Genomic DNA, 57,671 nt, shown 5'->3' on the forward strand with positions numbered 1-57,671 from the left:
CTCGCCGGCGCGTCCGAGCCCGCCGGTACCGCCAGACCGGCCAACGCGCCCCTGGCACCCAGGACTTCGTCGCACAGCTGGGCCAGCTCCAGGGAGGCCCTACGGCGCCCGTTCTCGACCCGGCTCAGAAAGCTGCGACTGCAATACACCTTGCCGGCCAGCTCGCTCAGCGACATCCCGGCCGCGATGCGGCGCCGGCGCAACTCCGCGCCGAATCCGTCGTGCTCGATGACCATCCCCCCAACAACACGCCGGCCGACCGGTGTTGCCAAATACCCGCTGGCAACACCCGACCCCTGCGGACCGGCACGATTACCGACGAAGCTGTCTGTGCCGGGAGCCTACCGGGCACAGGGACGTGCCCATTGGCGGAACAGGAGCACTGGTCATGCCTTCGGGCGAACCTGTGGCATCGACTGGGGGGTCGATATGCCGGAGGCACCCGCCCAGGGCAAACCCACCGGTGCTCCGCCCGGCACCAGACGGAATGACGACGGGGATGGGGGGATGGGGGGATGGGGGGTCCACGGTCCGGGGCGCGCGGGGGGCGCTCCGGGCCCCGGATCCTGTCGCCCTCTCAGGAGTTGAGCCGACTGCTCAGAACCCGGCCACGCGTGCCGCCGTGTACACCTCGGCGGAGACGTCCTTCAGTTCCTGGCGTCCCGCGCAGCCCACGAGAGGCCTACCAGGAACACGTCGAAGCCGATCCTGTCGTACGCCATCAGGTCGCCGACGATCTGCTCGATGTCGCCCTGGAAGGGGTGGCGGTCCGATCCCTCGTGCTGTTTGGCGGTGTGGTCCGGGTTGACGCGAACCACCGTCAGCAGCGAGCGTCCGGCCCGCTAGGCAACAAGGTCCTGCAACTGGCACCGGCTCGCGGCCACTTGGGCGGGGTCGTCGGAGTACGGGAGCCAGCCGGCGGCGTGGTCGACGAGCCAGCGCATGGACCGTGGGGAGTTGGCCGGGACGAAGATAGGGATACATCGCCACCGTACGAACAATGATCCTGGCCTGGATCAATATTCCCAGGTCAGGACCTTGAACGACAGACGAGCCGGGCCGAACGCTGGGGAGAGTCATCTCAGCGCTATGACCTGCACAAACAGTCCAGGCGGTCGCTCTCGTGATTACTCTGACGGCTACGTAGACTCAGATACCCCGAGGCGCGGCGCAATTCCGGGTCGTCGCGGTCCGTCCGGATATGCCCGCACTCTCGTCAGCCACGCAGCAAGTAGCCGGATCCCACTTGCGCACACAGAGACGGCTCTGTGTCGCCCTCATACGCCAGATGGAGTTCATGTCGCGGACGGGTGGCCAGAACGTAATAAGCCATGCGCAGGGCGGCGGAGGTGGGGTCGACCCCCGAGTCCGTATGAGTATCCGGGATGACGACGGTATCGAATCCAAGCCCTTTGGCGCTCGCCCGATGGACGAGCACGATCCCGGGCCGCCCGAGATCCAGCGTGCGGTAGCGGCCCTGCCCTTTCCTGGCCCGGGAGGTGTACAACTGCGGCTTGAGTCTCGGTGCTCGGCGCTCCAGGCTTCCGAGCAGCGAGAACTGGGTGTGGGTCGAGTTCACGATCACCCCGATGCTCCGCTGAGGATGTCTCTCCGCCAGGAGGATCAACAAGTCGGCGGCGCCGCGGTCCGGCAGGTGATGCAGCCGTGGAGGCGGCCCCTCGCGTACGGGGAGCGCGGGCACTCCGGCCCCTGTGTGGAAATGAGCGGCGAATGCCGCGATCTGACGTGTGTTGCGATGGTTACCATCGAGTTCGAGACGCGTGCACCGGCCCAGTCGCCCAGCGATCTCGGTGAGGGTGGAGTTGGTGTCGGTCAGGCGCTGGCACTCGTCGGCGTACACCGTCACACGCGCCTTGAGCAGTCGGCAGAGAAGGTAGAACTCGGGTGGCAAGTCCTGACCTTCGTCCACCACGAAGGTCGGGCCAGGTACGTGGCCAGCTCCTGCGGCACGGTCGTAACACACCGCCCAGTCGTACCAGCCGTCGTCGGTACGGGGGACCTTCCCGTCACACCACTCGGTGAGCCAGGCGTGAGCGGTCGCCACGCGTACGCCGCGGTCGGCCGGGCCGAGTGCGTGGACGACCGCGGCCAGAGACTGTCGCAGGAGGTTGGACCGGGTCAGCAAGGTCACCGGAGTGCCGGTGAGAGCGAGCATGACGGCTCGTTGGGCGGCCAGGAGACTCTTACCGCTGCCAGGCGGCCCGCTGACGAGATGGCAGCCGTCGAAGGGGAGATCGTCGAGGCAGGCGCGCTGCTCCGGTGACAGACCGAGGTAGGTGACTGTCACGGCTGCTCCAGGGCGGTGGCCGCGGTGGCACGGGCGGCGGTGATGATCGTCTCCAGATAACCCGGCACGTCTTCACCGCCCACGACCAGGGCGCGGTCGAGCAGGGCGTTTCCGGCCTCGCAGCTGGTCTCCGGAAGGAGGGAGCAGGCGTGGCAGGCAGCGCGGTTGAGGTTGCCGAAGCCCTGGCCGGTGTGTTCCGCGCAGAGGGGGTCGGCCGAGCACCAGGCGGCGGCCTCCGCCATCCGCAGCAGGGTCTCCGCCAGACGCGGAGGTTCGCCTTGTCGGACGAGGCCCCCAAGGGTGCCTTCCGCGTCACCGGCAGCGGTGTACACGAGGATGCCGTACTGGTCCTGCTCAGGCCGTGCGTAGATCCGCTCTCGCAGGCTCGCCGTGGTGTATCCCGACTCGAAGGAGAGCTGGCGGATCAACAGATGCGCCAAGGTGTGCAGAAGCACGAATCTGGGGGCGAGTTCAGGGCCGGTCAGGGCTTCGAGGCGGTCCTTCTGAAAAGAGCGGTCGAGATCCACGCGCATTCCCGCGATGCGCTGACGAACCCTCAGATCATTTTCCCAGGCGTACAGTTCGGACCTGTCCAGCGTGAGGAAGATCCCTTCGCCGAAGACCTCCACCGCCGGCAGCCACCTCAGGCGCCTCGATGTGTCCGCGGGGACGGCCGCGGCGTCAGGTGACACGCGGGTGAAGCCCGACAGCGCACGTACCTCGCGCAGTCGGTCGGCGAGGACGATCCGGCCAAGAGTACGTCGCAGTCCCACCCACGGTTCCTCCGTCTCGCCCGCCAGACCGAGGGTGGTCTCACGCAGCGCGAAATCGCGGGTCGCCGGCGCAGTGGGCGCGGTGAACGCGACCCATTCCTCTCGGCTCAGATCAGGGCGGACCGGGGCGGCCGGGGTGCCGTCGGACGCCGGAGAAGCTTGTCCCGTCTCCTCGCGCAGGAGTGCATCCAGGAGGTCCTCGTCGGCGCCGGTGTCCTCCAGGATCGCTTCCCGGAACACGGCCGCGCGCGGCTTCCCCGCGTCGCGGCACAGGAGCACCCACAGATCATGTTGGCGTACCCGTTCGGCGAGCACGTCATCGTCGTGAGCGCGAACGTCCGTCTCGGGGATGTCGAGTGCCGAGTGCGTCACCGGGTAGTACAGGTTTCCAGCTGTCCGCTGCACCACCTGAACCGGCTTGACGCACTCCGTGGCCTCGTTCGCCCGTTGCCAAGGGTTACGCCCTGAGCAACGCATGCCGTGCGTGCCGAGGATGTCGAGCAGATCGCGCGCTGCGCCGCAGCCCTTCGCGGAACAGCTGACGGAGAGCGCTTCGAGTCCGGAGGCGCGCTCGGAGACGAGGAAACGGAGCTTCTCTCGTTCGCCGCACTGACGTCGCTCGCCTGCTTCGCGCCGCGAGTGGGCCCAGAACCACCAGTCGATGTCGCCGAGGTGTCCGGCCGCGCAGATCTGGACGAACCGCATGGGTGCGAGCGTCCGGCCCGGCGAGCAGGAGGCGCAGCGTGGTGGCTGTCCGGGCTTCTCGTCCGCGATGCGCCAGCGCTTCATGCGCCGACAGGCGCCGCAGAACAGCCAGGAGGGAAAGCGGATGTACGGTACGCCGGGCGCGTCCGGTGTGTCGTATCGGTCGTTGGCCGTCGCGGGAGCGGCGTAGAAGCCCGTCGCCCCGAGCCGGGACGCCAGTCGCGGGGACTCCACCTTCTGTCGGCCCTTTCCCGGCCAGTCTCCGATGCCGGTGGCGACGAACGACTCTCCTTGGATGTCGAAAACGGCTCCTACCCCGAAGGGCACCACCGTCTGCGACTGGCGCACCCGAAGCTTGCGGCTCACAGGTCGGCTCCCTTCACCATTACCTGGCATTCCCGGTCGACGTTGCGCATGGAGTTGGGTGTCTCCCACAATCCGTAACGTTGTTCGAAGCTCTTGATGAGATTGGACTGCCCCTTGCCCTGGCTGCGGTAGTACAGCTCCCTGCCGTCCTTGCGGGCCTCGCGTGCCGCGTCCTCCCAGCAGGCGATGAGGTCTGCCAGTTCCTTTCTTACGGCGTCACCGGCGGACGGCTCGCACATTTCGGCACGGGCCGCCAGCTCTTCGGCCATGGCCTCGACTTCAGCGAGGCGGTCGATGACTTGTCCCGCCTGGTTCTCCGCGGCGAGCCCGAGCCTGTGCCGTACGAGGATGACGAGCGCGGCGTGCAGGGCGCGGGCCCGGGAGGGCATGGACCAGGGGGTGACGCTTGTCGGTTCGACATGCCGGTAGAGGGAGCGGTGGTAGACGTCGAAGGTCTCGTAGTGCGAACGGTCCCGTGGACGGGTGGCGTTGAAGAAGGTGACGACAAGGCCCGGTACCGAGTGTCGGCCGACGCGGCTGGTGGCCTGGATGTATTCGGCGGTCGTCTTGGGCTGTCCCTGCATGAGCATCAGTGCCAGTCGCTTCACATCGATGCCGACGGACAGCATGTTGGTACAGGGCAGGAAGGAGACCGACTCCTTCTCGTCCCACCGCTTCTCCAGTCGGTCGAGCAGGACGGGTTGCTCCGCACGCGGCAGATTGCTGGTCAGTTCCTGCACCTGATGGTCCGCCAGGCCTCTGGTCCCTGCCCCCGATTCCAGCCCTGCGAGCTGGGCGGGAATGTCGTCGGCGGCGGCGGTGACGGTGCGGCCGAGTTCACGCAGACTGTGGTGATAGGCCACCAACGTCCAGTACGCGTCCCGGTGTTCCTCCGGGAGCTCCCAGGCGGCTTGGAGCATGGCGGCGGCGGTGGCCACGGCGGCGCGGCCTGCCGTGTGTCCCTGGGCCATGACGCCGAGGTAGCGGCGGCCGGGGTGCGAGGTGTCGGGTTCCGCGAAGTACGAGTGGCGGGCGTCGAGCCCGGCGGGAGGAAAGAGCTGGACCCCGGCACCGTAGAGGGCTCGGACCTGTTCGCCGGAACGGCGAATGGTCGCTGTGGACGCCACGACCTTGGGCCTGACGCCGTCGGGTGCGGTGCACAAGCCGAGAATCGCCGCCTCGTACAGGCCCACGGTGGTGCCCAGCGGGCCGGTGAGCAGATGCAGTTCGTCCTGGATGACGAGCGAGGGCGGCCGGTTTCCGCTCCCCGCGCCGAACAGGCGTCCCGCACGGGGCTCCCAGGCCAGGCGGGCGAACTTGTCCACTGTGCCGAGGACGAAGGTGGGGGGCCGGTCGTAGAGCTGCTCGTCCACGACGGCGACGGGCAGTTCGTCGTGGAAGGCGCACTCGTCACGTGGGCAGAAGAAGGCGAAGGCGTCCGCGTCCGCGCGTACGCCGTAGTCGCCGATGTCCGGCGACTTGTGGGCGGGCAGGATCCTGGTACCGCACCAGGGGCAGCGATCGAGGATGAAGACATCGTCCGGCCGGGCGGCGGCACGTACGTCGTCGAAGGCCGCACGGGCCTTTTCGTACGTGTTCGGAGTCGTGGTCTCGCCCACCCACAGCCCGATCGAGAAGGGCTCCTGTCCGTACGTAACCGGATCCGCTCGGCGCAGGGTCTCCAGGGCGCAGACCGTCGTGGCCGCTCGCTGGAACTGCTGGGTCGTCAGCAGACTGAGGGTGTAACGGCTGAGGACCGCGGTACCTCCACCGGTGGGTTCACGTCGGCGCAGCACCATCTCGAAGGCGGCGAGCAGTAGGTACGCCTCCGTCTTGCCGCCGCCAGTGGGGAACCAGATCAAGTCCGTGGTGGCACGGTCGGCGTGCCGGGAATCGGCCACCCCGTCCAGGGCGAGCAGGAAGAACGCCAGTTGGAAGGGGCGCCAGGCCGCAGCTGGATCCGGTTGCGGATCAGGGGGCACAGCGACGCCACGAGGTCGGCGGGCGCCCGCCAGGTCAGGGGCCGAGTGCCGCATCTGAAGAGCCATGGCACGGTTGGCGGCACGGAAGGCGTCGAGCAGTTCGGGGCGGCTCGGATCGCAGAGGGTGCGCACACCGGATTCGATCCGGGTGACGGTGTCACGGATTCGGTGGAGGATGCGGTCCGCCGCGTCACGGCCCCAGTCAGGGACTTCCCCGCTCAACTGACCCACGTACCATGCACGGTAGTCGGCGACGAACTCCGTCAGTTCCTCGCGGAGTTGGTCAACGGTGATCTCGGGGTCGGCGAGGTGCAGCACGTCGAGCACAGGGGTTCCGCTCAACCCGGCGGCCCGTACGCTGTGGGCCTCGGCCTCCGGCATGACGGCAGCGCGGAGAGCGATCACCCGGCGCGCTTCGTCGTCGTAGTGTTCCGCCACCGCGCATCCATGGCCGACTGCGTGGGTCCGCACGTGCTCGTACTGCAGGCGCAGTTCCTGTTCTTCCAGGTCACGGCTGGCCAGTCGGACGCTCGGGTACTGGCGGATGCCGCCGTCCGCGGGACGTGCTTCCAGACCCACCTGGAAGAGCATCCGATCCCATTGAGCGGCCTTGCCGAGCGCCTGCTCATGGCGAGCAGTGTTCACCAGGGCGACCGTGACCAGGTATCCGGTGCCGAACGCCCTGCGCCGGAGCCGGATTTCGGCACGGTCGTCCAGGACCTGAACACGGTCACGGTCCGGGCCGAGTGTGTGGGTCTCGGCAGGAAGTGGGAAGCGTTCCCAGCGTCGGCCGCGTTCACCCGTGGCGGCGTGGGTCTGGTAGCGGGCGCCGCTACAGGTGATCTCGACAGTCGTGGCGTCGGTGTAGAAGCTGAAGCCGAGCGAGGAGGGCAACCAGGCGTTGGATTCGGGGACGGGATCACTCGCGGGGGAGGTGTCCTCCGCCGCGCTTTCCGTGCCGACGCCCTCCAATTCTTCTGCGGCAAGGTTCAACTGCCTTTGCAGGTCGGCTTCTTGGGGATACAGCGTGCCCATGAGGTAGTGCCGGTCCGGCGGGGCGTCGAGCGTCTCGTGCTCTCCCAGGGCGGGACCGACGAACTGCCGGTGGAGATAGGCCATGAATTCGTGTCTGGGATCCATCGTGTTCCTCAGCAAGTACGCGGCGAGTTGAGCGGTCTGCGAATCAGGGCTGACGCCGCTGGTCCCGGAGCCAGGACGGGCCGTTGGCGACTCCGCGCTCCACGGCGAGCTGGTCCTGCAGTTCGGTGATACGGGCCCACGCATCGTGCTCGGTCTGGGCGATTCGCCGGGCGGCCCGCTGTTCAGCGTCCCGTGCCTCTTGACGGGCCGCGCGAACCTCCTGGTCCTGCTGGGTGAGTCTGGACTCGGACTCCCGCAGCCGGTTTTCGAGACCGACGATCCGCGCTTCCGCGTCCTCACGAAACCGCCCGTGTTCCTGATGCGCCTCATGGGCTCGCTGACGGTGAAGAGCGTTGTCGGCGGCGACGACCCGAGCGGCCTCTTCCGCCTGTACGGCCCGCCGTGTCACGGCCTGATACGCCTCGGTGTGAGCCGCCTCCAAGCGCGCGATCCGTTCCTCGGTCTCGGCTCGGGCACGCTGCTCACGGCGTAGGAGGGTCTGGTCCATCCGGAGCAGCAGCGTCTCTTCCAAGGCGGCGAGTTCGGTATCGGTGTCCGCACGGGCCGCCGCGATCTGTTCGGCGGCTGCCTGCCGCTCCGCGTCGAGCTGCTGCCGATGTTCCTCACGCAACTGCGCGACGTAGGCCTCGTGCCCGAGCCGAGCTTCGGCCGAGCGCGTTTGGGTAGCCATGTCTTCGCGGTCCGCTTCGGCGCGCTTCGTCTCCACAGCGGGCTCCGTGTCCTCGGTCCGGCCCGGCTCCCCGGGTGTGTCGGCGATGAAATCCCGCAGCGCGTCACGTATGGCGAGTCGGGACTCGGCGTGCACCAGGGGCTTGACGGCCAGGTAGGCATGAGGCGTGATGCCGACAAGCGCCTCGGCGGGCCGTTCGAAGAAGTCTTCCGGCCGGTGCCCGGACTCGACCAGTGCGTCAAAGACGCGTCGCAATACCTCCAGCGCCGCGCCGACCGCGCGGTCGGCGGTCTCCGTCCCCTGGACGACACGCGTCACGGTGTCGGCCGTGGATGGCCCGAGCAGCACAGTGAGCCACGGATGTCCCACGGCCGTCAGCGCGTACTCCGCGAGCCACGTCACGTCGTCAACGGGGGCCCGGGCCATGCGCCGGGCTTCTTCCCAGTCACCGGTGTACGGCTCCGCCTCTCCGATCTCCGACCCGTCGCCGGGCACCGAAACGCTGACCGGCGGCAAACTCTCCGCTTCTGTTGTGTGCGCCGCAGGTGTAGGTTCCGGCGCCGGTGGCGAGGTCAGTGCCGCGCTCTCCACGCCGATGGCAGGCACCGATTCCCGTACCTGGTCGGCAGCGGTCACAGCCTCCCGCTTCTCCGCCTGCTCAACCGCGCCGACAGATCTCCGCGCCCGGCCCTGGTTGCGGATCCTGGCAGCGCCACCGGCTCCACTCCGGTGGCGCTCCTCCGCTGCCTTGTCGCTCACGTGCGTCGAGTCGGCTGCGAGGAGTCCTGCCATCCCGAGCCTCTCCTTCAGCTCCCGGCGGAGTTTGTACTCGATCTGTCTGATGCGCTCCCGAGTCACCCCGAACTCACGGCCCAGTTCATCGAGGGTGGAGGGTTCATCACCGTCCAGCCCCAGACGTCGTACGAGAACGCGGTGATCGCGTCCGGAGAACGTGCCCACAACGGCCATGGCTTGCTCTGCTGCCAGCGCGTTCAGGACCACGCGCTCCACCGACGGCAACAGGTTTCTCCACCCCACGAAGTCACCGAGGGTCACCCCGTCACCGACGACGCGGTCGAGGGAGTCGGTGCGCCGACTCAGCCGTCGGGCCTCCTCGACCTTCGCGAGGCTGACGTCGCACAGCACGGCCACGTCGGCGGTGCTCGCCGGCTTCCCTTGCCCGTTCAGGGTCCGTTCCGCCTTCGCCACCCTGCGGATCTGCTCGTGCATGTGGACCGGGATCCGAATGACGGCGCCCTCGTCCGCGACCGCCCGCGTGATCGCCTGGCGTACCCACCACGTGGCGTACGTCGAGAACTTGTACCCCTTCGCCGGATCAAATTTCCGGGCCGCCGTCAACAGGCCCAGCACGCCGTGCTGGAACAGGTCCTCGTAGTCCAGCCCCTGGTCGAGGTAGCCGCGCAGGATCGAGTGCGCGAGCCGCTGGTTGTGGAGGACCAGACAGTTCCGCGCACGGATTCTGACGTCGTCGGGAGGCAGGCCGCTCAACTCGGCCTTCTCCGGCTCGCGCCCGATGCGGCTCGGGCCGCCCCGCACGAGGACCGCGAGGCCCACCTCCGCCTCCGCACTGAGGAGGCGGCCCTCGGGCCGCCGGCGAAAGCGGTCCACCTCCAGCACGGCACGCGCGGCGGCTACGGCGGCGGCAACGTCCCCCGCCTGCGGTACGGTCACCGACCCCGCTGGCTCCACAGGGTCCGGCGGCTCAGGATCCGCCACAGATTCCGGCCCTTCGGGCTGCTCGTCCGGCGCCGAAGAGGTGCCCCGCAGCCGAGCCCCGGTATGCAGGGCCTCCGTTTCGCTGGCATTGAGCCCGGCCAGTCGAGCCACCCCGTCCACGGCCCGCGCCGTCACGTACCCGTCGGCGTCGGCGTAACGCGCCAGGAGACCCTTCACCGCATGAACACGAGTAAGCACATTTTCTTCACGTATCCGTGCAACCTTTTGCCCGCCCGCACTGTCCGCGTCTATGTGCACGTGCACCCCTCTCACGGGCAGCCCCAACCGGGCCAGCTCGTCCCGCAGCCGCTCACGCTCGGCATCCCCGAGCTCCAGCATGCGCACGCTTTCCGCGAAGGCGTGCTCCGGTACGACCCCATTCACAGCCGCGTGCCGCAGACGTGCCAACAACCCGGCCAATACCGCCTTCGCGCCGGATACGCCCACCCCGCTGACGGACTCAGCTCCCATCCCGCCTCCCCCAGGCTCACTCCACTTGGAACCATAGAGATAGCACGTTGACGATGTCAACAGATTGACTTCATGTCAAAAATGTCGCCAGTCGTGTACGGTGACAGATGCCACACTCTCCGCTCTGACACGATGGACCGTGCGGCAGCAGGTCAGGGGGCGCGTTCCGGTACGGGACCGCGAGACGAGGAAGAAGAGGGAACGGCAGTGAGCCACGAGCTGGTCGACGGCAGATTCCGCATCGGGCACGTCATCGGCAGAGGCAACATGGGTGAGGTCCACCGGGCCGAGGATCTGCACGCGGCCGAGGGATCCGCTGAACGAGTGGTCGCCGTCAAGACCATCCTGCGCCGCCGTACCGGCGTCCAGATCGACACGGGCGGCGACCCCAAGGCCGTGCAGCGTTTCGATCGCGAGGTGCGCATCATGCGTCGGCTGCGCCACCGCAACCTCACACGGCTGATCGCGGGCGGCATCGCCGTGGACAACGGCGGTCTCCCCTATCTCGCCATGGAGCTCCTGGACGGGGAGACACTGCGCGACCTGATCGCGGAGGAACCGCAGCTCCCCCTCGCCTGGGCCGCCGCGGTCGGCGCCCAGATCGCCGACGGGTTGGCCGCCGCCCACACCGCGGGCATCGTGCACCGCGACCTGAAGCCCGCCAACGTCATGCTCACCCAGGGCGGCACGGTCAAGGTCCTCGACTTCGGCATGGGCCGTATCGTCGACGACCCGGACGAAGCGAGGCTCACCAGCAGCGGCGTCAGTGTCGGGACCGCCCGCTACATGGCTCCTGAGCAGTTCAGGGCCAAGCAGGTGACACAGGCCGCCGATCTCTACGCGCTGGGCTGTGTGCTGTACGAGATGCTCGTCGGGGTTCCGCCGTTCACCAGCGAGTCCCCGTACGAACTCGCGAGCAAGCACATCGGCGAGGACCCGACCCCCGTCGCCGCGATCCGCGGTGACATCCCCGTCGGACTCGCCCGCCTCGTCCACCGTCTGCTGGCCAAGGACCCGGCGGACCGGCCGACGGACGCCGTGGCGGTCCGTGACGCGCTGATGCCGCTTGCTCTCGCCGATGAGGAAGTCTCAGGGCTGCCGCACTGGGGCGCGATGGACCCGCTCCTCCCCCTGCGTATCGCCGCGTCGGCCCCGACGGCCGAGAACCCGGTACCCGCTCCGAAGCCCGCGACGGTCACCGCTCCCGGCGCCGGCATGGACGTCTTCGGCGTCCACGAGAAGCTCATCGACGACTACCACTCCTTCACCAAGGGCGGCACGGTCATCCGCGACGAGCGGATCGCCGGCTTCGTCGAGGAGGACCTGGAGAACAAGTCCCAGTGGCCGAACCCTTGGCTGTCGCTCAACCCCTTCTTCCAGGGCGGCGGCACGGTCGCGGAGCTGGCCGGGCAGAAGGTGCTCCACGAGGAGTGCGCACGCATCTTCCAGGCGAAGAAGACCGAGGGCGGCACCGTTCCCGATGGACGTCCACTGACGCTCCACCAGCACCAGCGTGACGCTCTCGACGCCGCCGCATCCGGTGCCTCGTATGTACTGACGACCGGCACGGGCTCCGGAAAGTCGCTCGCCTACATCGTCCCCATCGTCAACAAGGTGCTGCACGAACGGGACGCCGAAGGGCCGAACGCCCGCAAGCGGGTACGGGCGATCATCGTGTATCCGATGAACGCGCTCGCCAACAGCCAGCTCAAGGAGTTGGAGAAGTACCTGCGCGACGGCTACGGCGCCGGCCGGGAGCCGGTCACCTTCGCCCGCTACACGGGACAGGAGGACGAAGAGGCCCGCCGCGAGATCCGCAAGAACCCACCGGACATCCTGCTCACGAACTACGTGATGCTGGAGCTGATGCTGACGCGCCCGGACGACCGTGACAGCCTCATCGGTATGGCGCGGGGCCTGGAGTTCCTGGTCTTCGACGAGCTTCACACCTACCGGGGGCGTCAGGGCGCCGACGTGGCCCTGCTGATCCGCCGGGTCAGGGATGCCTGCCAGGCTCACGAGCTGCAGTGCATCGGCACGTCCGCCACGATGTCCACCGAAGGCACCCTGGCAGGGCAGAAGAAGGCTGTCGCCGAGCTGGCGAGCACTCTGTTCGGTACGCGGGTCCAGCCCGAGCACGTCATCGGCGAGACCCTCGTCCGAGCGACCGACGACGCCCCCGACACCATGCCCACCGAGCGCCTCAACTCTCCCGCCGCTCCGCGCGCGTACGCCGATCTGGTGCGCGATCCGCTGGCGCGCTGGATCGAGACGCGCTTCGGGCTGGCCACGGACGCGACGACAGGACAGCTCGTACGCCGCAAGCCCGCGCGGATCGAGGACGCGGCGGCGGAGCTGCACGAACGGTCCGGAGTCGACGAGGAGCAGTGCGCCCGGGCCATCCGAGCCACCCTGGAGGCCGGTTCACAGGCCCGCCATCCCGTGACCGACCGACCGCTCTTCGCGTTCCGGTTGCACCAGTTCCTCTCCAAGGGTGACACCGTGTACGTCACCCTTGAGGACAAGCTGTCCCGCTACCTCACCCGCTCCTACCAGCTCGAAAAGCCGGACAAGAGCGGCAAGTTGCTGATGCCTCTCGCGTTCTGCCGGGAGTGCGGCCAGGAATATCTGACGGTGTGGCGGACCGAGAAGGACGGGGAAGTCCGGTACGAGGCACGCCGGGACACCTCCGCGACCGGCGGTCGGCAGGGCGACGGGTATCTGTACGTCGACCATGAGCGGGAGTGGCCGACCGCCCTCCAGTACGCGGTGGACGACCGCCGACTGCCCGAGTCCTGGCTGGAGTTGGACGAAAAGGGCCAGGAGGTCGTGAAGAGGTCGTACCGCGACCGGGTGCCCCGGGCCGTCACCGTCGATCCGCTCGGGTACGAAGGGCGCGGCGAGCTGAAGGCCGCGTTCATCCCGTCCCCGTTCCTGTTCTGTCTGCACTGCGGGGTCGCCTACGAGCAGACGCGCGGCCGGGACTTCGCGAAGCTGGCGACGCTGGATCAGGAGGGCCGTTCCTCCGCCACCTCGCTGATCTCGGCGTCGGTCGTGCGGTCGCTGAAGTCGGTGCCCGAGGAAGCCCTGGACAAGGAGGCGCGCAAGCTCCTCACGTTCGTGGACAACCGCCAGGACGCCTCCCTCCAGGCAGGCCACTTCAACGACTTCGTTCAGATCACGCAGTTGCGGGGGGCTCTGTACCGGGCGGCTCTGGACTCGGGGGACGACGGCCTGCACCACGAGGAGCTGGCGTCGACGGTGACGAACGCGCTGGCCATCGATCCGGCGGACTACACCGGCGACGCGGACCTGCCGCCGTCCCTCGCCCGCAACGCCGCCCGGACGCTCCGCGATGTGATCGCCTTCCGGCTCTACCTGGACCTTGAGCGCGGCTGGCGCATCACGATGCCGAACCTGGAGCAGACCGGTCTGCTGGAGATCGACTACGAGGACCTGGAGTGGGTGGCGGGCAAGCAGGACCGCTGGGCCACCACTCATGCGGTGCTGCGTGACGCCGATCCCGCGCTGCGGTCCGAGATCATGAAGGCGCTGCTCAACGAGATGCGCCGGTCGCTGGCCATCGACGTGTCCTACTTCCGCGACGACGTCTTCGACTCGTTGCAGCGGGCGAGCGAGGAACGGCTCGTGGACCCATGGCTGTTGTCGGCTACCGACAAGCCACGGATCGGCACCGCCTATCCGCATCCGTCCCGCCCGGGTATGGACCGCTCGGGTCTGTTCCTGTCAGCACGCGGCAAGTTCGGCAAGTACCTGGCGCGTGCGGACCGTTCCTTCAAGGACCTGGACCAGGCCGAACTCCAGCTGGTGATCGAGGAGTTGCTGAAGGTTCTCGCCAAGGCGGGTCTCGTGAAGGAGGTGGAGGTCGCCCCGCAACGCGCGGGCCGCTACCGCAGAGCCTCGGCCCCCGCCGCGACCGGCTACCGAGTGGCCGCGCAGTCACTCGTGTGGCGCGCCGGCCGGGGCGAGACGGGGACCCACGACCCGCTGACCCGCACGTACCAGAGCGGCGACGGCCCACGCGTGAACACCTTCTTCCGGGACCTGTACAAGGACGCGGCGGGCGCGCTGTCCGGTCTGTTCGCGCGCGAGCACACCGCCCAGGTGTCCCCCGAGGACCGGCAGGAGCGTGAAGAGGCTTTCCGGAAAGCCGAGTTGAAGCTGCTGTACTGCTCCCCGACGATGGAACTGGGCGTCGACATCTCCTCGTTGAACGCGGTGATGATGCGCAATGTGCCGCCCACACCCGCGAACTACGCGCAGCGCTCGGGCCGGGCCGGCCGCAGCGGCCAGCCCGCCCTGGTCACCACCTACTGCGCGACCGGCAACAGCCACGACCAGTACTACTTCCGCCGCTCGGAGCACATGGTGGCGGGTGCGGTGGCCCCGCCGCGCCTGGACCTGGCCAACGAGGACCTGGTCCTCTCCCATCTGCAGGGCATCTGGATCGCCGAGGCGGGCCTCAGGCTAGGCCGGGCCATGTCCGATGTCCTGGACGTGCCGGCTCCGGACAGCGACGCGCGCCTGTCACCAGACCTGGAACTGCTCCCCGAAGTCCTGAACGCCTCACTCGACGACAGCGCCCGGCGCCGCACCATCGACGCCGCACTGCGGGTGTTCGGCCCCCTGCTGCCCAGGTTCGCCGACACGACCTGGTGGTACGACGACTGGATCGAGGACAGAGTCCGCTCGGTGCAGTCGCGCTTCGACCGTGCCTTCGACCGTTGGCGCAGGCTGTTCCGCGCCGCGCTCAGGGACTACTACACCCAGAGCGAGCGCCGTATCGACTACGGCCTCACGGACGGGGACCGCAAGCGCGCCAATGCCCGCCAACGCGAGGCCTGGACGCAACTGAACCTGCTGATGAACGAGAGCGTCGACAACAAGTCCGTGCTCTCCGACTTCAACCCGTACCGCTATCTCGCCTCCGAGGGTTTCCTCCCCGGCTACAGTTTCCCGCGCCTGCCGCTCGCCGCGTACATTCCGACGATCGGCCGCCGCCGGGGTGACGGCGACTACCTCCAGCGTCCGCGCTTCCTCGCTATCCGCGAGTTCGGCCCAGGTGCGCTGATCTACCACGAGGGTGCCCGCTACCAGGTGACGCGCATCCAGCTGCCGCCGGACTCCGCGGGCGAGCTGACGACGGGCGAGGCCCGGCGCTGCGCGCACTGCGGTTACCACCACGCGCCGGAGGACCGCGAGGACCGCTGCGGCTTCTGCAACGAGCCGCTGGGTTCGGCGACCTACGGCCTGCTGCATCTGCACACGGTGTACACCACCCGCCGCGAGCGGATCTCCTCCGACGAGGAGGAGCGCCGCCGCGCCGGTTTCAGGCTGGAGACGTCCTACCGCTTCCCCCAGCGCGACGCCGCCGACAAGGGCCGTCTGGAAGCGTCTGTCACCGACTCCTCGGGGGGCCCGGTCGCCCAGCTCGCGTACGGCGACTCGGCGACGGTCCGGATCACCAACACCGGCCGAGTGCGCGCAAAGAGCGACGAACCGCCCGGCTACTGGCTGGACTTGGCGGACGGCCGCTGGATGAACGACAAGGACGCCTCGGAGGCGTCCGGCGACTCCAGCGAACTGCCGGTGATCGACACGGACGGCAACGAGCGGCGGCGCAAGAAGCGGGTCATCCCATACGTGGAGGACCGTCGCAACATCATGGTGCTCACCCTCGACGAAGCGTTGCCGGAGCCGATCGCGTTGACCTTGATGTACGCGCTGGAGCGGGGCATCGAGGCCGCGTTCGAGCTGGAGGACGCCGAGCTGTCCAGCGAACTGCTGCCACCGGACGACGGACCCCGCCGCCGCATCCTGTTCACGGAGGCCGCCGAGGGCGGCGCGGGCGTACTGCGCCGCCTCCAGGCCGAGGACGACGCCTTGGCGAAGGCCGCCGGACGGGCGCTGGAGATCTGCCACTTCAGCGATCAGGGCGTGGACGAGGGCGGCGAGAAGCACCGTCCCGGCCGAGCTTGCGCGCTCGGCTGCTACGAGTGCCTGCTGACGTACGGCAACCAGATCGACCACGCGTTGATCAACCGGCACACGGTGGCCTCCCTGCTGGTCCGGTTCGCGTCGGCTACCGCGCGCCGGGAAGCCCGTGGCGAGTCGAAGTCGGAGCAGTACCGCCGACTGCTCGCGGAGTCCCCCGCCGCCCCCACCACCGTGGAGTCGTCCGCCTCCAAACTCGCCGCGCGGGGTGACTTCCTGGGCTGGGCGAAGGCACGCGGGCTGCGACCGCCGGACGCGACCGGCACCTTCCTTACCGAGGCCAACGCCACACCTGACTTCGTGTACCGGCTGCCCGGTGTGAACGTGGCCGTCTTCGTGGACTCACCCGCACAGGAGCAGGACGCCCTGCGCGACGAGGGCGCAGAGGAACGCCTGTTCAACGCCCGCTGGGACGTCGTCCGCTTCCCGCACGGCGGGGACTGGGACGCCATCGTCGCCGCCAACGCCCAGTACTTCGGCTCCCCTTCCGCCGGCTGACCCGCCCTCCACAGGATTGACACCCACATGTCCCAAGAATTCTCCACCGGTTCCCTGGTGAAGGCCCGAGGCCGCGAATGGGTGGTGCTCCCGCAGAGCAAGCCCGACCTGCTGGTGCTGCGCCCGCTGGGCGGCTCGGACGACGACATCGCCGCCGTGTTCCCGGCCTTCGAAACCGTGGACCAGGCAAGGTTCGACCCGCCGCTCCCCAGCGACCTCGGCAACCAGCTCGCGGCCGGTCTCCTGCGCACGGCCCTGCGCGTCGGCTTCCGCTCCGGGGCGGGCCCGTTCCGCTCGCTGGCGGGCATCGCGGTGGACCCGCGCGCCTACCAGCTCGTACCACTCCTGATGGCCCTGCGGCAGAAGACCGTCCGCCTGCTGATCTCGGACGACGTCGGCATCGGCAAGACGATCGAGGCGGGCCTCATCGCGAGCGAGTTGCTGGCGCAGGGCGAGGCGACCGGCCTGGCGGTCCTGTGCTCCCCCGCGCTCGCCGAGCAGTGGCAGCAGGAGCTGCGCGCCAAGTTCGGCATCGACGCGGAACTGGTGCTCTCCTCGACGGTCTCACGCCTCGAACGGGGCCTGGACCTGGGCCAGTCCCTCTTCGACAAGTACCCGCACGTGATCATCTCGACGGACTTCATCAAGTCCCCCCGTCACCGGGACGACTTCGTACGGCACTGCCCCGACCTGGTGATCGTGGACGAGGCGCACACATGTGTGGCCGCCGACGACACGTCGTCGCACTCCCAGAACCAGCTCCGGTACGAGCTGTTGCGCCGCGTCGCCGAGGACGCCACCCGGCATCTGGTGCTGGTGACGGCGACCCCGCACAGCGGCAAGGAGTCCGCGTTCCGCAATCTGCTGGGCCTGGTCAAGCCCGAACTCGCCTCGGTGAGCCTGGAGTCGGAGTCCGGCAGGCGACAGCTGGCCCAGCACTTCGTGGCGCGCAAGCGGGCGGACGTCCGCCAGTACCTCACCAAGGAGGACGGTCTCAGCGACGACTCCCTCGCGGAGCGAACGGCGTTCCCCTCGGACCGGTACTTCAAGGACGAGACGTACAAGCTGTCGCCCGAGTACCGTGCCCTGCTCGACGACGCCATCGCGTACGCGAGCGAGCGCGTCGAGGAGGCGGGCGGCCAGGGCAGGCGCGAGGCGCGGATCGCCTGGTGGTCGGCGATCGCCCTCCTCCGATCCCTGGTGTCGTCACCACGAGCCGCGGCCAAGACCCTGCGGACACGTTCGGCGGCGGCCGTCGCCGAGTCGGCGGAGGAGGCCGACAAGCTGGCCGCGCCGCTCACCAGCGACGCGGCCGACAACGACACCATGGAGGGCATGGACCTCGCGCCGGGCGCGGAGACCGACGAGCACGACCCCCGCTCCCGCCTCGGCGAACTAGCCGACCGTGCGGCGAAGTTGGAAGGCCCGGCCAAGGACCTCAAGCTCAAGGCGCTCATCAAACACCTCAAGGCGCTGCTGGCGGACGGCCACAACCCGATCGTCTTCTGCCGCTACATCCCGACCGCCGAATACCTCGCCGCCCAGTTGGAAAACGACAAGGAGAGCGGCAGGCGCGGCCCCCTCGGCACGAAGACGGTCGTCAAGGCGGTCACCGGCACGCTCTCCCCGCAGCAGCGCATCGAACGCATCGAGGCGCTCGCCGCGGAGGCGGGCGACGACGCCGCCGCGCGCCGCGTCCTCATCGCCACGGACTGCCTGTCCGAAGGCGTCAACCTCCAACACCACTTCGACGCCGTCGTCCACTACGACCTGGCGTGGAACCCGACCCGCCACGACCAGCGCGAAGGCCGCGTCGACCGGTACGGCCAGCGCCGGGACCAGGTCCGCGTCATCACGATCTACGGCGACGACAACGGCATCGACGGCAAGGTCCTCGAAGTCCTGATCAAGAAGCACCGCCAGATCAAGAAGGACCTCGGCATCTCCGTCTCCATCCCCGACGAACTGTCGACCGGCGTCACCGACGCGATCGTCGAGTGGCTGCTGCTGCGCGGCCGTGAGGGCCAGCAGGACACTCTGTTCGGCTCCGAGGCCCTGGACACGGCGACGAACAAGGTGGAGAGCGACTGGAACTCGGCGGCCGAGCGCGAGAAGAAGTCGCGTTCGCTGTTCGCGCAGCGCTCGATCCACCCGGAGGAGGTGGCCCGCGAAGTCACCTCGATCCGGGAGGCGTTGGGCGGTACGGGCGAGATCACGACGTTCGTAAGGGAGTCCCTGGAGGCGCTGGGCGCGGTACTGCGCGGCGACGGGGAGGAATTCACCGCGCAGGTGGGCGGCACACCCATCGGCCTCCAGGACGCGCTGGCGCCGGCCATAGGCGCGGAGGTGATCGACAACGACCGCCCGATCCCGTTCCGTACGGATCCGGCGGTGACCCGTGGTGAGGCGGCGCTCGTCCGCACCGACCCGGTCGTGGGTGCGCTCGCGGCCCACGTCCTGAACGCGGCTCTGGACAAGGACGCACCGGGTGCCCGGCCGGCCCGCCGCTGCGGTGTGGTCACGACGGACGCCGTCGCCACCATGACGACCCTGCTCCTGGTCCGCTACCGCTTCCACCTGACGCTGCCCTCCCGCAACGGCGACCGGCAGATCGTGGCGGAGGACGCCCGGCTGCTGGCCTACGAGGGCTCCGCGAAGAACGCGGTGTGGCTGACGCCCGAGCGGGCGGCCGAGCTCCTCGACGCGACAGCGTCCGTGAGCACGGACCCCCACTTCGGCGAACGCACCATGACCCGCGTACTCAGCCAACTCCCCAACGTGAACGACCACTTGGCGGTGTACGGCGAGGAGCTGGCCACCGCGCTGGACGCCTCGCACCGACGCGTGCGGGCCGCCTCCGGCGAGATCGTCCGAGGTCTGTCCGTCACGGCCCAGAAGCCCGCCGACGTCCTCGGCGTGTACGTCTACCTGCCCACCACCGCCACGCCTGCCGCCCCTGCCGCCGCGACCGCACCGGGAGTGTCCGCCTGATGTCCGCCACCACCCGCCACCAGGTCTTCACCGCCGTCCACACGGTCGGCGGCCTGCTGCCGGCCGACATGCTGGTGCGCATCTCCGAGGGCAGGGCCACCAAGGAACTCAAGGGCCTCACACCGGCGGACTACCGCATCCCGGGTACCCGTTCGGTACGCGACCAGGCGGAACGCCAGTGGGACGACCTGAAGTCCCTCTGGCGCGAACTGCGCGAGAAACTGCCCGCCGAGCCGGAGGCGTCGGTCCGCCCCGACAGCACGGGGTACGCCCAGGCCAACTGGGTGGAGCCGCTGTTCGAGGCGCTCGGCTTCGGGCATCTCTCGGCGGTGGGTGAGGAGGGCATCAAGGCGGACGACGGCACGAAGACGTTCGCGGTGAGCCACCGCCGCGACAACACCCTCGTGCACGTGGTGCCGTGGAACGCCTCCCTCGACAAGCGTCAGAGCGCGGGTGTGCCTGCTCCGCAGTCGCTGCTGCAGGAGGCCCTGAACCGCACGGACGCCCACCTATGGGCCCTGCTCACCAACGGCCGCCAGTTGCGCCTTCTCCGCGACTCCAACGCCCTCGCGACCACCTCGTACGTCGAGTTCGACCTAGAGGCGATCTTCGACGGCGAGCTGTTCAGCGAGTTCGTGGTCCTGTTCCGGCTACTGCACGCCTCCCGTTTCGAGAGCCCGCAGGGCGGCTCCCAGTGGACCTGCTGGCTCGAGGTCTGGCGGGACACGGCGGTCCGTCTGGGCGTGCGTTTCCTCGACGACATAAGCGATGGCGTGAGCCAGGCCATCCGGGAGTTCGGCACCGGCTTCCTGAAGCATCCGGCCAATGGGGTACTGCGGGACAACTTCGACCGCGACAAGTACCACGCGGCCCTGCTGCGCCTTGTGTACCGCCTGCTGTTCGTGTTCGTCGCGGAGGACCGTAACGCGCTCCACCCGCCGGAGGCGGACCCGGACGCGCGCAAGCGGTACGCCGACTACTTCGCGACGTCCCGGCTGCGCGAGCAGTCCCGTCGCCGCCGGGGTACGTCGCACTCGGACCGCTGGCAGGCGCTGCAGCTGGTGCTGCGGGCGCTGGGAGAGGAGACGGGCCGCCCGGAGCTGGGCCTGTCGGGGCTCGGCGGCCTCTTCGACCAGACGGCGGCGGACGCGCCGTTGGAGGGCTTGTCGCTGTCCAACGAGCATCTACTGGCGGGCGTGAAGCATCTCGCCATCGTCCGTGACACGGAGGCTAAACGCTGGCGGACCGTGGACTACCGCACGCTCGACGCGGAGGAACTGGGCGCGATCTACGAGTCCCTGTTGGACCTCGTCCCCCAGGCCGGCGCGGACCGCACCTTCAGTCTGGTGCCCCGCGCGGGCAACGAGCGCAAGAAGACCGGCTCGTACTACACGCCGAGCTCGCTGGTGGAGGTGCTGCTGGATTCCACCCTCGATCCGGTCATCCAGGCGGCGCAGGAGCGGGGCGAGAAGAAGGCTGCGGACCTCAAGCAGTCGGAGGTGGACGCGCGGGAGACCATCGTCGCCGAGTTGCTGTCCCTGACGGTCTGCGACCCGGCGTGCGGCTCCGGACACTTCCTCGTCGCCGCCGCGCGTCGTATCGCGAAGCGGGTGGCGGCGGTGCGGCACCGGACGCCGGAGCCGACGCCGGAGAGTGTGCGGCACGCGTTGCATGACGTCATCGAGCGGTGCGTGTACGGCGTCGACCTGAACCCGATGGCCGTCGAGCTGGCGAAGGTCTCACTGTGGATGGAGGCGCTGGAACCCGGGAAGGCGCTGGGCTTCCTCGACTCGCACGTAAAGCTCGGCAACGGGCTGATCGGGGCTACGCCCGCGCTGCTGCGGGGTGGGATTCCGGATGAGGCGTTCAAGGTGGTGGAGGGGGACGAGAAGGCGGTCGCGACCGCGTGGCTCAAGCGCAACAAGGAAGAACACCAGGGGATCGTCACGCTGGATGCCGAACTGGAGGAGTCAGTGAGCGTCACGAACACGACGTTCGGCTCCGAGTTGCGCAACCTGGTGGAGCAGTCTCCGACGGACGAACTCGGCCAGGTCCGGAAACTCGCTGAGCGGTACCACGCGTGGGAGAAGTCGCGGGCGTACACGGATGCCCTGAAGATCGCCGACGCGTGGTGCGCCGCGTTCATGTGGGAGAAGACGGAGGATGCGCCGCCGCCGGTGACTCAGCGGGTCTTTTTGTCACTTCAGTCGGCCGAGGGGGCGGGGGCTCTGGAGGAGACGCACCGAGAGATCGAGCGGCTGAGTGGGGAGTACCGGTTCTTCCACTGGCATCTGGAGTTTCCGGATGTCTTCAGCGTGCCGGAGGATCTGTCTACGGCGGAGGTTGATCCGGTTACTGGGTGGGCAGGGGGATTCGACTGCGTGTTGGGGAATCCGCCGTGGGACAAGGTCGATTTCAAGGACCAGGAGTATTTCAGCGTCGTTGATCCGTCGCTAGCCGAGCTGTCTGGCCAGAAACGCCGGGCAGCAATTGAGGAGTGGGTGCATGACAATGAGCAAGAGGGTGCACGCTACCACTCAGCACGACGGCGGGTGAAGTCTTCGTTCCACTTCCTTGGCGCATCCGGCGCATACCCGCAGATCCGAAAAGGGCTGGCCGTCAAAGGGGTCAACTCACTCCAGACCGATCAGCTCTTCACGGAGCGGTTCGTTTCCATCACTGGATCCGAGGGACGATCCGGCACTGTCGTGCCGACCCAGATCGCCACGGGTGCGGGCGCCCAGTTCCTGTTTCAGGACCTGTCGAGCCGAGGCGCGGTTAAGCACCTGTACGACTTCGAGAACGGCAAACGGGAGAAGTTGTTTCCGGCAGTTGACTCTCGATATTCGTTCTCGCTGGTCTCGCTCACAGGTCGGGACCTGACAGAAGCTGCCGCATGCTTCGCTTTCTTTCTTGGCCATCCCGATGAATTGGCCGACGGTAAAGCCGTATTCGCTTTGTCACCCGAGGAGATCGTCCTCATCAACCCGAACACCGGAACGCTGCCCGTGTTCCGCACTCGGAAGGATGCCGACCTCACCGCGACCATTCAGCGCCGTGTGCCAGTACTGGCGAACGACCAACGTACGGATGGCAACCCGTGGCGCATTTCCTTCAAACAGTTTATCAACTTGACTGACGACTCAGACCTCTTCCGTGAGCGTCCTCAACTGGAGTCAGAGGGCTGGCACCTGGAAGGCAATGTCTTCGTGAGGGAGAGCGAGCGAATGCTCCCGCTGTATGACGCGAAGATGGCTCACCTATTCGACCATCGATGGAACAGCTACTACGGTCTGGGCAACGACGACTACGAACGGGTGTCCGTTGAGGTCAAGAAAGATCCGCATATCCTAGTACAGCCACGGCAGTGGATCCAGGATGCCGGATTGATTTCCACAACCCGCAATGGCAAGTTGGTGGAGATCGCCGGTATCGATCAGCGCCTCAAAGACCTGGGATGGAACCGCAACTGGCTACTCGGCTGGCGCCGGGTAGCCCGCGCCACCGATGAACGGACAGCCATCCCCGCCTTCCTTTCCCGCGTGGGGGTCGGTAACACATTCCCTTTGATGTTCCCCAAAGTATCCGCCGAACTGTGCGCAGCCCTCGTGTCCGCCCAAAGCTGTCTGGTCTTCGACTACGTCGCACGCCAGAAGGTCTCAGGCATCGATGCCGGCTTGAGAACATGGAAGCAGCTCCCCGTCCCCCACCCCGACGACTTGTTCCCCCACACCACCTTCCTCACCCCTCGCACCCTCGAACTCATCTACTCCGCCTGGGACATGGAGCCCCTGGCCATCGACCTAGGCGACGAAGACGCCCCCTTCGTCTGGAACGAAGACCGCCGCGCCCAACTCCGCGCCGAACTGGACGCCTACTTCTTCCACCTCTACGGCGTCTCCCGCGAGGACACCGACTACATCCTGGAGTCCTTCCAGACAGAGAACGGCGGTCTCAAGAACAACGAGATCTCCAAGTACGGCGAGTACCGCACCAAGCGCCTGGTCCTCACGGAATACGACCGCATGGCCACCGCCGGGCTCACCCTGGAGACCCCGCTCATCGAAGGTGAGAACTACACCTCCCCCCTCACCCCACCCCCCGGCCACGGCCCGCGCCACCCCGCCTGACAGTTCGCCCGGAGACAGGAGCGCCACGAAGCATGAGCGACCCGGAGTACCCGCAGCAGCCCAGCCCACTTCCCTCGGAGTACGAACTCGCGGCATGGCAGGCCATCCAGCAGTTCAAGGGCCGCCCACTGTCACGAGCGATGAGGAACGCCGGGGAGCAAGTCGCCAACGGCGTCGTGGGAGTCGGCAAACGCGCCGCGAAGCAACTGGAGAACCACCCACGGGCGAAGTCGGCGCTGTCGCGTGGGCACGGATTCGTCGTCAAGGGTGCGAGCAAGGTCGGTGCCGGGGCGCGTACGGCCGCTGTCGCCCTCCCGGACTGGAGCGGCACCGCAGTTCAGTCCCTACGGCAGACACTGGGGCGGGCTTCGCGAGCGGGTCTCTCCCCCAAGCGCGTCGTAGCGCTCCACAAGAAGCGCGGGCACGACGTCGAATCGCTGCTCGACCTGCGCCGCCTCGACCTCGAACAGGTCGAGGCGGTCCGCGGACGGGCGGCAAGCTGGTACTTCCCGGCCGTCGCAGCGCTCTCCGGAGCGGGTGCGGGACTTGTGATCTCTGGCGGAGAGCTCGTCATCGCCGCCTCCGCCGGCGCCGCAGCGGCCCCTTCGGGAGGAGCGATCACCGGTGCCTTCGTCGCCGATACCGCAGTGGTCCTCGGACTCGCATCCCGTGCCGTCGGCCAGGTCTCGCTGTTCTACGGCTACGACCCCGAGGGGCCTGCCGAGAAGCTCTTCGTGATGTCCGTGGTCAACGTCGGGACGGCAAGTTCCGCCACCGCCAAGAACGCCGCGATGGCTGACATCTCGCGCCTCACTCAAGCGCTCTTCCGTGGCAAGGCGTGGGACGTCCTGAACGAGACGGTTGTCGCCAAGGTCTCCTCGCAGTTCGCGAAGGCGTTCAGCTTCCGCCTCACCAAGAAGGGGCTCGGCAAGGCCGTACCCGCTGTCGGAATCGTCGTCGGAGGCACCCTCAACTGGACCACACTGGAGGGGATCGTCGACGCCGCCGAGATGGCGTACCGGCGGCGGTTCCTGCTGGAGAAGTACCCGCACCTCGCTGCCGAGGAGGCAGTTGGATCGTTTTCCGACATCGATCCGGACGGACCGGATGACGACTCCGACGAACCGATCAGCTTGCTCGACGAGATAGCCGAGGCGGGCGGACCCGATCTCCGCTGACCCGGTGTCCCGGCGGTTAACGTCATCACGCGACCGCCGGGACGAACGCGGCTCAGGCTCCTGCCGCGAACCCCACGAACCTCGACCACTCCTCACGCCCGACGGCGAAGTGAGGACGCGTCACATCCTTGGAGTCCCGCACGCAGATGGCCTGTTCGGCGACAGCGACCTCAACGCAGCTGTCGCCCTGGGTGCCGCTGTAGCTGGACTTGAACCAGGCGAGTTCCGTCGTCCTCATAGCTCTCCTCGGAGTCGCTCCAACAGGCCCCGCGAGTCTTGGGGGTTCAGGGCCTGCGAGCGCAGTGTGTCATAGCCCTGATAGAGGAGGCTCACCTCTTTCGGGTCGCTGATCAGACGGCCGTTCTGTTGCCCTTCCGAGTACGCGAGCCGCCTACACTCCGGAGTCTCAAGGAGCTGCACAGGGCCGTCCAGACAGGCGTGGAACTCCGCCTCCGGCGGCATGATCTGAAGCGTCACGTTGCGCGGGGCGGTCACTTCCAGCACGTGATCGAGCAGGCCCCGCGTGACCTCGGTCCCGCCAAGCCGACGCCGGAAGATGTGCTCCTCCACAATGAAGCTGAACAACGTGTTCGGCTTGTCGCGGAACAGCTTCTGCCGTTCCAGCCGAGCGACGACCTGATCCTCCAACTGCCCGTCCGACAAAGGCGGGATGCTGTTGCCGAACACCGCCCGCGCATACCCCTCCGACTGCAGCAGCCCCGGCACCAGCCGGCACTCGTACGTGCACAGACTCACCGCGATCTTCTCCAGCCGAGCCCAGCGCCGGAACCAGACGGCCAGCCCCCCCCACCACGTCAGGAACTTCGCCGACTTCCGCAGCACTCCCGTGTTCCCCGTCGCATCCTCTCCCCGTTCCACGAAGGAGTCGTCTGGCATCCGCCGCCCCAACTCCACCGACTCCACGGCGTGTTTGGAGTACCGGGCCTCTCCCCGAACTCAACCCTGCTGGGCCCCGCGTGCTCGCGCAGGGCCTGGACGACGGCCCCGAACGTCCGCAGACCGTCGGAAGGGTCGGGCTCCCGCTCCTCCTCGTACCCCGTCAGCTCATCGCTGCTCATGTCCGTCATGCGCGGCCACCTCCAGGTGCGTACGTGCGCTGCTCCCCGCGATCAACTCACCCAGAGTGACGGCCAGGCAGCCATACCGTCTACACACCGTCCTAATGTGGTGACGTACCGTACGGGCCGAACTCCTGGAACGCGCCCCTGCACGCCCGCCACGAACGCCCCCTACGCCCCAAATCCCTGTTATCGTACGCACTTTCGCCCAGCGGCTGTCCTCGACCCGGCGCGGCGCCCACCTCGCCCGGCTGCTCGCCTCCGAGCGGCTCCAGGCCTGGTAGGTGTCACCCGCCGTAGTCGAACGCGCTGAACAGATCGTCGCCGAACTCGCCACCAACGCGGCGCTGCACGGCCGCGTACAGGGCCGCGACTTCCAGATCTCCCTCACGCTCGACCCGACGACCGGCACCATCCGCGTCTCGGTCACCGACGCACGAGGGGAGCAACTCCCCGTCGTTCGAGCGGACTTCGCAACCCCGGCGGACAGCGAGTCGGGCCGCGGCCTCCTCCTGGTCAACGCCCTCGCCGACCGCTGGGGCACAGAGCCGTATCCGCCGAGCGGCAAGACCGTGTGGGCGGAGGTGGGTCCGCGATCACGATGAATCCCCTTCTCTCACAAGGAAGTTGAGGCGTCCTCCCTGTTCTTTCCCTCCACGCACCGCCGCCGCGATACGGTCCCGGCCAGGAGACCCGACGAGGCACAGAGCCTCATGGGCGCAGGCGCGGCACACCGGGGATACCAGTGGCAGGGGAAACAACGGCCGACGCGAAATCCCGCGGCCTCTTCGACGACTTCGGAGCCTTCCGGACCCCTACGGTCGAGGACTTCACCTCCGTACTGACCCATGGTCTGGTCGTCCCCGACGCCAACGTACTGCTGAACCTCTACCGGTACACCGAGCAGGCGCGCGGTGACCTGCTGCGCGCGCTCGGCGGGCTGGAGAACCGGCTGTGGGTGCCTCACCAGGCTCTCGTGGAGTTCTGGCGGAACCGCGAGGGCACTCTCAGCGACGCGCGGTCGTCCGGAACGCAGGCCGCCGCGGAGATGGCGAGCCACGCGGAGCAAGCGGTGCGGACACTGCGAACCTGGGCCAATCGCGTCGCCCTGCCCGAGGACGAGACCGACGGTCTCCGCACCCGCCTGAACGAGGTCTTCCACGGCGTACAGGAAATGATCGTCAAGGTCGGTGAGGGTGAGTGGCAGAACATCACCCAGGACACGAGCACCGATCCGGTCATCGCGAAGCTGGAGCCGGCGCTCGCCGGTCGAGTCGGCGCTCCGCTGAGCCAGGAGGACTACGACAAGGCGATCGTGGAGGGAATGCGTCGCGTCGACAAGAGTCTGCCTCCCGGCTACATGGACAGGACGAAGGACGGGGTGGGGGCAGCCGCCGACTATCTCGTCTGGGAGCAGATCCTCCGGGAGGCTGCCCAACGTCAGTGCGATGTCCTGTTCGTGACGGCGGACGGCAAAGAGGACTGGTGGCGCAAGGAGCAGGGTTTCAACCGGGGTCCCCGGCCTGAGCTGACCGAGGAGCTGCGGACCCGTGGCGGTGGTCGGCTCTTCATGCTCACGCCCAATCGGTTTCTGGAAGTCGCCGCGTCGGCTCTCGAATTCAGCCTCCAGGAGGGGTCCGTCGAGGACATCGAACGGATCGAACGGATCGGCACCGACGAGGCGACACACGGTGGCTGGACGACCGGCGCGCTCCAGGAGCTTTTCGACCGGCTGACCTACGAGGGCTACGGGGACCGCGTCGCCGTGATCAAGTACGCCGCCGAGATGGACAGCGTCGCGGACTCCGCGAGCATCTACGACATCTGCAAGTACCCCGCGGACCGCTCCCTCAGGGGTTTCACCAAACCGGTCACCCGCCTCGCCGGGCAGCTCCGGGACCTCAAGAAGGTCCCGGAGTCGGCCGTCTATGTCATGAAGGCCAAGTACGACGCGGGCCCGGGTCCCGCGTCCGGCTTCTCCGTCCACCCGCTCCTGGTACCCCTGATCAACAGCCTCCCGGACGAGGACAAGCAATAGCACCCCGTGATCGGACCGCATCGGTTCTCCAGGAACAGGAACGGTCCCGCCAGACGTCATCCGACGGTGCCGGGCGATCGGGGGCCTTCTGGGTGGATGACGGCGTGGGTAGCAGCAGGAGAATTCGCTCGGTGGCGGCGGTGATCCGGGGGCGTAGGCGGAGCCGTTCGGTGTCGTCGCACTGGCTCAGCAGTTGGTACAGGACGGCAGACCACACCCGCACTGCTTCCGGGCGCGGGGTGGAGAGTTGCTCCAACAGACGAAGGAGGAGTTCTGCCCGTCGTCCCGGCGCGAGGTCGTACAGGACGATCGCCACGCCGGTGAGCGGGTGCGGGTGCAGACCCGCGTGGCGGCTGCCGGCGACGAACACGTCCTCCCTGCCGGGCGCCGCACGCAGCAGACCGAGGGCAAGGGTGTGCAGTCTCCCCGCAGCGTCGTGGTCGAGGGCATCGAGGGCCGCGCTGACGAAGGCCGGGCCTCGAATGTCGCAGAGAGCCGTCACCGTGTCGAGGCCGCGTCGGCCCTCCAGTGCTTCACGGACGAGCGTGTCGACGGCGTGGGCGATCCGCTCACCCGCTGCGCCGTCGGCCGGCGCGGACAACAACTCCGGATGCTGCCTGAGCATCTCCAGCACCAGACGGTGGCCGGGACCGCTGCCCGAGAGCCGGGTCAGAAAAGCGTCGACGCCTTCCGTGACCGGCAGAAGCACCGGTTCCTCCAGCAGACCGTCGGCCGTGGCACGCCGGTCGAGAAACGCCTGGGTCGTCGGCGAGTGGGCCGCCCTCACCTGCACCATGGTGCGCGCGACAACTCGTACCGAGGCGATCGGGTCGGCGAGAGCAGCCCGCAGCAGGCACTCGTCGGTCTCGTCGTCGGGCTCGAATCCGGCTCGCATCCCCAGCGCTCGCAAGGCGACGGACCGGACCGCGGGGTCGTGGTGGCCGGCGAACTCCGGGCCCACCAGGATGTCTTTCGCAAGGCGATGGCCGGTCCAGGCCAGGACCGTGGCGCGATCAGGGTCAGCCGGACCACGTCGGTAGTTCTCCGCCAGCAAGGAGACGTCCTGCTCGGTCAGTCCCTTCAGGACGCCCGCGTCCACGGACCGTACGGGAAGGTCCCGGACGAGGACACGCTCGCGGATCGCATCTGTCGCACGGGCCGGATCCACCTCGTGCAGTGCTCTGGCGGCGCCTTCCATATCCCGCTCCGTACGCACCACCTGGTCCAGCCGTGCCAGCCCTGGCTCCCCGCAGAGCGCCAGCGCGGCCCAGACGTCCCGCGCGGGCTGCCCCGCCGCGATCATGCGCTCCAGCATGCGTACGAGGCGCGGCAACCTGGACGGGGGGCCGGTTCGCAGCAGCCGGGCCACGTCCTGCGGCGGGCTGAGCCCAGCGGCGCCCAGCCTGATGGTCCGCGCGACCAGAACCTCGTACTCGGCGGCGGAGTAGGGCACCTGATTCGGCGCCTCGGCGAGGAGCCCGGTGTACCAGCCGAGACCGTCCGCCGAACTGGCCGCGAGCGCGCGCAGCCGGCGGGTCACACGTCCCGGCGGGTCAGCCATGGTCCTCACCCGGCTCGGGACCCGACTCCAGTTCCATGGCGAACACGATGGTCTCGGACCACTCGGGCCGCAGCAAGGCATCGGAGAGCCACTGATCCAGCTCGGCGCCAGGCAGTTGGAGCAACCGGAAGGCGACAAGGTACTGGTGTACGACCGGGTGTACCCACACCACCAGCGGACCGCTCACCCACGGACCGGTCGCCGGGGCCGCCCCGAAGGCGCCGAGGTAGAGCAGAACGCCGTGGACCCTGACGAGCGCGTCCGTGCGGCTCCTGCCCGAGGGAAGCGGCAGACCGCCGTCCGAGAGACAGCGGTCGCATTCCTCCACCGACACCGCGTCACGCCATCGGTTCCCCGTCGTGGCCATGACCCAGGCCAGTTGCTCAAGCGCCTTGCGGACGGAGATCTGGCGCGCCGGATCCTGACGGGTCGCGTCACCGTGCGGCGCGCGGTCGCCCTGCTTCCAGCCCAGTTCCACGAACCGCTGGACCACCTGCTCGAAGAGCGCCGCCCGGCTGTCGCCGACCTCCTCACGCTCCGCCACCCAGGCGCAGAACGCGGCGATGAGCGGCACCCGGACGTACTCCCGCAGGGGCGAGTCCGCGGTGAGCAGCCGAGTGAGCCGTTCCTCGGGAAAAGGAAGGTCCTTGAGGGCGAACCACCGGTGCCACAGATGAATCACCTGTGGCTGCCGCAGCGCGCCCAGCAACAGATAGCGCGGCGCGACGCGCTCCGCGTGGTCCGGGGCACCACCCGAGCCGCGTAAGAAGGGGCAGACGAAGCCGACGCTGCGCGAGGTCAGGACCACATTCAGCACCGTGTCCACCCGGACACTTCTGCCGATCCAGCCGAGGGCCTGGTCCAGACACTCGCGTCCGTTGTCGTCGAACACCTCGTCGTAGGCGTCAAGAAGCAGATGCACACCGGCGCCCGAGCCCTCGGACAAGCGGTCGGCCAGCAGCATCCGTACTCCGCGAGTCCGCCGCTCCGAGTGCCCTCGTACCACCAGCATGGCGGCGTCCAGCAGGGCCTCCGCCGGGGCGGAGCCGGCGCGCCACTCCTCGCCCAGATCGGCGCAGTGCAGCCAGAGCGGGATCTCGACATCGCACGGTGGCGCGCCCGCCTCAAGGGCGGCGAGTCCCCGTTCGCACAGCAGACGCGCGTGCCGCCGCAGCGACCAGGTCTTGCCGTACCCGGCGTCGCCGAGAACCACGGCCAGCCGAATCGAGCCCAGTGAGGAAGCCCAGTCCGTCTCGCCTTCCACCACACCGCGCCGGTACGAATGGACCTGTCCGTTCAGGGCGGTGTCGGCGTTGATCTCGTGGAACACACGGACCTTGCGGTCCTCGAACGCCGCATCGATGCCGCCGGGCGGATGCCAGGGCAGGGCACTGCCCAGCGCCTCGTGGAGTGCGCGCAGATAGTCGGCGATCTCGGCCGTCAGCGGGGAATTCAAGTGGTCCGCCCGGTCCCGGGCCCGTTCGAAGCTCCTTCTCACGCTACGTGCGCCGTCCAGGATGCTCACGGCGTCGTCCAGAGCCTCCCGGAGGGCGGTCAGTGCGGCGGGCCTGCCATCGCCGACCAGAAACGCGTCGAGGGCGACGCAGATCTCCAGGCCGGGTGCCTGCCACGGGTTCTTGTCCGAATCCGTGGTCAGCGCGCGGATGGCCGAGGAACTCACGCCGACCTTCGAGGCCACCTCCGCGGACGTGCCCAGATCGTTGAGATGAGCGCGCACGGCGAAACAGGCGTCCTTCAAATCCGCCGTACACGTTGTCAATTGGTGTTCCGCCTGTTCCACGGCTTCGTGCGGGCTCCGATCGATTGCGGTGTTCACGTCCTCGGGCCGATCTCGTGGCGTCACACGGTCCATGGTGCCAGGGCGAGGGACGATGTCCGTTCTGTCCGGCAGAACAGCTTGGAACGCGGGATGGACTTCTCCCGTGGCGCAAGCACAGACCCAGGGCCCCGTGCCCCATGACGACGATCTGCCGTACGAACGTACGCGGCAGACCGTCCTGGCGCGCGACGCCCGGCGGGAGATGCTGCCGTATCGGCGGAGCGTGCTGTTCGTCGTGCACACGGTGACCGGGGCGACCCGTCTGTGGACGGTCGCCGAACTGCTGGGCCGGGACAACGACGACATCCAACTGGTCTTCACCCAGGCACCCGACGACCATGGCGACGGCGTGGAAGAGTTCCTCAAGGAGCGTGGCATGAAGCGCGTTTCCTGGGAGCAAGCCGTAGCCGTCAGTGAGCGCTACGACCTGGCCATCGCCGCGAGCCTCGGCCATCTGCACGTACTACGGTCCCAGGTGGTTCTCATGCCACACGGCGCGGGACACCACAAACTGGTCCGTCGGACGAACGGCGACAGGGTGCCGACCGCCCGTCAGGTGTACGGGTACGACGCCCAACGGCTTCTACACAACGGGGAGGTGACACCCAGGACCATGGTGCTGTCACACGACGAGCAGAAAGAACTGCTGGCTGCCTCCTGCCCCGAGGCCCTGGACAGCGCCCAGGTGATCGGCGATCCCTGCTACGACCAGCTGGCGGAAGCGATGCTCCGTCGCGACGAATACCGACGGGACCTCGAAGTGCCCGACAACAGCGGGCTGGTGGTGGTGACGTCGACCTGGGGACAGGACTCGTTGCTGTGGCGCCGTCCCGAACTGTTCCGTCGGTTGGTGGACGAACTGCCTGCGGACAGGTACCGGGTCATGGCCGTGCTCCACCCCAACGAGTGGGCCAGGCATGGTGAGTTCCAGCTGCGTTCGCGGTTCGCCGGTGCCGAGGAGAAGGGCCTGAGGCTGATCCCGCCGGACCGCGGCTGGCAGGCCGCCGTCACCGCCGCCGACTGGGTGATCGGTGATCAACAGGGCTCGGTGACCCTGTACGCCACGGTCACGCGAGCCACAGTGCTGCTGGGGGTCCTCGCTCCGCACGAAGTGGCCCCGGGGGCGCCGCCGGAGCGGCTGCCCGACATCGCGCCGCTGATCCAGGACGGCCTCTCCCTGGAACGGCAACTGCTGGCGGCGACCGCGCGGCGCCGTGGATACGAGGCGGTGACGGCCCGCATCACTTCGTGCCCCGGCGAGTTCGCCACGAGGTTCCGTCGTCTCGTGTACGACCGTCTGTGCCTGCCCGAACCCTCGTCCCCGCCCCGGCTGCCGCGGCTCACCCTGCCGTGGTGAGACGCCCCGTGCCGCCGGGGTTGTCGTCGCGACTGCCCGAGCCTCGTGCTCCGGGTCCACCCAGAACCCACGAGAGATCCTGATCGGTGCCGGAACGCTCCCTCAGCCGCATGTGGTGGGTGATGACCCCCTTGACCGCTGCCGAGACACACGGATCGGCGAGCAAGGCCCGGAAGTCGGGCAACACCGTCTCGTACGTGTTGCGAGCCGCCGCTTTCACCAACAGCTTCGCGTACTTGTCCGACAGGACGGCACCGTCACCTTCCGCGGTACCCCGGAGGTTCCTCCAGATCAGCTCGTTGGCCGGTGCCGATTTCCGCAGGAAGAGGGCGTCCATCGCCGGATGGAGCCCGTTGGCCAGGGTGCTTTCGGACTTGGACGCGGCGGCGGCGAGGTCCCGTCGGGCGGTCGTACGCGCGATCCGCAGCAGGTACTCCGCCGCGCTCACCGCACCGTGCCGCTCCGCGAGGCGTTTCACCAACCGGCCCAGTCTGCTGACCACTCCCATCGTCGTGGGCGGGACGACGGCGAGTTCCAGGGCCAGTTCGAGCGTCTCGTCGGTCAGTGGAGCGGCCTCGCAGAGCGCGCCGAGCAGGCTGCCGCGCGCCGCGGCCTGCGTACTGCTGGAGACGGTGTACACGCCCCCGGAGGTGACGAGAGGCAGTAGAAAGTCATAAGCCTCCCGGTACTGGTCGGGGGCCCGGACGGCGGCGCTGCCGACAAGGCGGATCACCGTCTCCCGTGTCTTCCGGTCGCTCAGTGCACGGTAGTGATCCGTGAGAACGCCGACTTCCGGCGCCGGCAGGATGGTGGCCGTGACCAGCGCGTCCCACAGCGCGATGGCTTCGCGCAGGCCGGTTCCGTCGCTGAACCGACCGGTGATCAGCTTCTTGAGTTCGGCGTTGCGCGCACGCAGCAGCGACCTGACGGCGGCGTGACCGGCTGTGGGCATCGGGGGCCAGGCACGATCGGCGTGTCCCGTCACAAGCGCCCTCAGTTGTGTGGTGTCGGCGTCCTGGACCGCGAGGTCGACGAGCAGAGCCATGCGGGGCCCGTCGGCGAGCTGTCCGCGGAAGACCTTGTGCAGCAGCGCGTGGCGGACGAGGAGGCGGGCGGAGGGCAACGCCGACGCGAGCCGGTCGACGTTCAGCCGGTTGGCCGCGGGTTCGTGCCCGCCGAGCGCTGCGGCCACCAGCAGCGCGGCGAGTCCGTCCTCACGCAGCCACAGATCCCGTCCAGGCCGCGCGGTCAGCGGCCGCACACAGGTGCGGACCAACGGCATGGGCACGTTCGGGGCTGAGAGCATGTTGCGCGCGACAACCGCCCACCGCTGTTTCGGGGAGTCCGGATCATTGCCTCGCGCGGGCAGGCCACGGAGTTGGTCGGTGAGCAGGGGGAGCAGCGCCGTGCGTGCCGCGCACTCCGTGGTCAGCAGAGGAGCCAGAGCGCGCTGAACGGTGAAGGGGGCGGCAGCTCCGGAGAGCCGGAACAGTCTCCGCAGCGTCGGCACCACCGCCCAGTGGCCGTGCTCCAGCCCGCACAAAATCTGAGCGACGGCGATGAGTTCCGCATTGGCCCGTGTGTCCTGGTCTTCCTTCTCCAGACCGGCGGCGACCGAGTCGAGAAGGCGGTACCAGGCGGCGCTTCGGCCGTCGGCCGTGCCGAGACCGGGTTCCGGGCCGGGCAGCCGCTGGTTCAGGGTCCATTCGGCCGCCAGTACCTCGGCCAGCCCGCTCCGCAGCCGGAAGGCGTCCTTGAGGTGCGGACGCCTGGTGCTTCCCTTCGCGTCCCCGCTGTCCCCTGGCTCCTTGGTGGGCTGGGCGTCCTCAATGGTCCGCCGGATGGCCGACGCAAGCGACATCGACCCCAGGTCCGCCCAGTTCCGGGCGAACAACTGGAGAACCAAGATGGCGAGTTCGTGTCTGTGACGGCGCTTTCCGCGGGCTCGGGTGCCGGCGGGCGGTACCGCGCTGGTCAACACCTGCATGAGGTGGTGGCGGACAAGTTCGGGGTCGATCGTCGCGGTCAGGGTGATGACACGGCAGAGGACGTGCAGGTTCTCGTCGTGTTGTGGCAGCTCCCGGTCGTCCGGGAGGCATCCGAGGGCTTTCAGCGCCTGGTGGACGGCGCACAGGTTCTGGGCCGCCAGCCGTTCCAGGGCTTCCAGCACCACCGTGCGCAGCCCCGTCCGGTCCTTCGTCCAGAGGGCTCGCAGGAAGGGCAGGAGGGCGTCCACGTCCGCGTCCTGAACGGCCGGGGCGAGGACGGCATAGCGGCGGGCGGTGCCTTCGGGCACCTGGTCGAGCAGCGGGAGCACAGGCTTCCCGAGCCCGGGGTGGCGTGCCGCGACGGCGATCGCGACATTGTGCAGTGCCATGCCGCCCGCCGGAGCGGCGAGCCTTTCCAGCGTGCCGCGCACCGCCTCCTGGTACGAGGGCTGCGCAGCGGCCTGCAGCAGCAGTTGTTCCAGGACCGCGCCGACGTAGAAGTCCCGCGGATGCTGCTCGACCCACTCGGCCAGCTCGGACAGCGCACCGTCACCGGAGCGGTCCAACAGCCCGTGAGCCGCGGCGAACTCGAACATCGTCTGGTGGAAGAACCGATAGGACTCGGAGCCGTCACGGTCGCTCCTGAGCAGGAGCACTCCCCGGTACACCAGCTCGTCGAGAGCCGCATTGAGGTCGGCGTCCCAGGTCCAGTCGCGCTTGCCTGATGTCCCGTGTGCCGGTGCGAGCCGACGCGACAGTTCGGCACGGTCGAGTTCCGTGCCGCCCGCGGACATGATCGCCACGGCGACGTCCCCCGTGACCGCCGCCAGGTCCCGGTTGTGCCAGGGCCGGTCGGCACCGCCGCGGCGGTCGGTCCGGACACGATGGCGCCAGTACCGACCGTACAGACCGGTGACGTCGATCTCGGCTCCGGGAAACGCGCCGTCATCGCCGGCCAGTTCGAACAGCAGCCGAAGGTGCAACGGATTCCTGCACACCTCACGGATCGGCAGGCCCCTGGCCTCCGGCTCGGTCAGGATCCGCAACCTGGTCGTCTCGTCGTGCGGGACCGCGTCAGGGCAGTAGGCACGGCCGTGTTTGCGGACTGCCTCGGCCATCTCCGTGTCGTCGTAAGGCCCGAGGTGACAGCGTGTGAAGGCTTCGTCGAGCAGCCGGGCCTCCTCCGGACGGGACGTGACCACCAGTCGTACTTCCGCGGTGGTGAGCCTGTCGCACAGATCCACCAGCACGTTCGTGTGGTCGTCGCGCAGCAGCAGGTCTGCCGTGTCGAGCAGGACCACCGGCTGCCTGTCGTGGTTCAGTGCCTCCCTAGCACCCCTGATGAGCGTGTCGGCGGACAGCAGCGGATCGGCGGACGCCGACGTCCGTGACGCGGGCCGGATCAGCCAGGCCGCGTCCACGAGGAAGACCTCGGTGCTCGGCCAGCCGGTGAGCTCCCGCCGGATGCCCCAGAGCAGGCTGCTCTTTCCATGACCGGCTTCTCCGGTCACGAGCAGGGGCTTGGGATGAGTGGCCTCCCGCAACCGGAGCACGATCTGGGTCTGGATGCTGCGCTCGACGAAGAGCCCCTGGCTGAGCAGTTCGGCCTCCGGGGCAGCCTGGCCCGAGGTGCGGGGAGAACCAGCGGCGGTGGCGTCGAGCAGGGCCCCGAAGTTCTTGGACCAGTACTTCAGAAGCTGGTACGCAACCTGACCCGCCGTTCCTTCCGGTGCCTCCGCCTGCGCCGCCTTCGCCACCGCCTTGGCCCGCGTCAGGTCCTCGTGCAGGCCGACAAGCCCGAACGAGTGACCCAGCGTCCGCTGCCCGTACTCATCGAACTTCTCGTACGAGGCACGGCCCAGTGGCGTCCATTTCTCAGCGCTGATGTTCAGCTTGCGCACGGTAGACGGGAGGTCGCGGGTGACACCAGCCTCCCGAAGTTCCTGATAGGCACTCAAACCGGCTTCTCTGAGGCGCTGTTCGGCGTCGTACTGCCCGTCGTCGTCCACATCGCATCCTGGTGTTGCTGACAGTTCCGCCGAGCATACGTACCGTGGGGATCCGGCACGGCCATCCGGGAGGACAGCACGTGGAACCGACTTCGAACACGCTCTCGGGGATCGTCGTCGGGCCCAGCGTCCAGGCCGGTTCCATCGCCGGCGGCATCCACGTCCACCTGACCCCTCCGGCGAACGGCCTGGCAGTCGTGCCCCGCGAACTGCCCCTGCCACCCCCCTTCCTCGTCGGCAGGGAGAACGAACTCGCCGCGCTCACCCACCTGGTAGGGAAGCAGGCCGGCAGCCGTCTCGTGGTCGTGCTCAGCGGTCTGGGAGGAGTGGGCAAGAGCGCGCTGGCCCTGGCCTGGTTGCGCCGATTGTCGGACGGTTTCCCGGACGCCCACCTGTACGCCGACCTCAAGGGCCACGGCGCGGACGGGCCGGAGCAGCCGGAACGCATACTGGAGCAGTTCCTGAGGTCGCTGGGCGTACCGGCCGCCGCGATGCCCGGCGGCAGCGCGGATCAGCTGGCTCTGTACCGGTCGTTGACCGCGAACCGGCGCATGCTTGTCCTGCTGGACGACGCGACCGGATCGGCGGACGTCAAGGCATTGCTGCCGGCATCGACCGGTTCCGTGGTCGCCGTCACCAGCCGACGCGGCCTGCACGGTCTGATCGGTGAGGGGGCGGTCCACTTCGCCGTCCCGTCTCTTTCCGCCGATTCGGGTATCGCCCTGATCGAACGACTGGCCGGTCAGGAGCGAGTCCGTGCGGAGAGGGACTTCGCGACCCTCGTCGCGGCGTGGTGCGGGGGACTGCCGCTGGCGCTGTGTGTCGTCGGGGCCAGGCTGGCCCAGAGACCACAGCTGTCCCTGCGCACGCTGACCCGGGAAGTCCGGGACGAGGAAGATGGCTTGGGAGTGTTGACCGTGACCGACGGACCTTCGTTACAGAGCGTCTTCGACGCCAGCTACCGAGCCGTACCGGCCGATGCCATGCGGTTCTACCGGCTGGTCGCGTTGCACCCCGGGCCCGAGTTCTCCGCCGAGGCGGCCTCAGCTGTCACCGGAACGACGCTCAGGACGGCGAGGGGACTTCTGGACCAGCTGGTGGACGCGCATCTGGTGGAACACTGCGCGGCGGACCGGTACCGGCAGCACGCCCTGCTGCGGGTCCATGCCCGGAGCAGGGCGGAGGTTACGGACTCTGCGGCGGAGCGCACAGCGGCCGACGCACGGGTCGTCCACTGGTACCTGGCGACGGCGGACGCGGCCGACCGCGCGGTCATGCCGGACCGCTGGAGGCCTCGGCGCCCTGATCCGTTCGACGGTGGGACGGGGGTGCCGCCGCGTTCCTTCGCCGATTCCTCGACGGCCCTGGAATGGCTGGAGACGGAACGCGTCAACCTGGTTGCCGCGATCCGTCATTCGGCCCGTAGGCGACCGACGGCCGCATGGCACCTGGTGGACACGATGTGGGCGCTGTTCCTACGCCGTAAGCACTACTACGACTGGCTGGACTGCCATCGCGTCGGCCTTACCGCTGTGCGGGCGGCCGAAGACCGCCGCGGCGAGGTGCTGCTGCTCAACCACCTGGGGCTCGGCCTGACCGGGCTCGCCCGGTACGGCGAGGCGCTTGACGTCTTCCAGTCGTCCCTCGACATCGCTGTGGCACTGGGCGATCGTGCCGCGGAAGCGTCCGCACTCAACAGTGTCGGTCTTGCCCTGCAGGGGCTCGGCCGACATCGAGAGGCGGTCGCGCGTTTCACCGATGCCGCCTTGCTGCAGCGGGAGTCGGGGGAACGCAGGGGTGAGGCGCTGACCCGCGTCAATCTGGGCCGGGCCTTTCTCCGGGCCGGGCTGTTCGCCGATGCCGTGGGTCAACTGTCCTGGGCACACGATGAGTTGAAATCGCTGCCCGATCAGTACAACGCCGCACGGGCACTCGCCGCCCTGGGGCTGGCGCAGGTCCGTACGGGTGCCGAGGCGAACGGTCGACGCACGCTGCGGGAGGCATGGCAGGAACTGGGGGCGTGCGGTTCACGGTTCGAGCAGGCCGAAGTCCTTGAGTTCCTCGGCGACGCCGCGCGGGCGGCCGGGGAGGAGGACGAGGCTCGCCGGTCGTTCGAGGCGGCGCTGGCGACCTTCACCGAGCTCGGCAGCCCACGCGCCGAGGCGCTCACAGCAAGGCTCGACACGCATACGTCAGGTTGAGGGACACCGGGCGGAACCCGTCGGACGGACTCCCTGCCGTCAGTCCCGCGTCGGCGGGGTGGCAGGTGGCTCCTCGGGTGGGGGCGCTGCGGTGAAGGTCAGGCCGGAAAAGTCCCTGCCCTGCAGCACCGGCCCATGCTGGGTGCCGCCGCTGATGGTGTTGCGCACAGCTCCGTCACCGACGCTCACCAGCGTGGCCCGGGCGTACCACGCTTCCAGGGCGGTACGGAAGTCCGAGTCCAGGGCGCAGCGAACCGCGAGCGCCGTGCTCAGCGCGTGTGCCCGTTCCTGGTCGCCCGGTGACAACTCCAGCCCCGCCAACTCCGCTTCTCCGGAACTCACCGGCGAAGTCCGCCCACCCGCACCGCGCTGGAAAGGACGTCGTACGAGTGCGCTCAGCCCGGCCCATGTCTGCCTCCCCACTTCCCCGCCGGCACCACCGGCCAGCGCTGCCAGTAGTGCCACCGATATCGGATCCATGCCGCCATCACCCTCACATTCGGTGATCGCCCCCTCCGTCCGAGGTGACGACTTGAACGAGTACATGCTTCCCGCTCAGCAGCGCACGATGCGATCCATCACCACATCTCAATGCGCCGAGCGTGGCCGACGGATCGAGCCTGATGTCCGGCCTGACACCCCCGGTGTCAACGACCAGCCAATGACTCGCCTCGATGGTGGCACCTCGGCCTTCGAGACACTCGCCGCGGAGTACTTCGACTTCCTAGGCGGCGCTCGACACACCGTCGTCCAGCAGTTTCGCCCCGAACGCGTCGCACCGGCCAAGGATTTCCCGCCCCTACCTCAGCGCAGCAGTTCGTCCGCACTGCCCGGAACGCCTCGCAGGTGGCGCCCGGCCTGCCCCATCCCCAGGAGAAGGGCATGGCCCGCGTCCGCCAGGACCAGGCCCTCCACGACCGCCTCGCGCATGATGTCGACGGTGTTCTTGACCGTGATGCCCTTGCGGCGCGCGTAGTGGCCCGCTTCGCCGTCATCGGTGATCCACACCGAGCTGCCGAATCCACCGCGATGCTCGATGACCACCAGGGTCTCCGCCTCACCGAGGTGCTGCAGCGGCCGGGAGGAGGAACCTCCGAAGACGACACGGCGGATCCGGTCCACCAGGGCGGTCTCGGCGGGGTCGTCGATCTCGATGGGCTCGCCGAGCCATCCGCCGGCCGACACCTGGCCCAGTTCAGGCAGGTGCCGTCTCGACTGCTCCGCCTCGGCGGCGACCGCCTGCGTCCAGCGGCCACGGCCGTCGAGGACCTTCTCCAGCAGACTCAGGCGGTCGACGGAGGCGAAGTTGCACAGCACGGTGTTGTCGGGAAACCAGCAGTGGCGCGTCATGGCTGGTAGACCAGGTCCCCTTCGTCCACGTCGGTACCGCTCAACTCGCCTTCCTGCGGAGCCGGTTCAGGTTCGAGCGCCTCGCGAATCCGGTCGGCGTCCACACCCGTGTACGCGGCCAGCGGGCGCAGGGTGGTATCCCCGGCCAGGTAGGCCTCATACAGCAACTGAGCGGGACGGAAAGGCAGTCGGTTGGCCTGCGACCAGGTGGTGCGGGACTCGAAGAGGTCGCTCTGGCCGGTCAGCCAGTGGCAGTCCTGCGCCGTGAGCCCGCGCAGCCTGGCCCCCGTCTCCGGGGGAATGATCCCCAACTGCGTGAGCCGTGCCGCGAGAGCACTGGGCGACACCTGGAAGCGCACGACAAGCGAGGCGAGTTGCTCGTCCGTGACGTCCTTCTCGCGTACCACCGACTCGATTTCACCCCGGGGCATGAGGAGATTCGCGGCGAACACGTTGGCCCGCACCTCGGTCATATCCTTCTGGCGCCCCGGGGAGAGTTGGGTCTCCGTCAGCAGGTCCTGGGCATCCCTGGCCAGAATGTGCCCGAGCTCATGGGCGAGGGTGAATCGCTGACGGGTGGGCACCTTGGTTCGCGCGATCATGATGAGCCGGAATCCGTCCGCCTGCCAGGCGGCACCGTCGACTCCGTCCGGCAGGGGGATCTTCGCGACGTCGACGCCGAACGTGCGCTCCAGGGCCTGGAGGAGATCGGCGGTGTCCAAGCCGTCGATCGACGATGTGCCCTCGGCGGCGAGGCGAGCCAGGGCTTCGTCCGCGAGGGCAACCCCCTGGTCTGCGTATCGCTTGAGGTCCGGGCGGACGGAGGGCAGCTCCGGCAGTTCGGGAGCCAGGTCCAGGAGATCCAGCACCTCATGCGCCGTGACGAACCTTTCGACCAGGTCCTTGAGCCTGCCGCGGCCCTGGTCGTCGACCGTCGGCGCGCTGGTGCGGGCCGCGATGGTGGGGCGGAGCGGCTCCCGGCCGGTCAGCAGCCAGTCGACCGTGGTGTCGCCGAACTCCGCGATCCGGGCGAGATCGAGAGACGTGAACCTGCGGACACCGCTCAGGGACTTCGACAACTTGTCGGGAGCCAGCCCGATGCCCTCGGCGAACACAGCCTGGCTGATCGAGGCCTCGACCATCACTTTCCGTACGCGGTCCGTCACAGCATCACCCATAGGTTCACCATACGAGCGAGATGCGAAAATCGCAACACGGACAATTGACCCAGGTCGGCACAGTCACCACGATCAGGTGATGAGCTCGCCCATTCCCTCATCCTCCCCGTCCAGAGCGAGGCCGCCGATGTCGGCCTGCTGCCCGTCCGCGTGCCCCTGCCGGTATCCGCTGCCGGTGAAGCGCGTACGGCGCACCTTGCCGACCTTTTGGTAGTGGGCCGCGACCTGAGCCTGAACCTGGGTGGTCCGGTCCGCGAGGACGATCTCCACAGTGCGGTTCCGCACGGAGGTGTCCGCCGCGGCGCCCTCAGTGCGTTCGCGCTCGCTCTCCTCCCGAGCCGTGCGCTCGGCTGCCGCGATCCGCGAGGCGACGGACGGGATGAAGCCGACCATCCAGGAGCGCTTGTAGGCGCGCGGGAGTTCCCCCGGCGGCCGGTGCCGTGCGTCCGCCCGTTCGGCCCCCTGCAGCATCTGCATGCGCAGGCTCGCGTAGAGGACCTCGACGGAGTGCAGATCCGTGGCGAAGCCGAAGATGTGGACCCGGTGCTTGTTGGCCTTGCCGCCGGGATAGATGGGGTGACAGCGCATCGCGTAGGCAATGGCGGACAGCAGCCGTTTACACTCGCCCATCCATGGGGCGACGACCTCGATCACCCGGTCCGACGGCGTCTCGCGGGTCGGGGTGTCCCCCTGCAGCATGGCCTGTTCGATGCCGTACTTCGCCATCAGGGCCGCCGCCTTCTGCAGGAAGGCCTCCGCCTCGGCCTGGGTGGCCGCCGGGTCTTCGGCCTGCCGCAGGATGGCCTTCACCTTCGCCAGGAGATCGTCGGAGAGGCGTCGTCTGGGCGGCCCCGGTGTCTCGGGGGTTTCGGGGGTCTCAGGGGTGTCCGAGCCGCTCGCGGTGGAGGTGTCGTCCGACGGCGCCGGATCGTCCATCCCCTCGTCGTCGTCCCACCCCTCCTCCCATTCGTCCTCCTGCTCGTCCACGATTTCTTCGGACACGACGGCGTCCACGAGGTCGTCGACGTTCGGAACCAGGTTGCGCAGTGCCCGTAGCGCGCCCTGATGCCAGGCCGCGGCGTCGGCACTCTGGATCCCGGCCCGCAGCGACCGGAGCAGGACGAACGTGCCGTCCGCTCCCCGCGTCACGAACTCCAGGCGAGCATGGCCGAGTTCGGCGAGGGACAGCAGTTCACACAGATCCGTCGCGCTGTGCCGGGAGTAGCGCAGCTCGATACCGGGCTCGGGGTACCAGTCGTCCGGCCCGTCCAGGCCCAGACCCTCGAACAGCGTCCCCTGACGAGAGAGCGGGACATCGACCTGCACACGGATCGCGGAGGACGAGGCCGCTCCGGAGAAGGCCAGGGCCGCCGCCCGCTCCTGTGGAGAAACGACGATGTGATACCAGACCGGCACGGAACCGCGCATGGCGTGCCAGGTGAATTCCCCGCGCGCCAGCCGTTCGGCGGCCTCCTCGGCGATACCTGGCGCGAGTACACCGTCCGTCCACGCGCTCGCCGAAGGGCCCGCCACATAGTCGAGGAATTCGCTCAGGTACTCGTTCAGAGCCCGTCGGTCGGGCGATGTGGCATCGCGGAACACGGTCCGTTCGGAGACTGAGAGCGAGGCGATCAGCGGATCGACTTCGTCGCTGACGTATGCCTCCACGGTCTCGCGCAGCTCCGCCAGGAACTCCTCCGTCGCCGAGGACGTGCCGCGCTCATGCTTGTCGCACCAAGCCCGCAACTCTTCCTCGTACAGCTGCTGTTCGGCGATAAACGCGAGGTGGCCGGCACTCTGCAGGGCCTCCTCACACCCGGCCAGCGAGTTCTCGACCGCCTCCACGACCTCGGGCTGTGACAGGACCGCCCCCACTAGCAGCCTCTGGGGTTCCTCGGCCACATCATGCAGGTAGTTGTCGAAGGGCGTGAGCGACAGCCCCTTCTCATCGTGCCGTGTCCACTCGGGATACGGCACGCCGTCCCCGCCCGCCACCCGGACACCCCACCGAGCGACCAGTTCGTCATCGGCCCGCCCCAGCCCGACCTTCCCGGCCCGCTCCCGCCTCCAGAGCCCGATGACCAGTTCCTCCCACGCCTGCGCGTTCCAGGACCACAACGCCGGGTCCTCGGCCGTCACGAGGTCGGCACGGAGCCGGCGTACGGCGTCGGCCAGGTCGTGGCGGTGTCCGTGCGGGATGAGCAGCTCCAGCCACGCGACCGTCTCCGCCACGGGGAGCACACGCGACTCGTCGGCCGCGACACGGCACAGGACCAGGGCGTTCACGAGTCGCTGGTCACCCAGATCCGTGGGGATCAGGGCGTGCAGTCGCGGACCGAAGTCGTCCAGCGCCTCGCTGAGCTCAGTGACCCGGGCCCGCAGCCATGTTTTCCGGGCCCCGTTGAAGCCCGGGACCGAGCTCGGCTCATGGACTGTGCTGTGCTCCGTCATGACGTTTCACGCCCTCCCCCGGACCAACCGCACCAGGCGGCAACCCGCACCCCGCGATCGAAAACGAGTTCACATCCTAGGGGCCTCGGCCGCGGCCGGATCACGGGCTGTGTCAGTAGCTGACAGTAGGCTTCGGAGAAGATCGGACCACTGGTGTGAGGGGGAGTTCCATGGCCGAGGCGTACCAGGAGTTCCAGCTGCGGTTGCCGAACGGCGGGCCGCTGGCCCGTGGGCGGCTCCTGGCGGAGAAGGGCGCAAAGGGGAGCCGGAAATTCGTCGTGCTGGCGGGCTCGCCGGTCCGGGCCGAGGCAGTGCCCTCGTTCGCCGTACGGAAACCACCGTCGTATCGCAGGCGGCAGCAGCTGATCGAGGATGGAACGATCCGGAAGTCAGAGCGCTGGCCCGGCTGGCTGGAGGCATCCCAAGACATCGAGTTCACGTCACCGTCAGGTGCGGCCGAAATCCTGATGGGGTGCAGTACGAACGGGTGGGGGGCATGGAAGTCCGCCACGGACGGACTGTCGCTCGCAGCCCATCTCGGGCAGGCGTCAGCCGGCCCCAACCGCCCCTGGTTCATCCGCGGCTCGAACGTCACCGGGCTCGATCTGGTCCAGCGCCTGTGGCTCCCTGAGGGGCTCGTCACCCTCGCCGCCTCCCATCTGCGGCAGGGCATTGCACAGTCCACCAGTAAGGACGACCTGCGCACCTTCGTCCAGGAGGACTACGAGTCGACGGCCACCTACAGCCAGAAGCAGCAGCTCGTCGACGCGCTGCACGCCTTCCTCTCCCGCGTCAAACCCGGCGACACGGTGTGCACCATCTCCGGCGGGCAGTTGTACGTCGGTGAGATCACCGGCGAGGCCGAGCAGACGGAGTCCGAGGACCGGCGGTCCAACCTGCGCCGACCGGTGGACTGGCAGGCGACCGGATACCCGTACGACGACCTGCCGGAGGAACTTCAGCAGAAGCTGTCGATCCAGCACGACGTCGTCGACCTCTCCGCGGTCCAGGCCCTCATCGAAGGACTCGGTCTGAGCGACGAGGAACTGGTGGAGGAGGCCGAGGCCATAGAGCGCGACCCGAGTGCGGAAATCCCCGCCCTGGTCGCCCGCCGCGAGCTGGAGCTGCCGGACCCCACGGACGAACTGACCGCCGAACTCCTGGTGCACGACAGGGAGTGGCTGCGCGAGGTCCGCGATCTCCTCGCGGACGAGCGGCAGTTGGTGCTGTACGGCCCGCCGGGTACGGGCAAGACGTATCTGGCGCTCAAGCTCGCCGAGTTCCTGGGTGGCGGACCCGAGCAGGTCACACTCGTACAGTTCCATCCTGCCTACGGGTACGAGGACTTCGTCGAGGGCTTCCGGCCGAAGGAGGACCCCGACACACACGAGGTCGCCTTCCGGATCACCGCGGGCCCACTGCGTGAGCTGGCCGCCGTGGCGGGCAAGGAGGGCAACCGGCACATCCCGCACTTCCTGATCATCGACGAGATCAACCGCGCCAACCTGGCCAAGGTCTTCGGCGAGCTGTACTTCCTCCTCGAATACCGGAACAAGTCCGTCCGGCTCCCCTACTCCGGCGAGGACTTCGCGCTGCCGCCGAACCTGTTCGTGATCGGCACCATGAACACCGTGGACCGGTCGATCGCGCTCGTGGACGCGGCGATGCGCCGCCGCTTCGCCTTCGTCGAGCTGTCCCCGCGCACGGAACCGACGAGCGGGCTGCTGCGCCGCTGGCTGGCCAAGGAGAGCAAGGACAGCGAACCCGCCGATCTGCTCGACGCGCTCAACTCCCGCGTCGACGACGCCGACTTCCGGATCGGACCCTCGTACCTGATGAAGAAAGGTGTCTACCGGGAGGGCGGTCTGGAGCGGACCTGGCGGACGAAGATCCTGCCGCTGCTGGAGGAGCACCACTACGGGGAGGGCGTAGACATCGAGAAGCGGTACGGGCTCGCGGCACTGCGCGAGTCACTGACGTGAACGCCGACACCGGGGCCGTACCAGCTGTCGAGACCATGCATCTCATCGAGCACGCGCCGGCCGTCTCCGTTCCGCTGGCGGACGCCGTCGGCCGGGCCCTCGCCTCCCAGCGCATCGTGGACGCCGCCCCGGACCCGTACACGCCGGGCCGTTGGTCACTGCGGGCCGGCAGCAAGGTCGGCGCCGTGGCCGTCACGGCACCGGGTACCGGTGAGCGGGTCACCGTCCGCATCACACCGAAGGTGCCCGTCGCCCGGCTCTTCTTCCTGCTTGGTCACAGTCTCGACCCGAGAGGGCCCTGGCGCGACGGGCAGGTGGCGGTCGCGGAGCACAACGAGGTACTGCCCGCACTCGCCCACGCCGTGGAACGGCAGGTCGACCGCGCCCTGCGACAGGGGCTGCTGCAGGGCTACCGGGCGACGGAGGAGACCGCCCTCGTCGTACGTGGGCGGATCCGGGAAGCGGAGCAGATACGGCAACGCTTCAACATGACGTTGCCGGTGGAGGTGGCGTACGACGAGTTCACCACCGACATCGCCGAGAACAGCATCCTGCGGGCCGCCGTCGAGCGGCTGCTACGACTACCTGGTGTCCCGCGCGAGGTGCGCCGCAGGCTGTCGCACCAGCGTGTCCGCCTGGCCGATGTCAGCCCGATCGTGCGTGGACAGCCATTGCCCGGCTGGCAGCCCACCCGTCTCAACTCCCGCTACCACCAAGCCCTGCATCTCGCTCGTGCCGTCCTCGACGGAGCCACGGCCGAACACGCGCCGGGCGGGCTCCGGGTCGAGGGGTTCCTGTTCGACATGAACAAGCTCTTCGAGGACTTCGTGACGGTGGCACTGCGGGAGGCGTTCCGGGGCACGGGGCACACGGCCCGTCTCCAGGATCCCCACCATCTCGACTCCGCCGCCGCGATCCGCATGAAGCCCGACTTCGTGCTGTACCGCGAGGACGGAGTGCCGTGCGCGGTGGCAGACGCCAAGTACAAGGCCGAGAAACGGGACGGCTACCCCGATTCGGATCTGTACCAGATGCTCGCGTACTGCACGGCTCTCGGCCTGCGCGAGGGACACCTCGTGTACGCGAAGGGCAACGCCTCCCATGCCGCCCACCAGGTGCGTCACGCGGGCATCCTCCTTCATCAGCACGCCCTCGACCTCGACCAGGAACCGTCCGTACTGCTCGCGGACATCGCGGCGGTGGCCCGGCGGATGACTGACGAGGGCATAGGAACGGCAAACACCCCGCGCATATGATCGACTGCGGAGTGTCCGTCCAGGGTGGGGAGTTCACCTCGTGCCGCAGCTCGCGTTCGCCAACAGTTTCTGGGAGAGCTACGACGTCCTGGAGAAGCCCGTCAAGGCCGGCGTGCGCAAGGCGATGCAGAAGTTCCAGCTGCTCACCGTTCCCGAACTACAGGCGGACAAGGGTCTCCACCTGGAGTCCGTGCGGAACGCGCAGGACACCCGGATGCGGACCATCCGCATCAACGACTTCTGGCGTGGAGTCGTCCTCGCACCCGACGACGGCAGTGACGTGTTCCTGCTCGTGAACGTCGTGCGGCACGACGACGCGTACTCCTGGGCGGCCAAGCGGCTGTACACGACGAACTCCGCGACGCGGGCGCTGGAAGTCCGCAACGTGGTCGCCATCGAGCAGTTGACCCCGGCCCTGGAAAAGGCCGCAGAAGCCGCCGACTCCCTGCTCTTCGCGAAGTACTCGGACACCGTGCTCCACGAACTCGGCATCGACGACCAGGTGTTGCGGGCGGTGCGGACGATCGTCGACAAGGCACAGCTCCAGGCGTTCGAGACCCTGTTGCCGGAGGACCAGTGCGAGGTGCTCCAGTACCTCGCGGAGGGGTTCACTCCGGAAGAGGTGTACCGGGACGTGGTCGCCGTGCGCCGCCCGGTCGACGCGGGTCCCGACCCGGACGCGAGCCTCGCCGTCGCCATCGCCAACACCACCAGCCGCATCACCCTGGTCTCTGGTCCCGAAGAGCTGGCGGACATTCTGGAGAAGCCGTTCGCGGCCTGGCGCGTGTTCCTGCACCCCTCGCAGCGCCGGGTCGCCTACCGGGTGTCGTACGGCGGCCCGGTGCAGGTCACCGGCGGTCCAGGCACCGGCAAGACGGTCGCGGCCCTGCACCGTGTCAAGCATCTGCTCACCCGCTCGCCCGACACCCGGGTACTGCTCACCACATACACGAACGCCCTGGCCGCCGCACTGCGCGAGAACCTGTCCCTGCTCCTGGACCACGATGACACGCTCCTCGGCCGCGTCGACGTGACCACGGTCAACGCCTACGCGTACAGCATCGTGACCCGCCTCGACGGCAGGCCCCCCTCCCCCGTCAACGACCGGGAAGAACGGCAGCTGTGGCAGCGGGTCGTCAAACAGCTGGGACTGCCGTGGACCGAGCAGTTCCTGGCTCAGGAGTACCGGCATGTCATCCTCGCCCAGGACCTGCGGACGCCCGACGCCTATCGCACCGCCCTGCGGCGCGGTCGCGGGAGTGCACTGCCATCGGCACGACGTGACGAACTGTGGTCCGCAGTCGAGCTGTTCGAATCGATGCTGCGCAACCAGAGAGCCAGCACCCACCTGAAGGTGTGTGCTCGTGCGGCCGACCTACTGGTCGGCTCGGTGCCCACGCACGACCACGTCGTGGTCGACGAAGCCCAGGACCTGCACCCCGCCCAGTGGCGCGTCCTGCGCGCCGCGGTGGCGTCCGGCAGCGACGACCTGTTCATCACCGGCGACCCGCACCAGCGCATCTACGACTCGAAGGTCTCGTTGGGCTCCCTCGGCATCCCGGTCACCGGGCGCACTCACCGCCTGCGTATCAACTACCGTTCCACGGAGGAGATCCTCGTCTGGTCGACCGGCATCCTCAGCCCTGTCGCGGTCGACGACTTGGGCGGGGAGGGCACCGACAGCCTCGCCGGTTACCGCTCCCTGCTGCACGGCCGAAGGCCGCAAGCAGACGGGTACGGCTCCGAGCAGGCGGAGGTCGCGGCTCTTGTCGAGCGCGTCGAGAACTGGCTGGCCCAGGGCGTCCGCCCCTCCGAAATCGGCGTGTGCGCCCGTTTCAACGTGCTGCTGGACAAGGTGTTCGACAAGCTGGCCGCAGCCAAGGTGCCGGTAGTCCGGGTCAGGGACAACCCGGGGCCGGCCGTGGACGGGGTGCGGCTGGCCACCATGCACGCCATGAAGGGACTGGAGTTCCGCTGCGTCGCCGTTCTGGGGGTCACGGCCGGTGCAGTGCCGTTCGCCCGCGAGGTGACGCCTGCCTCTGTGGACGCGCTGCAGCACGACTCTGATCTGCTGCGAGAACGCTGCCTGCTGTTCGTGGCATGCACGCGAGCACGGGAGGCGTTGGCTGTCTCGTGGAGCGGTACCGCGAGTTCGTTCGTGCCGCCGATCAGCTTCCGGGCCTGAGTGCCCCGTTGCCGAGGCCGTCCCTGGCCAGGCTCGCCACGTCCCGACTCAGTTCGCCCACCCTGCGCGCCCGCTCCTCGAAATCCTGGAGCGCGCGGAAGGCTGCACCGTACCGGCGTTGATCGGTAATGGCCATCTGCGGGACGCGAGCGCCTTTGCCGTCGACCCGAAAGGTTCCGCTGGCACTCGTGGAGCGCCGGATGTTGGCAGCACTGCGAAGAAAGCCCTGAAGATAGTCGGTGTCGAGCTGGTCGCTGACCGAGACAGGTTCCGGGTCTCCGTACTCAACGAGCCCGGCGCGGGCGAGGTCGGCGACACTGACAGTGGGCCCGTCCAGAGATCCAGGGCTGTCACCGGCGGCCAATACCGGCAGCAGGTCCGCCAGGAGTCGCAGGTGTTCGGTCAACTCCCGCCGTAGGGAATGGTATTCGAGCGTGTAGTCGCGATGTGACTCCTCGACATGACGGCCAGGTGTGAGATCCACGGTTTCGTCGAGCAGGTCGATCAGTGCAAGCTCCACCAGTTGACCGGGGTCCGGCTCCAGAGAGCCGTCCGGATCTCCAGCTGTCAGATCGACCATGCGGACGACGGTGACGGCATCGCCAAGGGCCCGCGGGCGGCGCAGGTGCCAGAGGTGTACTGGGAGGGCGTGCGAGGAGGCGGTGCCCGGCGGAAGGGCGGTCACCTGAGTGAGGACACCCCGGCGGACCAACTCGGCGCGGATACGGCGGCCGGCCTTGCGGTAAGCAACCGAGGCGGGCATGACCATGAGAACGCGACCACCGGGCGCGGTGTGCGCGTAGGCGTGCTGCAGCCAGGCGAGTTCACCTTCGGCGCGTGAGGGGGTGCCGAACTCCCAGCGCGAATCGAGCAGTAGCTCCTCGCGCCCCCAATCGGGCTCGCTGACAGGCGGATCGCAGATGACCAGATCGGCCCTCAGCTCCGCCCATCGATCGTCGCGCAGCGAGTCTCCGGCGGCGACGACCACATTGGTACGTCCGGTGAGGTCGGCACGCCGCCGTGCGAACAGGGCGCTGCGGGCATCGGACTCCTGCCCCCGGCGCGTCGGTCCATGCTCGGGGCCGACAGCCAGGAGCAAGGTGCCGACGCCACAGGCCGGGTCGAACAAGGTCGCGTCGTCGGCCACCTCACCGACGAAGTGACGTACAGCGCGAACCACGCGCGGTGACGTGACCTGATCCGATCCTGCCCTACGCACAAAGTCGGTGAATCGCTCCGCCAGAGCGTTCACCACCTCGGCCGCGCCACTGCTCTCGGCGAGCTCAAGCAGGAGGCCCGCGATGTCGATCGGAAGCCCTGTCGGCGCCTCCCCCTCCGCGAGGAGAAGGGTGACGTCCGCGAGCCCGCCGATCATGTCGTCACCGTAGACTCCGCGCAGCGCCTGCCAAAGCCTGACGTCTGCCGCGACATCCTGCCCCTTGCGTTGCACGTCCAGCCAGGCCTGCACCTCGGCCAGATCGAACAGCGGACTGTTGACGCCACCGGCAGCAGGTGCCGGGAAGTCGTCATGGCGTCGCCGCCAGTTCGAGACGGCCGCACGGGTGACGCCCGCCAGCCTGGCGATCTCCGAACCGGTGACCAGCGGGCCGGTCGGCGAGGCGGCAGTGTCCGTCATACGCCCCACCGTACACAAAGTCGATCACTTCATCAACGCATGCATTTGTTGACGACGTCAACGTGGTCCGATAGGAAAAGGCAGCATCCCGTTCCCGTCGACGAGTTTCCTGTCTCGGATTCCTCGCCCGGTCCGGCCGGAGGGTATTTCGCCGGGTCGGGATCCGCAGTCGAAGCAGACGTCGTCGCCCCGCTGGGGCCAAAGAAATAGCGGCAGACGAGCCGAGCCATACGCCGGGTTCTGTGTCCGGAAGGACCTCGCGATCCCCCCGGCGACGGCCATCCATCTAGGACCGGTGTTGCCACCGGCCTCGTGCGGTCTACCCGGGGACTCGGGCGGGCAGCCCTCGAACGTCCTCGCAGGAGCGCCTCATATCCCTGAGGCGTTCCCTTTTGACCTTGCTCCAGGTGGGGTTTACCTAGCTGCCCAGGTCACCCTGGGCACTGGTGGTCTCTTACACCACCGTTTCACCCTTACCGAAGACCGAAATCCCCGGCGGTCTGTTTTCTGTGGCACTGTCCCGCGGGTCACCCCGGGTGGCCGTTAGCCATCACCCTGCCCTGTGGAGCCCGGACGTTCCTCGGGGAGTTCCCGCTAGGGGCACTCCACGCGGCCGTCCGCCCGGCTCGTCTGCCGTGGGGTCCATCGTACCGGGCGGCGGCCGTCCCTCCGACCCGTGCCCGGCCCCGCCGTCGCCAGCACCGACCCCGCCAGGATCAGGGTGAACGCGACGCCGATGCCGACCGTCAGGTTCTCGCCGAGGAAGAGCGCCCCAGCCGCCACCGCCACCGCCGGGTTGACGTACGTGATCACCGTCGACCGCGTCGGGCCGACCTCCTTGATCAGTTCCAGGAAGGCCACGAACGCCACCGCCGTGCAGATCACGCCCAGGCCGGCCAGGGAGGCCAGGACCTGGGGTGAGGGGACCGAGGACGGCCAGGTCAGGGCCGCCGCCGGGGCGTAGACGAGCGCCGCCAACGCCAGGCAGGGGGCGGTCAATTGGAGGGTCGGGACGTCCTTCAGGTGGCGGGCCGCGATCAGTGGGGCCGTCGCGTAGCCGAGCACCGTGAGCAGGACCTCCGCCAGGGAGCGCGCGTCGCCGCCCGTCAGGTGCGGGACCGTGAGGACGGTGACCCCGGACAGGCCCAGCGCCAGGCCCGCCACCCGGCGCGCGCCGAGCCGTTCCGCGTCGCCGAAGAAGCGGGCCATCAGCACGCCCACGATCGGTACGCCCGCGATCAGCAGACCCGCCGTGGAACTCGACAGGTGCCGTTCCGCGTCCGTCAGCGTGAACCACGGGCCGATGATCTCTATGCACGCGAAGGCCAGCATCGGGCGCCAGTGCGTCCGGAGTGTGCGGGCGAGGCCGCCCTGTCGCAGGGCGAAGGGCAGCAGGAGTACGGCGCCCAGGGCGCAGCGCGTGAAGACGACCATGGACGGGGAGAGCGGGGCGTCCACCGCCACCTTGATCATCAGGTAGGGGATGCCCCACACCACTCCCATGAGGGAGAACAGGAACCAGCCGCGTGCAGTCATACGGCGAGGATGCGCCGTCGCCTCACCGGGGGTCTTGAACGCTGTTGCGGTACGCCGCCGGGGTCACCCCGAGCACCCGCCGGAACCAGCGGGTCAGATGCGCCTGGTCCGCGAAGCCGACCTGGACCGCCACCTCGGCGGGACGTCCGCCGGCCTCCAGCAGGGCGCGCGCCCGGGTCACCCGGTACTGGGCGAGCCAGGCGTACGGCGGTATCCCCATCGTCGTGCGGAAGGCGCGCAGGAGCTGGTAGCGGGAGAGGTCGAAGTCCGCGGCCAGGGACGCGAGCGAGGGTGGGGTCAGCAGTTCGTCCGCGAGGCGGTCGCGCACCGCGTGCGCCACCTCGGCCGCGCCCACGACGAGGTCCGGTGCCGGGCGGGCGGTGGAGTGGCGGCGGGCCAGGGCCGTCAGCAGCCATGGGAGGCGGGACTCCGTCTCCAACGGGTCCGGGCAGGAGCTGAGCCGGGTGTGCGCCAGGCGCAGCGCGACGGCGAGTTCGGGGTCGTCGAGGAGCGGTTCCCGGAAGTGCGGGAGGCCGCCGAGGGTGCCGTCGGTCAGCAGGGCCGGGTCGGCGTAGAGGGCACGGTAGGCGTAGCCGTCGGTGGTGTTCCCGGGGCCCCCGGTGTGCATTTCGCCGGGGGCGAGTACGACGATGGAGCCCGGGCCGGTGCGGATGTGGCCGCCTCGGTAGTCGATCACTTCCGAGCCGCCGACGCAGACCCCGATGGTGAACTCGGCGTGGGCGTGCGGGGCGTAGACATGGCGGTCGAAGCGGGCGGTCAGGAGGTCGAGCGGCGGGCCGCAGCGGCCCAGTCTCGCCCTCGTCCACAGGGCCTGTTCGCGTGCGCTCACCGGTCGCGCCCCCTTTCCTCCACAGGGTGCAACGCGTCGGGGGCGCGTGTCATTTCGGGGCGAGCGCCCGCTCCAGGACGTCGAAGGCCGCGTTCAGCCGCGCCTGGTGGTCCCCGGCCGTCGCCTCCCCGCGTTCGCCCGCGAGCAGGCGGCGCGCGGTGGTGACGTAGACCGAGCGGTACGCGGCGACGATCAGGGCCGCGGTCAGGGCCGGGTCGGGGGTGGCCGAGTCCTGGTCAGGGGCGTCCGGGGCGCGATCAGAGGTGTCTGGGGCGGTTTCCGCGAGGGCGGCGGCCAGGGCGTTCTCGATCTCCTCCAGGCCCTCGCGGGCGCGGGCGCGCAGGGCCGGGGAGTCGATCACGACCTGCCAGAAGTCCGGGAAGTTGTCGTTGGGGCCGGCCAACGGGTGGTGCTGGTCGCGGAGTTCGAGCGTGAGGCGGCGCAGGGCGGCGAGCGGGGTCTCGTCCGGGGCGCGGTGGCGTACCGCCCCGCTGAGCACCTCGACCGCCTCCGGGATGCGGTCGAGGAACAGGTCCTCCTTGCGCGGGAAGTAGTTGAAGACGGTCATCGTCGACACCTCGGCGGCGCGCGCGACCTCCGCGACCGAGACTCCGTCGAAGCCGCGCGCCTTGAACAGTTCCGTGGCCACGTTCGAGATCCGCTGCCGGGTCGCCCGCTTCTTGCGCTCTCTCAGGGAGAGCTCACCCTCACTCACGAGAACAGTGTAGCGAACATAATTTTTTAGTGACTACACTAATCTCATGGATGCTGACACGAACACGAGCAGTGACTCGAACTACGACGTCCTCGTCTCCGGAGCCGGGCCCGTGGGGCTGCTGCTCGCCGCCGAACTCACCCTCGGCGGTGCCCGGGTGCTGGTCGTGGAGCGGCTGGCCGACGTGGACGAGACGATCAAGGCCGGCGGTCTCAACTCCACGACCACCGTGGCCCTTTACCGGCGCGGGCTGCTGCCCGAACTGAGCGGGATCCACGAGGAGGCGATGGGCCGCTTCAAGGAGTTCATGCGGACGCACGGCGGCGGTGGCAGCAAGGCCGCCCCCGTCCCGCCGCCGAAGTTCGCCGGGCACTTCTCCGGGATCATGCTGCGGGCCGATCTGCTCGACGAGTCGGACCCCGCCTTCGCGGGCCTCGGTCCGGTCGACCGCGTCGGGCTCGTCCCGCAGGCCCCGCTGGAGCGGCTGCTCGGCCGGCATGCCGAGGCGCTCGGCGTCGAGGTGCGCAGGCAGGTCGAGTTGACCGGTTTCGACGCCGACGAGGAGGGCGTGACCGTCCGCCTCGCCCCGGCGGACGGCACCGCGCCGTACACCGTGCGGGCCGGCTGGCTGGTCGGCTGCGACGGGGGCCGCAGTCTCGTGCGCAAGCTGAGCGGGATCGGGTTCCCCGGCACCGCACCGGAGATCACCGGCTACCAGGCCATCGCCGACATGACCGGCACCGAGCCCTTGCGCGGCGGCTGGAACACCACCGACGTGGGCACGTACGCCTTCGGCCCGCTGCCGGGACGGATCCTCACCGTCGAGTTCGACGGGCCGCCCGCCGACCGGCAAACCCCGGTCACCGCCGAGGAGTTGCAGGCGAGCGTGCGCCGGGTGACCGGTGTCGACGTCACCGTGGGCACGGTCCACTCCTCGACCCGGTTCACCGACAACTGCCGTCAGGCGGACACCTATCGGGCGGGCCGGGTGCTGCTCGCGGGTGACGCGGCGCACGTCCACTCGCCGTTCGGCGGGCAGGGGCTCAACCTCGGTGTGGGGGACGCGATGAACCTCGGCTGGAAGCTCGCCCTGGTGGTGCGCGGCCGGGCGCCGGTGGAACTCCTGGACACCTACACGGCCGAACGGCATCCGATCGGCGCCTGGGTGCTCGACTGGACGCGCGCGCAGATCGCGGTGATGCGCCCCGAACCGCACTCCCGGGCCCTGCGCGAGGTGGTCACCGACCTCGCGGGGACCGTCGACGGCACGACGTATCTCGTCAAGCGGATCTCCGGCGTCTGGCAGCACTACGACCTCCCGGGCGACCATCCGCTGACCGGCCGCAGCGCCCCCGACCTCGAACTCGCCGACGGCACCCGCCTCGCCGACCACCTCCACCACGGCCGCGCCCTGCTCCTCGATCTCGCCGACGACCCGAAACTCCGCTCCCGCGCGGAGGGTTACGAGGGTGTGGTGGACGTCCTGACCGCCTCCTGTCCGGGGCGGCCGGAGCTCGCCGCCCTGCTGGTGCGCCCGGACGGGTTCACGGCCTGGGCGGCGGACACCGGCGAGGAGGGCGAGGGATCGGGCGACAGCGGGGACGGGCCCTCGGACGCGCTGCGGCTCTGGTTCGGCGCGCCGGTTGGTGCTTGACCCTGCCGCGACGTCAGCATCTGCACTGGAGTTCATGAGGACCAACTGGGCAGGCGGCGGGCGGTTGTTCGGGTATGCGCGGGGGCGGCGGTCCCTGCTGGCCGGGTCGGCGGTGGCGTGCGTGCTGGAGACGCTCACCATGTCGGTGCTGCTGCGGGACTGGCCGGTGCTGCGCCAACTGGTGCCGGTTCTGGGGCTCTGCGCGGTCGCGGCCGTCGCCGCCCTGCACGCGTCCTGCGTGGCCCGCCCGCATCTGCTGGACACCCATGCGCTACGGCTCCGGCGGGCCGCCCGCGCCGACGTGGTCGTCCCGCTGGGTCATATCGCCTCCGCCGAGGGCGAGTTGCGCATGGCCCGGCGCCGTGCCGACGGTGAACTCGACCTCGCCGTCGGCTTCCGCACCTCCGTCACCCTCCGACTCGCCGAGCCCGTCACCCACTTCACCCTGCTGGGCCGCCAACGGGAGGTCCGCACCGTCCACTTCCACGCCGACGACGCCGACCGCGTCGTGGCGAGCCTGGTGGAAGCGGTCAGGCGGGCGCGAACCGTACCTTCGACGTGCCCGGGTCGGCCTGGGTGAGGCGGACCCGCAGGCGCTCCCCCAGGGGCAGCGCGGTCGTACCGCCTTCGAGCCGGGCGACCACCGCCGGGGTGTCCAACTGGACTCTTCCCACGGTGGGTTGACGTTCCTCGACGTCGACCACACAGCCGTCGAAGAGTTCGCCGACGCGGTCCTTCAGCAGGGCCGCCTCGACGATGTCGACGCACTCGCGTTCCACGGTGCCGGCGAGGCGGGTGCCGTCGGCCATCTGCTTGGGCAGGGCGTCGAGGCCGGCCAGCACCCAGGCGGGCGGGGACGCGGGAGACAGGCAGATCTCCGAGGCGTAGCGGTCGACGAGCCGTCGTAGCGGAGCCGTGCAGTGGGTGTAGGGGGCGGCCACCGCCGCGTGGGTGGTGATGGCGGGGAGGTCGCCGTCCCGGAAGACCGTGTAGCCCGCGCCGCGCAGCAGGGTCGTGCACTCCTGGAGGAAGGCCGCGTGGTGCGGGAGGCGCGGGTCGAGGGAGCGGATGAGGCGCGCGTACGACATGTGGTGCGGCCAGTCGATGCGCAGGGCGTGCGCGGTGCGGCGCAGGCGGCCGACCGCGCCGTCGGGGGCGGCGGGCAGGGTGCGCAGGACGCCCGTGCCGTGCGTGAGCATCAGGTCGGCGGCGGCCATGCCGGTCAGGAGGGAGATCTGGGCGTTCCAGCCGTCGGCGGGGAGCGGGGCGCGGTAGGCGAGTTCGTAGGTGTGGTCGTGCTCGACGATCTCCTGCTCGGGCACGTTGAGGGAGATGCCGCCGCGCTCCGCCTCCAGGCGTTCGCGGGCCTCGCCGATGTCCTTGAGCAGCGCGACCGGCTCCTCGGCGGTGCCGGTGTCGATCCGTCGCTGGACGGTGGCGTAGTCGAGTTTGGCCCGGCTGCGGACCAGGGCCCGGTGCACGTCGACGGCGGCCGTACGGCCGTCCGCGTCCAGGTCGATCGTCCACAGCACGGCCGGCCGGGTCGCGTCCGGCAGCAGGCTCGCGGCGCCCTCGCTGAGCAGGGGCGGGTGCAGCGGAATCCGCTCGTCCGGGAAGTACAGGGTCGTCACCCGTCGGTGGGCCTCCGCGTCGAGGGCCCCGCCGGGGGTGACGAAGGAGGCGACGTCGGCGATGGCGTACCGCACCCGGAAGCCGGTGCCCCGGCGGGACAGGTGCATCGCCTGGTCGAGGTCCCTGGACGTGGGCGGGTCGACGGTGAAGAAGGGGATGTCCGTGGCGTCCGGGAGAGCGGGCGGCGG

The 57,671-nt window shown here is 68.9% G+C and carries 31 protein-coding genes, 1 other RNA gene and 2 pseudogenes (2 of these 34 running past the window's edge); 13 read left to right on the top strand and 21 right to left on the bottom strand.

The genetic code is table 11. The annotated features are described in order from the left end of the window. The 6 genes from ACIQPR_RS28820 to ACIQPR_RS28845 all read right to left on the bottom strand — a co-directional run. Positions 1-236, bottom strand: partial view of a helix-turn-helix domain-containing protein gene (locus ACIQPR_RS28820; RefSeq protein ID WP_403654119.1) — the 5' portion only. The gene continues 1,528 nt to the left of window position 1, outside the view; 236 of the gene's 1,764 nt are visible here — the first part of the coding sequence; it begins with the start codon at positions 234-236; its stop codon lies off the left edge, out of view. A 411-nt stretch (positions 237-647) separates the two neighbouring features. Next, positions 648-818 carry a hypothetical protein gene (locus ACIQPR_RS28825; protein ID WP_403654121.1) on the bottom strand — a complete coding sequence of 57 codons (171 nt, stop codon included), beginning with the start codon at positions 816-818 and terminating at the stop codon, positions 648-650. A gap of 398 nt (positions 819-1,216) precedes the next feature. Then, positions 1,217-2,308, bottom strand: a complete 1,092-nt coding sequence (locus tag ACIQPR_RS28830) for a DNA helicase (protein WP_403654124.1) — start codon at positions 2,306-2,308, stop codon at positions 1,217-1,219. Next, positions 2,305-4,152: a DrmB family protein gene (gene drmB, locus ACIQPR_RS28835; protein WP_403654127.1), complete on the bottom strand. Its 1,848-nt coding sequence runs from the start codon at positions 4,150-4,152 to the stop codon at positions 2,305-2,307. The genes ACIQPR_RS28830 and drmB overlap by 4 nt, the downstream gene beginning before the upstream one ends. Then, positions 4,149-7,274, bottom strand: coding sequence for a helicase-related protein (locus ACIQPR_RS28840; RefSeq protein ID WP_403654130.1), 3,126 nt, complete (start codon positions 7,272-7,274; stop codon positions 4,149-4,151). Before ACIQPR_RS28840 ends, drmB begins: the two co-directional genes overlap by 4 nt. 43 nt (positions 7,275-7,317) lie before the next feature. Continuing rightward, positions 7,318-10,173, bottom strand: coding sequence for a sigma-70 family RNA polymerase sigma factor (locus ACIQPR_RS28845; protein WP_403654133.1), 2,856 nt, complete (start codon positions 10,171-10,173; stop codon positions 7,318-7,320). Between the two features lie 207 nt (positions 10,174-10,380). On the opposite strand from ACIQPR_RS28845, the gene ACIQPR_RS28850 reads away from it, so the two are divergent. The 4 genes from ACIQPR_RS28850 to ACIQPR_RS28865 are packed head-to-tail and all read left to right on the top strand — an operon-like array spanning position 10,381 to position 24,985. Continuing rightward, positions 10,381-16,686 carry a protein kinase gene (locus ACIQPR_RS28850; protein ID WP_403654136.1) on the top strand — a complete coding sequence of 2,102 codons (6,306 nt, stop codon included), beginning with the start codon at positions 10,381-10,383 and terminating at the stop codon, positions 16,684-16,686. Positions 16,687-16,713: 27 nt separating this feature from the next. Continuing rightward, positions 16,714-19,677 (top strand): DEAD/DEAH box helicase, encoded by a 2,964-nt coding sequence (locus ACIQPR_RS28855; RefSeq protein ID WP_403654139.1) that lies wholly within the window; start codon positions 16,714-16,716, stop codon positions 19,675-19,677. After that, positions 19,677-23,807 carry an Eco57I restriction-modification methylase domain-containing protein gene (locus tag ACIQPR_RS28860; protein ID WP_403654142.1) on the top strand — a complete coding sequence of 1,377 codons (4,131 nt, stop codon included), beginning with the start codon at positions 19,677-19,679 and terminating at the stop codon, positions 23,805-23,807. Before ACIQPR_RS28855 ends, ACIQPR_RS28860 begins: the two co-directional genes overlap by 1 nt. Before the next feature lie 32 nt (positions 23,808-23,839). Continuing rightward, positions 23,840-24,985: an EcsC family protein gene (locus ACIQPR_RS28865; protein ID WP_403654145.1), complete on the top strand. Its 1,146-nt coding sequence runs from the start codon at positions 23,840-23,842 to the stop codon at positions 24,983-24,985. A gap of 52 nt (positions 24,986-25,037) precedes the next feature. On the opposite strand, the gene ACIQPR_RS28870 is transcribed toward ACIQPR_RS28865, so the two are convergent. Together ACIQPR_RS28870 and ACIQPR_RS28875 are read right to left on the bottom strand one after the other, a co-directional pair. Further along, entirely contained in the window at positions 25,038-25,223 is a 186-nt protein-coding gene (locus ACIQPR_RS28870) for a DUF397 domain-containing protein (protein WP_403654148.1), read from the bottom strand. Beyond that, a pseudogene (locus ACIQPR_RS28875) lies at positions 25,220-26,073 on the bottom strand (helix-turn-helix domain-containing protein). Before ACIQPR_RS28875 ends, ACIQPR_RS28870 begins: the two are co-directional and overlap by 4 nt. A 275-nt stretch (positions 26,074-26,348) precedes the next feature. Here ACIQPR_RS28875 and ACIQPR_RS28880 point away from each other — a divergent pair. Both ACIQPR_RS28880 and ACIQPR_RS28885 read left to right on the top strand, forming a co-directional pair. Beyond that, on the top strand, positions 26,349-26,669 hold the full coding sequence (locus tag ACIQPR_RS28880; RefSeq protein WP_403654151.1) for an ATP-binding protein: 321 nt from the start codon (positions 26,349-26,351) through the stop codon (positions 26,667-26,669). Positions 26,670-26,809: 140 nt separating this feature from the next. Beyond that, positions 26,810-28,102 carry a PIN-like domain-containing protein gene (locus ACIQPR_RS28885; RefSeq protein WP_403654154.1) on the top strand — a complete coding sequence of 431 codons (1,293 nt, stop codon included), beginning with the start codon at positions 26,810-26,812 and terminating at the stop codon, positions 28,100-28,102. Here ACIQPR_RS28885 and ACIQPR_RS28890 read toward each other — a convergent pair. Then, entirely contained in the window at positions 28,071-29,663 is a 1,593-nt protein-coding gene (locus ACIQPR_RS28890) for a hypothetical protein (protein WP_403654157.1), read from the bottom strand. The genes ACIQPR_RS28885 and ACIQPR_RS28890 overlap by 32 nt on opposite strands. Continuing rightward, positions 29,656-31,401: an NACHT domain-containing protein gene (locus ACIQPR_RS28895; protein ID WP_403654160.1), complete on the bottom strand. Its 1,746-nt coding sequence runs from the start codon at positions 31,399-31,401 to the stop codon at positions 29,656-29,658. The genes ACIQPR_RS28890 and ACIQPR_RS28895 overlap by 8 nt, the downstream gene beginning before the upstream one ends. Before the next feature lie 205 nt (positions 31,402-31,606). Here ACIQPR_RS28895 and ACIQPR_RS28900 point away from each other — a divergent pair, with 205 nt between their 5' ends. Continuing rightward, entirely contained in the window at positions 31,607-32,860 is a 1,254-nt protein-coding gene (locus ACIQPR_RS28900) for a hypothetical protein (protein WP_403654162.1), read from the top strand. Here ACIQPR_RS28900 and ACIQPR_RS28905 read toward each other — a convergent pair. Next, complete coding sequence (locus tag ACIQPR_RS28905) at positions 32,844-36,806, bottom strand: NACHT domain-containing protein (RefSeq protein ID WP_403654165.1); 3,963 nt, start codon at positions 36,804-36,806, stop codon at positions 32,844-32,846. The genes ACIQPR_RS28900 and ACIQPR_RS28905 overlap by 17 nt on opposite strands. A gap of 248 nt (positions 36,807-37,054) precedes the next feature. On the opposite strand from ACIQPR_RS28905, the gene ACIQPR_RS28910 reads away from it, so the two are divergent. Then, on the top strand, positions 37,055-39,058 hold the full coding sequence (locus ACIQPR_RS28910) for a tetratricopeptide repeat protein (protein ID WP_403654820.1): 2,004 nt from the start codon (positions 37,055-37,057) through the stop codon (positions 39,056-39,058). Positions 39,059-39,097: 39 nt separating this feature from the next. On the opposite strand, the gene ACIQPR_RS28915 is transcribed toward ACIQPR_RS28910, so the two are convergent. The 4 genes from ACIQPR_RS28915 to ACIQPR_RS28930 form a co-directional block, all read right to left on the bottom strand. Further along, positions 39,098-39,400 (bottom strand): hypothetical protein, encoded by a 303-nt coding sequence (locus ACIQPR_RS28915; protein WP_403654168.1) that lies wholly within the window; start codon positions 39,398-39,400, stop codon positions 39,098-39,100. Between the two features lie 462 nt (positions 39,401-39,862). Beyond that, positions 39,863-40,408 (bottom strand): hypothetical protein, encoded by a 546-nt coding sequence (locus tag ACIQPR_RS28920; protein ID WP_403654171.1) that lies wholly within the window; start codon positions 40,406-40,408, stop codon positions 39,863-39,865. Beyond that, positions 40,405-41,586: a helix-turn-helix domain-containing protein gene (locus ACIQPR_RS28925; protein WP_403654174.1), complete on the bottom strand. Its 1,182-nt coding sequence runs from the start codon at positions 41,584-41,586 to the stop codon at positions 40,405-40,407. Before ACIQPR_RS28925 ends, ACIQPR_RS28920 begins: the two co-directional genes overlap by 4 nt. Positions 41,587-41,658: 72 nt before the next feature. Beyond that, on the bottom strand, positions 41,659-44,037 hold the full coding sequence (locus ACIQPR_RS28930) for a DUF2786 domain-containing protein (protein WP_403654177.1): 2,379 nt from the start codon (positions 44,035-44,037) through the stop codon (positions 41,659-41,661). A 170-nt stretch (positions 44,038-44,207) separates the two neighbouring features. Here ACIQPR_RS28930 and ACIQPR_RS28935 point away from each other — a divergent pair, with 170 nt between their 5' ends. Genes ACIQPR_RS28935 through ACIQPR_RS28945 form a run of 3 tightly spaced genes read left to right on the top strand, consistent with a single transcriptional unit; the run spans position 44,208 to position 49,460 of the window. Further along, complete coding sequence (locus tag ACIQPR_RS28935; protein ID WP_403654180.1) at positions 44,208-46,019, top strand: DUF4357 domain-containing protein; 1,812 nt, start codon at positions 44,208-44,210, stop codon at positions 46,017-46,019. Between the two features lie 35 nt (positions 46,020-46,054). Beyond that, the gene (locus tag ACIQPR_RS28940) at positions 46,055-47,275 is read left to right on the top strand and encodes an McrC family protein (RefSeq protein WP_403654822.1); all 1,221 of its coding nucleotides are present in this window, start codon (positions 46,055-46,057) and stop codon (positions 47,273-47,275) included. 40 nt (positions 47,276-47,315) lie between these two features. Continuing rightward, positions 47,316-49,460, top strand: coding sequence for a UvrD-helicase domain-containing protein (locus ACIQPR_RS28945; protein ID WP_403654183.1), 2,145 nt, complete (start codon positions 47,316-47,318; stop codon positions 49,458-49,460). On the opposite strand, the gene ACIQPR_RS28950 is transcribed toward ACIQPR_RS28945, so the two are convergent. The 5 genes and pseudogenes from ACIQPR_RS28950 to ACIQPR_RS28970 all read right to left on the bottom strand — a co-directional run bounded on the left by ACIQPR_RS28950 (position 49,444) and on the right by ACIQPR_RS28970 (position 54,197). Then, positions 49,444-51,096, bottom strand: a complete 1,653-nt coding sequence (locus ACIQPR_RS28950; protein WP_403654186.1) for an N-6 DNA methylase — start codon at positions 51,094-51,096, stop codon at positions 49,444-49,446. The genes ACIQPR_RS28945 and ACIQPR_RS28950 overlap by 17 nt on opposite strands. 213 nt (positions 51,097-51,309) lie before the next feature. After that, an RNA gene (gene rnpB, locus ACIQPR_RS28955) (RNase P RNA component class A) lies at positions 51,310-51,725 on the bottom strand. A gap of 124 nt (positions 51,726-51,849) precedes the next feature. Further along, positions 51,850-52,632: pseudogene (locus ACIQPR_RS28960) on the bottom strand (DMT family transporter); the annotation flags it as partial. A gap of 22 nt (positions 52,633-52,654) precedes the next feature. After that, the gene (locus tag ACIQPR_RS28965; protein WP_403654189.1) at positions 52,655-53,482 is read right to left on the bottom strand and encodes a helix-turn-helix domain-containing protein; all 828 of its coding nucleotides are present in this window, start codon (positions 53,480-53,482) and stop codon (positions 52,655-52,657) included. A 49-nt stretch (positions 53,483-53,531) separates the two neighbouring features. After that, entirely contained in the window at positions 53,532-54,197 is a 666-nt protein-coding gene (locus ACIQPR_RS28970; protein WP_403654192.1) for a TetR/AcrR family transcriptional regulator, read from the bottom strand. Positions 54,198-54,243: 46 nt separating this feature from the next. On the opposite strand from ACIQPR_RS28970, the gene ACIQPR_RS28975 reads away from it, so the two are divergent. Both ACIQPR_RS28975 and ACIQPR_RS28980 read left to right on the top strand, forming a co-directional pair. Continuing rightward, positions 54,244-55,851, top strand: a complete 1,608-nt coding sequence (locus ACIQPR_RS28975) for an FAD-dependent monooxygenase (protein ID WP_403654195.1) — start codon at positions 54,244-54,246, stop codon at positions 55,849-55,851. Positions 55,852-55,885: 34 nt separating this feature from the next. After that, complete coding sequence (locus tag ACIQPR_RS28980) at positions 55,886-56,431, top strand: hypothetical protein (RefSeq protein WP_403654198.1); 546 nt, start codon at positions 55,886-55,888, stop codon at positions 56,429-56,431. On the opposite strand, the gene ACIQPR_RS28985 is transcribed toward ACIQPR_RS28980, so the two are convergent. Next, positions 56,382-57,671: the 3' portion of an RNB domain-containing ribonuclease gene (locus tag ACIQPR_RS28985; RefSeq protein ID WP_403654201.1), read on the bottom strand. The gene runs 141 nt beyond the window's last position; the window shows 1,290 of its 1,431 coding nt (coding positions 142-1,431); the start codon falls outside the window, past its right edge — the gene reads right to left on this strand; the stop codon is at positions 56,382-56,384. The genes ACIQPR_RS28980 and ACIQPR_RS28985 overlap by 50 nt on opposite strands.

Source organism: Streptomyces sp. NPDC091280 (assembly GCF_044768565.1).
Lineage (GTDB): Bacteria > Actinomycetota > Actinomycetes > Streptomycetales > Streptomycetaceae > Streptomyces.

What these genes read in the sequence shown, in the direction of transcription:
- ACIQPR_RS28950 (WP_403654186.1), bottom strand. Translation starts at nt 51,096, where the DNA reads ATGACGGACACTGCCGCCTCGCCGACCGGCCCGCTGGTCACCGGTTCG.
- ACIQPR_RS28980 (WP_403654198.1), top strand. Translation starts at nt 55,886, where the DNA reads ATGAGGACCAACTGGGCAGGCGGCGGGCGGTTGTTCGGGTATGCGCGG.
- ACIQPR_RS28935 (WP_403654180.1), top strand. Translation starts at nt 44,208, where the DNA reads ATGGCCGAGGCGTACCAGGAGTTCCAGCTGCGGTTGCCGAACGGCGGG.
- ACIQPR_RS28930 (WP_403654177.1), bottom strand. Translation starts at nt 44,037, where the DNA reads ATGACGGAGCACAGCACAGTCCATGAGCCGAGCTCGGTCCCGGGCTTC.
- ACIQPR_RS28890 (WP_403654157.1), bottom strand. Translation starts at nt 29,663, where the DNA reads ATGGCTGACCCGCCGGGACGTGTGACCCGCCGGCTGCGCGCGCTCGCG.
- ACIQPR_RS28860 (WP_403654142.1), top strand. Translation starts at nt 19,677, where the DNA reads ATGTCCGCCACCACCCGCCACCAGGTCTTCACCGCCGTCCACACGGTC.
- ACIQPR_RS28940 (WP_403654822.1), top strand. Translation starts at nt 46,055, where the DNA reads ATGCATCTCATCGAGCACGCGCCGGCCGTCTCCGTTCCGCTGGCGGAC.
- ACIQPR_RS28865 (WP_403654145.1), top strand. Translation starts at nt 23,840, where the DNA reads ATGAGCGACCCGGAGTACCCGCAGCAGCCCAGCCCACTTCCCTCGGAG.
- ACIQPR_RS28975 (WP_403654195.1), top strand. Translation starts at nt 54,244, where the DNA reads ATGGATGCTGACACGAACACGAGCAGTGACTCGAACTACGACGTCCTC.
- ACIQPR_RS28845 (WP_403654133.1), bottom strand. Translation starts at nt 10,173, where the DNA reads ATGGGAGCTGAGTCCGTCAGCGGGGTGGGCGTATCCGGCGCGAAGGCG.
- ACIQPR_RS28870 (WP_403654148.1), bottom strand. Translation starts at nt 25,223, where the DNA reads ATGAGGACGACGGAACTCGCCTGGTTCAAGTCCAGCTACAGCGGCACC.
- ACIQPR_RS28920 (WP_403654171.1), bottom strand. Translation starts at nt 40,408, where the DNA reads ATGACGCGCCACTGCTGGTTTCCCGACAACACCGTGCTGTGCAACTTC.
- ACIQPR_RS28925 (WP_403654174.1), bottom strand. Translation starts at nt 41,586, where the DNA reads ATGGGTGATGCTGTGACGGACCGCGTACGGAAAGTGATGGTCGAGGCC.
- ACIQPR_RS28855 (WP_403654139.1), top strand. Translation starts at nt 16,714, where the DNA reads ATGTCCCAAGAATTCTCCACCGGTTCCCTGGTGAAGGCCCGAGGCCGC.
- ACIQPR_RS28840 (WP_403654130.1), bottom strand. Translation starts at nt 7,274, where the DNA reads ATGGATCCCAGACACGAATTCATGGCCTATCTCCACCGGCAGTTCGTC.